Source organism: Nitratireductor lacus (assembly GCF_056431025.1).
Map to the genome: position 1 here is coordinate 1 of NZ_JBWKMB010000011.1, position 54,591 is coordinate 54,591.

At 62.5% G+C, this 54,591-nt stretch carries 60 protein-coding genes (1 of these 60 only partly in view); 20 read left to right on the forward strand and 40 right to left on the reverse strand.

Annotated features, from left to right (window positions below; translation table 11 throughout):
* Positions 1–193: 193 nt before the first annotated feature.
* The 11 genes from rnhA to coxB all read right to left on the reverse strand — a co-directional run bounded on the left by rnhA (position 194) and on the right by coxB (position 9,323).
* Positions 194–640 (reverse strand): ribonuclease HI, encoded by a 447-nt coding sequence (gene rnhA, locus AC07E3_RS10795; protein ID WP_478361815.1) that lies wholly within the window; start codon positions 638–640, stop codon positions 194–196.
* Positions 637–1,605, reverse strand: coding sequence for a homoserine kinase (locus AC07E3_RS10800; protein ID WP_478361817.1), 969 nt, complete (start codon positions 1,603–1,605; stop codon positions 637–639). The genes rnhA and AC07E3_RS10800 overlap by 4 nt, the downstream gene beginning before the upstream one ends.
* A gap of 2 nt (positions 1,606–1,607) precedes the next feature.
* Positions 1,608–2,621 carry a 4-hydroxy-3-methylbut-2-enyl diphosphate reductase gene (gene ispH, locus AC07E3_RS10805; RefSeq protein ID WP_007009819.1) on the reverse strand — a complete coding sequence of 338 codons (1,014 nt, stop codon included), beginning with the start codon at positions 2,619–2,621 and terminating at the stop codon, positions 1,608–1,610.
* A 76-nt stretch (positions 2,622–2,697) separates the two neighbouring features.
* On the reverse strand, positions 2,698–3,447 hold the full coding sequence (locus AC07E3_RS10810) for an SURF1 family protein (protein WP_478361819.1): 750 nt from the start codon (positions 3,445–3,447) through the stop codon (positions 2,698–2,700).
* Positions 3,447–3,863 (reverse strand): DUF983 domain-containing protein, encoded by a 417-nt coding sequence (locus AC07E3_RS10815; protein WP_459439535.1) that lies wholly within the window; start codon positions 3,861–3,863, stop codon positions 3,447–3,449. Before AC07E3_RS10815 ends, AC07E3_RS10810 begins: the two co-directional genes overlap by 1 nt.
* 212 nt (positions 3,864–4,075) lie before the next feature.
* Positions 4,076–4,960: a cytochrome c oxidase subunit 3 gene (locus tag AC07E3_RS10820; RefSeq protein WP_065816073.1), complete on the reverse strand. Its 885-nt coding sequence runs from the start codon at positions 4,958–4,960 to the stop codon at positions 4,076–4,078.
* Between the two features lies 1 nt (position 4,961).
* Positions 4,962–5,576, reverse strand: coding sequence for a cytochrome c oxidase assembly protein (locus AC07E3_RS10825; protein WP_336066047.1), 615 nt, complete (start codon positions 5,574–5,576; stop codon positions 4,962–4,964).
* Positions 5,577–5,584: 8 nt separating this feature from the next.
* The gene (locus tag AC07E3_RS10830) at positions 5,585–5,743 is read right to left on the reverse strand and encodes a hypothetical protein (RefSeq protein ID WP_322340620.1); all 159 of its coding nucleotides are present in this window, start codon (positions 5,741–5,743) and stop codon (positions 5,585–5,587) included.
* A gap of 6 nt (positions 5,744–5,749) precedes the next feature.
* Positions 5,750–6,688, reverse strand: coding sequence for a heme o synthase (locus AC07E3_RS10835; RefSeq protein ID WP_336066053.1), 939 nt, complete (start codon positions 6,686–6,688; stop codon positions 5,750–5,752).
* Between the two features lie 83 nt (positions 6,689–6,771).
* Positions 6,772–8,424, reverse strand: coding sequence for a cytochrome c oxidase subunit I (ctaD, locus tag AC07E3_RS10840; protein WP_478361822.1), 1,653 nt, complete (start codon positions 8,422–8,424; stop codon positions 6,772–6,774).
* Positions 8,425–8,462: 38 nt separating this feature from the next.
* Positions 8,463–9,323, reverse strand: coding sequence for a cytochrome c oxidase subunit II (gene coxB / locus AC07E3_RS10845; RefSeq protein WP_336066058.1), 861 nt, complete (start codon positions 9,321–9,323; stop codon positions 8,463–8,465).
* A gap of 395 nt (positions 9,324–9,718) precedes the next feature.
* Between coxB and AC07E3_RS10850 the strand changes: the two genes are divergently transcribed.
* The 3 genes from AC07E3_RS10850 to AC07E3_RS10860 all read left to right on the forward strand — a co-directional run bounded on the left by AC07E3_RS10850 (position 9,719) and on the right by AC07E3_RS10860 (position 12,391).
* A complete protein-coding gene (locus tag AC07E3_RS10850) occupies positions 9,719–10,189 on the forward strand; it encodes an invasion associated locus B family protein (RefSeq protein WP_322340597.1) in 471 nt (156 codons plus the stop codon).
* 82 nt (positions 10,190–10,271) lie between these two features.
* Complete coding sequence (gene tldD / locus AC07E3_RS10855; RefSeq protein ID WP_478361825.1) at positions 10,272–11,690, forward strand: metalloprotease TldD; 1,419 nt, start codon at positions 10,272–10,274, stop codon at positions 11,688–11,690.
* Complete coding sequence (locus tag AC07E3_RS10860; RefSeq protein ID WP_478361827.1) at positions 11,690–12,391, forward strand: NAD-dependent deacylase; 702 nt, start codon at positions 11,690–11,692, stop codon at positions 12,389–12,391. The genes tldD and AC07E3_RS10860 overlap by 1 nt, the downstream gene beginning before the upstream one ends.
* Here the strand turns inward: AC07E3_RS10860 and AC07E3_RS10865 are convergent, their stop codons facing one another.
* The 7 genes from AC07E3_RS10865 to AC07E3_RS10895 form a co-directional block, all read right to left on the reverse strand.
* Positions 12,392–13,633, reverse strand: coding sequence for a class I SAM-dependent RNA methyltransferase (locus AC07E3_RS10865; RefSeq protein ID WP_478361829.1), 1,242 nt, complete (start codon positions 13,631–13,633; stop codon positions 12,392–12,394).
* Positions 13,630–14,364: a TlyA family RNA methyltransferase gene (locus AC07E3_RS10870; protein WP_292899804.1), complete on the reverse strand. Its 735-nt coding sequence runs from the start codon at positions 14,362–14,364 to the stop codon at positions 13,630–13,632. Before AC07E3_RS10870 ends, AC07E3_RS10865 begins: the two co-directional genes overlap by 4 nt.
* 45 nt (positions 14,365–14,409) lie before the next feature.
* Entirely contained in the window at positions 14,410–16,326 is a 1,917-nt protein-coding gene (dxs, locus tag AC07E3_RS10875) for a 1-deoxy-D-xylulose-5-phosphate synthase (RefSeq protein WP_478361832.1), read from the reverse strand.
* A 175-nt stretch (positions 16,327–16,501) separates the two neighbouring features.
* On the reverse strand, positions 16,502–16,753 hold the full coding sequence (locus tag AC07E3_RS10880) for an exodeoxyribonuclease VII small subunit (protein WP_025029491.1): 252 nt from the start codon (positions 16,751–16,753) through the stop codon (positions 16,502–16,504).
* A gap of 3 nt (positions 16,754–16,756) precedes the next feature.
* Complete coding sequence (locus AC07E3_RS10885) at positions 16,757–17,683, reverse strand: histone deacetylase family protein (RefSeq protein WP_478361996.1); 927 nt, start codon at positions 17,681–17,683, stop codon at positions 16,757–16,759.
* A gap of 74 nt (positions 17,684–17,757) precedes the next feature.
* Entirely contained in the window at positions 17,758–18,744 is a 987-nt protein-coding gene (locus tag AC07E3_RS10890) for a hypothetical protein (RefSeq protein ID WP_478361834.1), read from the reverse strand.
* Positions 18,745–18,810: 66 nt separating this feature from the next.
* Positions 18,811–19,416, reverse strand: coding sequence for a TetR/AcrR family transcriptional regulator (locus AC07E3_RS10895; RefSeq protein ID WP_478361836.1), 606 nt, complete (start codon positions 19,414–19,416; stop codon positions 18,811–18,813).
* A gap of 119 nt (positions 19,417–19,535) precedes the next feature.
* On the opposite strand from AC07E3_RS10895, the gene AC07E3_RS10900 reads away from it, so the two are divergent.
* Positions 19,536–20,753 (forward strand): MFS transporter, encoded by a 1,218-nt coding sequence (locus AC07E3_RS10900; protein WP_478361838.1) that lies wholly within the window; start codon positions 19,536–19,538, stop codon positions 20,751–20,753.
* Positions 20,754–20,810: 57 nt separating this feature from the next.
* Here the strand turns inward: AC07E3_RS10900 and ribB are convergent, their stop codons facing one another.
* Positions 20,811–21,911 (reverse strand): 3,4-dihydroxy-2-butanone-4-phosphate synthase, encoded by a 1,101-nt coding sequence (gene ribB / locus AC07E3_RS10905; RefSeq protein WP_223005056.1) that lies wholly within the window; start codon positions 21,909–21,911, stop codon positions 20,811–20,813.
* A gap of 13 nt (positions 21,912–21,924) precedes the next feature.
* Positions 21,925–23,025, reverse strand: a complete 1,101-nt coding sequence (gene aroC, locus AC07E3_RS10910) for a chorismate synthase (RefSeq protein ID WP_478361840.1) — start codon at positions 23,023–23,025, stop codon at positions 21,925–21,927.
* Positions 23,026–23,226: 201 nt separating this feature from the next.
* Between aroC and AC07E3_RS10915 the strand changes: the two genes are divergently transcribed.
* Positions 23,227–23,475, forward strand: coding sequence for a DUF1344 domain-containing protein (locus AC07E3_RS10915; protein ID WP_478361842.1), 249 nt, complete (start codon positions 23,227–23,229; stop codon positions 23,473–23,475).
* Positions 23,476–23,478: 3 nt separating this feature from the next.
* Here the strand turns inward: AC07E3_RS10915 and AC07E3_RS10920 are convergent, their stop codons facing one another.
* The 4 genes from AC07E3_RS10920 to AC07E3_RS10935 all read right to left on the reverse strand — a co-directional run bounded on the left by AC07E3_RS10920 (position 23,479) and on the right by AC07E3_RS10935 (position 26,548).
* Positions 23,479–24,069: a histidine phosphatase family protein gene (locus tag AC07E3_RS10920; protein WP_478361844.1), complete on the reverse strand. Its 591-nt coding sequence runs from the start codon at positions 24,067–24,069 to the stop codon at positions 23,479–23,481.
* 15 nt (positions 24,070–24,084) lie between these two features.
* Positions 24,085–24,903 carry an enoyl-ACP reductase FabI gene (fabI, locus tag AC07E3_RS10925; RefSeq protein ID WP_478361846.1) on the reverse strand — a complete coding sequence of 273 codons (819 nt, stop codon included), beginning with the start codon at positions 24,901–24,903 and terminating at the stop codon, positions 24,085–24,087.
* Positions 24,904–25,058: 155 nt separating this feature from the next.
* The gene (locus AC07E3_RS10930) at positions 25,059–26,015 is read right to left on the reverse strand and encodes a DnaJ C-terminal domain-containing protein (protein WP_478361848.1); all 957 of its coding nucleotides are present in this window, start codon (positions 26,013–26,015) and stop codon (positions 25,059–25,061) included.
* A 119-nt stretch (positions 26,016–26,134) separates the two neighbouring features.
* Positions 26,135–26,548 (reverse strand): RT0821/Lpp0805 family surface protein, encoded by a 414-nt coding sequence (locus AC07E3_RS10935; protein ID WP_478361850.1) that lies wholly within the window; start codon positions 26,546–26,548, stop codon positions 26,135–26,137.
* A gap of 79 nt (positions 26,549–26,627) precedes the next feature.
* On the opposite strand from AC07E3_RS10935, the gene pdxH reads away from it, so the two are divergent.
* Positions 26,628–27,245 carry a pyridoxamine 5'-phosphate oxidase gene (gene pdxH / locus AC07E3_RS10940; protein WP_336066099.1) on the forward strand — a complete coding sequence of 206 codons (618 nt, stop codon included), beginning with the start codon at positions 26,628–26,630 and terminating at the stop codon, positions 27,243–27,245.
* Between the two features lie 119 nt (positions 27,246–27,364).
* Here the strand turns inward: pdxH and AC07E3_RS10945 are convergent, their stop codons facing one another.
* Together AC07E3_RS10945 and AC07E3_RS10950 are read right to left on the reverse strand one after the other, a co-directional pair.
* Positions 27,365–28,111, reverse strand: coding sequence for a crotonase/enoyl-CoA hydratase family protein (locus AC07E3_RS10945; protein WP_478361852.1), 747 nt, complete (start codon positions 28,109–28,111; stop codon positions 27,365–27,367).
* 10 nt (positions 28,112–28,121) lie between these two features.
* Entirely contained in the window at positions 28,122–29,894 is a 1,773-nt protein-coding gene (locus AC07E3_RS10950; protein WP_478361854.1) for an acyl-CoA dehydrogenase, read from the reverse strand.
* Between the two features lie 216 nt (positions 29,895–30,110).
* Here AC07E3_RS10950 and AC07E3_RS10955 point away from each other — a divergent pair, with 216 nt between their 5' ends.
* Positions 30,111–30,347 carry a hypothetical protein gene (locus AC07E3_RS10955; protein WP_478361856.1) on the forward strand — a complete coding sequence of 79 codons (237 nt, stop codon included), beginning with the start codon at positions 30,111–30,113 and terminating at the stop codon, positions 30,345–30,347.
* 6 nt (positions 30,348–30,353) lie between these two features.
* On the opposite strand, the gene AC07E3_RS10960 is transcribed toward AC07E3_RS10955, so the two are convergent.
* Both AC07E3_RS10960 and purD read right to left on the reverse strand, forming a co-directional pair.
* Positions 30,354–30,902 (reverse strand): chloramphenicol phosphotransferase CPT family protein, encoded by a 549-nt coding sequence (locus AC07E3_RS10960; protein ID WP_349366585.1) that lies wholly within the window; start codon positions 30,900–30,902, stop codon positions 30,354–30,356.
* An 83-nt stretch (positions 30,903–30,985) separates the two neighbouring features.
* Positions 30,986–32,260 (reverse strand): phosphoribosylamine--glycine ligase, encoded by a 1,275-nt coding sequence (gene purD / locus AC07E3_RS10965; protein WP_478361858.1) that lies wholly within the window; start codon positions 32,258–32,260, stop codon positions 30,986–30,988.
* Between the two features lie 159 nt (positions 32,261–32,419).
* Between purD and ubiA the strand changes: the two genes are divergently transcribed.
* Positions 32,420–33,403 carry a 4-hydroxybenzoate octaprenyltransferase gene (gene ubiA, locus AC07E3_RS10970; RefSeq protein ID WP_336067584.1) on the forward strand — a complete coding sequence of 328 codons (984 nt, stop codon included), beginning with the start codon at positions 32,420–32,422 and terminating at the stop codon, positions 33,401–33,403.
* A gap of 9 nt (positions 33,404–33,412) precedes the next feature.
* Here the strand turns inward: ubiA and AC07E3_RS10975 are convergent, their stop codons facing one another.
* The 3 genes from AC07E3_RS10975 to AC07E3_RS10985 form a co-directional block, all read right to left on the reverse strand.
* On the reverse strand, positions 33,413–33,976 hold the full coding sequence (locus AC07E3_RS10975) for a DUF6101 family protein (RefSeq protein ID WP_478361861.1): 564 nt from the start codon (positions 33,974–33,976) through the stop codon (positions 33,413–33,415).
* Positions 33,977–34,248: 272 nt separating this feature from the next.
* Positions 34,249–35,664, reverse strand: a complete 1,416-nt coding sequence (locus AC07E3_RS10980; protein ID WP_478361863.1) for an FAD-binding oxidoreductase — start codon at positions 35,662–35,664, stop codon at positions 34,249–34,251.
* A 22-nt stretch (positions 35,665–35,686) separates the two neighbouring features.
* Positions 35,687–36,643: an L-threonylcarbamoyladenylate synthase gene (locus tag AC07E3_RS10985; protein WP_478361865.1), complete on the reverse strand. Its 957-nt coding sequence runs from the start codon at positions 36,641–36,643 to the stop codon at positions 35,687–35,689.
* Positions 36,644–36,803: 160 nt separating this feature from the next.
* Between AC07E3_RS10985 and AC07E3_RS10990 the strand changes: the two genes are divergently transcribed.
* Together AC07E3_RS10990 and AC07E3_RS10995 are read left to right on the forward strand one after the other, a co-directional pair.
* Positions 36,804–37,334, forward strand: coding sequence for a hypothetical protein (locus AC07E3_RS10990; RefSeq protein WP_478361867.1), 531 nt, complete (start codon positions 36,804–36,806; stop codon positions 37,332–37,334).
* Between the two features lie 99 nt (positions 37,335–37,433).
* Entirely contained in the window at positions 37,434–37,847 is a 414-nt protein-coding gene (locus AC07E3_RS10995; protein ID WP_065816096.1) for a hypothetical protein, read from the forward strand.
* Positions 37,848–37,945: 98 nt separating this feature from the next.
* On the opposite strand, the gene glyS is transcribed toward AC07E3_RS10995, so the two are convergent.
* Positions 37,946–40,291, reverse strand: a complete 2,346-nt coding sequence (gene glyS / locus AC07E3_RS11000; RefSeq protein ID WP_478361869.1) for a glycine--tRNA ligase subunit beta — start codon at positions 40,289–40,291, stop codon at positions 37,946–37,948.
* A gap of 142 nt (positions 40,292–40,433) precedes the next feature.
* Here glyS and AC07E3_RS11005 point away from each other — a divergent pair, with 142 nt between their 5' ends.
* Positions 40,434–40,679: a hypothetical protein gene (locus AC07E3_RS11005; protein WP_478361872.1), complete on the forward strand. Its 246-nt coding sequence runs from the start codon at positions 40,434–40,436 to the stop codon at positions 40,677–40,679.
* A gap of 108 nt (positions 40,680–40,787) precedes the next feature.
* Here the strand turns inward: AC07E3_RS11005 and AC07E3_RS11010 are convergent, their stop codons facing one another.
* From AC07E3_RS11010 to AC07E3_RS11030, 5 genes are all read right to left on the reverse strand, one after another.
* On the reverse strand, positions 40,788–41,153 hold the full coding sequence (locus AC07E3_RS11010) for a VOC family protein (RefSeq protein ID WP_478361874.1): 366 nt from the start codon (positions 41,151–41,153) through the stop codon (positions 40,788–40,790).
* 81 nt (positions 41,154–41,234) lie between these two features.
* Positions 41,235–42,161 carry a glycine--tRNA ligase subunit alpha gene (locus tag AC07E3_RS11015; RefSeq protein WP_478361998.1) on the reverse strand — a complete coding sequence of 309 codons (927 nt, stop codon included), beginning with the start codon at positions 42,159–42,161 and terminating at the stop codon, positions 41,235–41,237.
* 99 nt (positions 42,162–42,260) lie between these two features.
* Positions 42,261–43,001 (reverse strand): TylF/MycF/NovP-related O-methyltransferase, encoded by a 741-nt coding sequence (locus AC07E3_RS11020; RefSeq protein WP_478361876.1) that lies wholly within the window; start codon positions 42,999–43,001, stop codon positions 42,261–42,263.
* Positions 43,002–43,038: 37 nt separating this feature from the next.
* A complete protein-coding gene (locus AC07E3_RS11025) occupies positions 43,039–45,093 on the reverse strand; it encodes a tetratricopeptide repeat protein (RefSeq protein ID WP_478361878.1) in 2,055 nt (684 codons plus the stop codon).
* Positions 45,094–45,227: 134 nt separating this feature from the next.
* Positions 45,228–46,241, reverse strand: a complete 1,014-nt coding sequence (locus AC07E3_RS11030; protein WP_478361880.1) for a polyprenyl synthetase family protein — start codon at positions 46,239–46,241, stop codon at positions 45,228–45,230.
* Between the two features lie 180 nt (positions 46,242–46,421).
* Here AC07E3_RS11030 and AC07E3_RS11035 point away from each other — a divergent pair, with 180 nt between their 5' ends.
* From AC07E3_RS11035 to AC07E3_RS11070, 8 genes are all read left to right on the forward strand, one after another.
* Complete coding sequence (locus AC07E3_RS11035; protein WP_007006836.1) at positions 46,422–46,661, forward strand: putative signal transducing protein; 240 nt, start codon at positions 46,422–46,424, stop codon at positions 46,659–46,661.
* Positions 46,654–47,436 carry a tRNA1(Val) (adenine(37)-N6)-methyltransferase gene (locus AC07E3_RS11040; RefSeq protein WP_478361882.1) on the forward strand — a complete coding sequence of 261 codons (783 nt, stop codon included), beginning with the start codon at positions 46,654–46,656 and terminating at the stop codon, positions 47,434–47,436. Before AC07E3_RS11035 ends, AC07E3_RS11040 begins: the two co-directional genes overlap by 8 nt.
* A gap of 83 nt (positions 47,437–47,519) precedes the next feature.
* A complete protein-coding gene (locus tag AC07E3_RS11045) occupies positions 47,520–48,386 on the forward strand; it encodes a S49 family peptidase (RefSeq protein WP_336066134.1) in 867 nt (288 codons plus the stop codon).
* Between the two features lie 51 nt (positions 48,387–48,437).
* Positions 48,438–48,623, forward strand: a complete 186-nt coding sequence (locus AC07E3_RS11050) for a hypothetical protein (protein ID WP_007006833.1) — start codon at positions 48,438–48,440, stop codon at positions 48,621–48,623.
* Positions 48,624–48,647: 24 nt separating this feature from the next.
* Positions 48,648–49,544: a 4-(cytidine 5'-diphospho)-2-C-methyl-D-erythritol kinase gene (locus AC07E3_RS11055; protein WP_478362000.1), complete on the forward strand. Its 897-nt coding sequence runs from the start codon at positions 48,648–48,650 to the stop codon at positions 49,542–49,544.
* Complete coding sequence (gene moaB, locus AC07E3_RS11060) at positions 49,522–50,076, forward strand: molybdenum cofactor biosynthesis protein B (protein ID WP_478361884.1); 555 nt, start codon at positions 49,522–49,524, stop codon at positions 50,074–50,076. The genes AC07E3_RS11055 and moaB overlap by 23 nt, the downstream gene beginning before the upstream one ends.
* Positions 50,077–50,399: 323 nt before the next feature.
* On the forward strand, positions 50,400–51,554 hold the full coding sequence (locus AC07E3_RS11065) for a PA0069 family radical SAM protein (RefSeq protein ID WP_478361886.1): 1,155 nt from the start codon (positions 50,400–50,402) through the stop codon (positions 51,552–51,554).
* 213 nt (positions 51,555–51,767) lie between these two features.
* Positions 51,768–52,511 carry a ribonuclease HII gene (locus AC07E3_RS11070; protein WP_336066144.1) on the forward strand — a complete coding sequence of 248 codons (744 nt, stop codon included), beginning with the start codon at positions 51,768–51,770 and terminating at the stop codon, positions 52,509–52,511.
* On the opposite strand, the gene AC07E3_RS11075 is transcribed toward AC07E3_RS11070, so the two are convergent.
* Positions 52,437–53,006: an NnrU family protein gene (locus tag AC07E3_RS11075; protein ID WP_478361887.1), complete on the reverse strand. Its 570-nt coding sequence runs from the start codon at positions 53,004–53,006 to the stop codon at positions 52,437–52,439. The two genes, AC07E3_RS11070 and AC07E3_RS11075, sit on opposite strands and share 75 nt — an antisense overlap.
* Before the next feature lie 94 nt (positions 53,007–53,100).
* Between AC07E3_RS11075 and AC07E3_RS11080 the strand changes: the two genes are divergently transcribed.
* A complete protein-coding gene (locus AC07E3_RS11080; protein ID WP_336066148.1) occupies positions 53,101–53,814 on the forward strand; it encodes a TetR/AcrR family transcriptional regulator in 714 nt (237 codons plus the stop codon).
* 64 nt (positions 53,815–53,878) lie between these two features.
* Here the strand turns inward: AC07E3_RS11080 and AC07E3_RS11085 are convergent, their stop codons facing one another.
* Positions 53,879–54,358, reverse strand: a complete 480-nt coding sequence (locus AC07E3_RS11085) for a F0F1 ATP synthase subunit B (RefSeq protein ID WP_478361889.1) — start codon at positions 54,356–54,358, stop codon at positions 53,879–53,881.
* Positions 54,359–54,367: 9 nt separating this feature from the next.
* On the reverse strand, positions 54,368–54,591 hold the 3' end of the coding sequence (locus AC07E3_RS11090; protein WP_065816111.1) for a F0F1 ATP synthase subunit B. Its footprint extends 358 nt past the window's final position; only the last 224 of its 582 coding nucleotides appear in the window; the start codon falls outside the window, past its right edge; it ends in the stop codon at positions 54,368–54,370.

The following is a 54,591-nucleotide window of genomic DNA, read 5'->3' on the forward strand; positions in this document are numbered from 1 at the left end:
TCATCAGATGCTGGCCTCCTTCCCAGCCAGCATCTTGAATCACAAAATCGGCAATCCGGGAATCCCTACCGATTCAGTCAAGCTCTGAACCGCTCTAAAGCTGTGAACCGCTCTGGAGCGTCGGACCGGAAATTGAATCCGGTTTTCGGTCCGATGCTCCTTCAATGGTTTGGACCGCCGGTATCGTCCCGGCTCAGCGCCGTTTTTTCTTGAAAGGCTCCATGCCTGCGCGTGCAAGCGCGTCGGCGCGTTCGTTTTCGGGATGGCCCGCGTGGCCCTTGACCCAGTGCCATTTGATCCTGTGGCGCTTCTGTGCCTCGTCCAGCGCCTGCCATAGCTCGGCGTTCTTGACCGGCTTCTTGGCTGCCGTTTTCCAGCCATTGCGCTTCCAGCCCTCGATCCAGCCGGAAATGCCGTCGCGCACATAGACGCTGTCGGTGTAGAGGTCCACGTCGCAGGACCGCTTCAGGGCGTTGAGCGCCTCAATGGCCGCCTTGAGTTCCATCCGGTTGTTGGTGGTCTCGGCCTCGCCGCCCGACAGTTCCTTCTCGACGCCATTGTGGCGCAGAAGCGCGCCCCAGCCGCCGGGACCCGGATTGCCCGAACAGGCTCCGTCGGTAAAAATCTCCACGCTTGTCACTTCAGGCCGACCCCGTATTCAGATGGAGAGCTAATCTGCCGGTGAAAGCGCAGCCGGCGCACATATTCCATCGGGTCGCGCTTGTTCACCAGCGCGCCGTTGGAAACGGTCAGCCAGTCATAAAGCCGCGTCAGCATGAATCGCAGCGCGGAGCCGCGTGCCAGGAGCGGCAGCGCCTCGATCTCGCCGCCTTCCAGCGGACGCACCGACTGATAACCCTCGAGCAGTGCCGTCCCCTTGGTCAGGTTGTAGGACCCGTCCTTCTCGAAACACCAGGCATTGAGACAGGTGGCAATGTCGTAGGCCAGCAGATCATTGCAGGCGAAATAGAAATCGATGATCCCGGAAACCCGGTCACCGAGGAAAAAGACATTGTCGGGAAAAAGGTCGGCGTGAATGACGCCGGTCGGCAGGTCGGCCGGCCAGCCTTGGGCAAGGTCGGCAAGATCCGCCTCGACCTCAGCCTCCAGCCCCTCTTCCACCTCGTTTGCCCGAGGCTTCGCCTTTTCCCAGAGCGGGCGCCAGTCGCCCACGGTCAGCGCATTCGCCCGTGTCGGTTCAAAGCCGCGCGCGGCCAGATGCATCCCCGCCATGGCCCTGCCCACCTCGCGGCAGTGCTGCGGGGCGGGTTTCCTGAGCCACATGCCTTCCAGAAAGGTGATCAGCGCCGCCGGCCGACCGGCAATTTCGCTCACCACCGCGCGATCGTTCCTGCGCACCGGAAGCGGACAGTTCACGCCATGCTGCGCCAGATGCTCCATCAGGCCGAGAAAAAATGGCAGATCGGAGCGCTCAACGCGCTGCTCGTAAAGGGTCAGGATGAAGGCTGCTTTTGATGTGTGGAGCAGGTAGTTGGAATTCTCCGTCCCCTCGGCGATGCCCTTGTAGGACAACAACTCGCCCACATCGTATTCCTTCAGGAGCGCGCCGAGCTCGACCTCGGAAATGTCCGTATAGACCGCCATGCTTATGCGTTGCCGTTCACAAAGGCCATGTCGGCGCTGGTCAGTTCCACATCGCGGATCGCCCGCATGACGGGGAAGTTTTCGGTTTCCTCGGCGGTGATCGCAAGTTCCACCGTTACATCGAAGCGCTCGCGGAACGCATCGATGATTTCGTTGACGATGATTTCGGGCGCCGAGGCGCCAGCCGAAAGTCCAAGAACGCGAATGCCGTCCACCTCGTCCCAGGGGATTTCAGAAGCCCGCTGCACAAGCAGGGATCGCTTCGCCCCTGCCCGCTCCGCGACCTCCACCAGACGGCGCGAGTTCGATGAGTTGGGTGCGCCCACGACGAGGAAAAGGTCCGAGCCGGGTGCCGCCTTCTTCACAGCCTCCTGCCGGTTGGTGGTGGCATAGCAGATGGATTCGGCTGCCGGTGCGTGCAGGTCCGGGAAACGGTCTTCCAGCGCCTTGAGAATGTCTGCCGTGTCCTCCACCGAGAGCGTGGTCTGGCTGACAAAGCCAAGCTCCGCGCCATCTGGCCGTTCGAGCGTGTTGGCGCCTTCCACCGTCTCCACCAGGGTCACAGTGCCCTCGGGCAGTTGCCCCATCGTGCCGATCACTTCCGGATGCCCCGCATGGCCGATCAGCAGCACGTGACGACCGAGCCTGTGATGGCGCATGGCCTGCTTGTGGACTTTGGAAACCAGCGGGCAGGTCGCATCCAGATAGAAGAGGTTGCGGTTCTGCGCATCCGCCGGGACCGATTTCGGCACACCGTGCGCGGAAAAGACAACCGGACAGTCGCGATGATCTTCCGGTATTTCGCTCAGTTCCTCGATGAAGACGGCGCCGCGCTCCTGCAGTCCCTCCACCACATAGCGATTGTGGACGATCTCATGGCGCACATAGACCGGCGCTCCGTATTTCTTCAGCGCCAGCACGACGATCTGAATGGCGCGGTCAACGCCGGCGCAGAAACCGCGTGGCCCGCAAAGCCGCACCGTCAGTTTCTGTCTTGTCATGTCGGCAGCCGTCATCTGATTTCCCCTTGCTGGAGCCGGAATTGGGGGCGTGGGGCGCTCAATGTCAAGAGCCCCGGCCAAAGAGCCGCGATCAGGAGCGCCGCCGGTTGCGCCGCCACCAGACGAACAGAACGCCGCAGAGCGCCGCGGCAAGCCCATACCAGGTGATCGCATATTGCAGATGGCTGTTCGGCAGGTCGATGCGTGTCACCCCGCCCACGGGCAAACCGCCGGCATTGGGCGAATCATCGGCGTCGACATAGAACGGCAGCACCCGGGCAGTGTCAGGCAGCCCCGCCGTACGCGCCATCGTGCCGAGGTCCTTCCAGTAGAAGATGTTCTGGCCAATGTCGTTGTCGGGGACGATGAAGGACGGCTTTTCGCCAATCCCGTTGCGTGCAAGACCGCTGATGCGTACGCCGCCGACGATCTGTCCTTCAGCGCGCGTGTCCGCCTCCTTGCGGTCGAAGGGCACAAACCCGCGATTGACGAAGATGAACCGCCCGTCGTCAAGTCTGAGCGGTGTGTGAACAAAATAGCCCGACTGCCCTTTCCAGGTTGCGAAATAGTGGCGCTCGCCCGTGTGCCGGAAAGCACCCTCAACGCGCATCGGCCGGTATTCGACATCACCGGTTTCAGCGTAGATGCGCTCGATGCTGGCGAGATCCGCCGGTTCTGCATTGATCCGCGCTTCGATCTGCGCAAGCAGCGCCTCTTTCCATTGAAGCCGCTGCACCTGCCACGTTCCCAGCGCCAGAAGGCACATAAGCACGACAAGGCTCAGGAGCAGGAGAAGCCAGTTGAGGCTCGACCGGGAGGATTTGACTTCAGTCACGGCCATTATCGTTCGAGTTCCCCCTGCTCTGCCTTGTTGCGATATTGCAGTGCTATCAGCAGGCCCTTCATGAGGCGGAGAGCCGTGAGGCAAAGGACCAGCGCAAGCGGTATCCAGATGAGGAAATGCACCCAGAGCGAAGGTCCGAGTGACACCTCCATCCACAGCGCCAGCCCCACGACCAGAAAACCGATGATCAGGATAACGAACACTGCCGGTCCGTCCCCCGCATCGGCAAAACCGTAATCGAGCCCGCAATTGTGACAGCCGCGCCCGACCGTGAGAAAGCCGGAAAAGAGGCGCCCCTCGCCACAGCGCGGGCAGCGTCCGCCAAGTCCGGCGCGGACCGGATCGACCGGCGGCCAGATCGCCTGATCGACGACCGGCTCGTCACCGTGTGTGTTGTTCTGTCGCTCGGTCATGTCGTTTCAATCCCGCGTCAGGCCTGGGAGAGGTAGGTCCATCCGGTTGCATGTCCCTGCGCTCTAGCACGGCAGGTCCAGCCCGGTCGACGCCGCCCCGTGACGCATCCCACGGATAGGACGAGAATGCGTCCCAAAAAAGAAAGCGACCGGGCCAAAAAAGAAAGCGGCCGGGTCTCCCCAGCCGCCTTTCGCATACTCAAGCTGCCATATCAGCCATGCGCGACAGTCGCACCGGCTGAGGCCCAGACATAGACGAAGGTGAAGAGGAACAGCCACACCACGTCAACGAAGTGCCAGTACCAGGCAGCCGCCTCGAAGCCGAAATGCTGCTTCGGCGTAAAGTCGCCGGCCATGGCGCGCAGCAGGCAGACCAGAAGGAAGATGGTTCCGATGAGAACGTGGAAACCGTGGAAGCCTGTCGCCATGTAGAAGGTCGCGCCATAGATCGAGTCGGAGAAGGCAAACGGTGCGTGCATGTACTCGTAAACCTGAACACAGGAGAACAGAGCACCGAGTGCAACCGTCAGCACCAGGCCCCAGACCAGGCCCTTGCGATCGTCTTCGAGCAACGCATGGTGGGCCCACGTCACCGTCGTGCCGGAGAGCAGCAGGATGATCGTGTTGTAGAGCGGCAGGTGGAAGGGATCGAGAACCTCGACGCCTGCCGGCGGCCACATGCCACCGGTGAACTCGGCGCGCGTTGCCTGCACCGCCTCGCCCGGGAACAGGCTCGCATCGAAGAACGCCCAGAACCAAGCCACGAAGAACATCAGCTCCGAGGCGATGAACATGATCATGCCGTAACGCAGATGAAGCGAAACGACGCGGGTGTGGTGGCCCTCATGTCCTTCGCGGATCGTATCGGCCCACCAGGAATACATGGTGAAAAGCACCAGGAAGAGACCGATCAGGAAAAGCCAGAAATTGGTCGCGGCAAGGTCCACACCGAAGATGGTGAACTCGGAGCCGTTGAGCGCCTTCATCCAGGCGATGCCGCCAATGGACATGATCAGGGCGCCAAGCGAGCCAAGGAAAGGCCATGGGCTCGGGTCGATGATGTGATAGTCGTGATGTTTTGCGTGCGCGTCGGCCATGTCAGCCCCCGAGATTCTCGTTCTGATTGGTGTTGGTCTTGGGCGCGGCAGCCACCGGCGCCTTCTTCTCAAGCGGGAAGAATGTGTAGGAAAGCGTAATCGTTTTCAGGTTCTTCAACTCAGGCACGTTGACGATCTCCGGGTCGACAAAGAACACGACCGGCATGTCATAGGATTGCCCCGGTTGCAACTCCTGTTCCGTAAAGCAGAAGCACTCGACCTTGTTGAAATAGGCACCGGCCCGCGCCGGCGAAACATTGAACGTTGCCGTGCCCGAGGTGGGCACGTTCGAAAGGTTGCGCGAAACGTAGGAGATCTGCTTCGTCTCACCGAGACGCAGCGTCACTTCGCGCTGTTTCGGCTGGAACTCCCACGGAACACCGTTCGTGTTGGCATCAAACCGGACGGTGATGGTCTGGTCCAGAATCGTATCGGAATACTGCTCGACACGCTGTGTGGTGCCGCCATAGCCCGTCACCTGGCAGAAAAGCTGGTAGAGCGGGACCGCGGCGTACGCCATGCCGACCATGCCGCCGACCACGGCAACACACAGGATCGCCGCATTGCGATTCCGGTTTCCGGCTGCCGATTTCTGGTTTCCTTGCTCGCCGCTCATGTCACACCTCACATCGCACGCTCGAACAGGCCGGGACCGAGCTTGGCCAGACTGCCGATATAGACGATCACGACAAACACGGCGAGCGCGATGGCAAGCGCAATGGAGCGCTTGCGGCGCGCCTTGAGCTGGGCTTCGGTCGGCTTCACAAATTCCTTGTCCATCATGTCACCTCACGAAACCAGGCCAAGGCTGGCAAGCAGCCGATCGGCGAGAAGCGCCGTGAACAGGACGAAGAGATATAGCAGCGAATAGCCGAACAACGCCTTGGCGGGCTTCATGGCCGCATCGCTCTCGGGCATGCGCAGCACCTGCCAGGAATACCACACGAAGCCAGCCCCAAGAATGACGGCAACCGTGCCATAGGCAAAGCTCGCAAAACCTGCCGCCACCGGCAGGATACCGCTTGCGGCGAGAAGCAGCGCATAGATGAAAATCTGTTTCTTCGTCGCGGCATGTCCGGCAACATTGGGCAGCATTGGAATGCCCGCGCGCTCGTAGTCGCCCGATTTGAAAAGCGCCAGCGCCCAGAAGTGCGGCGGCGTCCAGAGGAAGATGATGAGGAAGAGCACGAGGCTTTCCATACTCACCGTGCCGGTAACCGCTGCCCAGCCAACGACCGGCGGCAGCGCACCCGCGGCACCGCCGATAACGATGTTCTGCGGCGTCGAGCGCTTGAGCCACATCGTGTAGATCACGGCGTAGAAGAAAATCGTGAAGGCCAGCAGCGCCGCCGCCGTCCAGTTGGCCATCAGGCCGAGTGTGGCCACGGAAAACGCCGAGAGCACCAGACCGAAGCCAAGCGCCTCGCCCGGCGTGACGCGACCGGCTGGAACGGGCCGGCGGGCCGTGCGCCCCATCACCGCATCAATGTCGGCGTCATACCACATGTTGAGCGCGCCCGAGGCGCCTGCACCGACGGCGATGGCCGCGATGGAGATCATGGCGAGCAGCGGGTTCGGCACCCCCGGTGCCATCACCATGCCCACAAAAGCCGTAAAGACGACAAGCGACATCACGCGCGGCTTCAACAGCGCAATGAAATCGCCGGGCGCTGCCTCGGAAAGGCGCAGCCCCGTATCGTCCATATGCTCCTGATCAACCAGTGCCATGTTGTGCCTTCGTTCTATTAATCGGTTGCGCGGCACATTCGACGACGGGCCGCGCAACCTTCATGCTTTGTCTTTGCCTATGATCAGCGGATCTTCGGCAGCTGTTCCCACTGGTGGAAAGGCGGCGGCGAAGAAAGCTGCCACTCGAGCGTCGTCGCGCCCTCGCCCCACGGGTTGGCACCGGCCGGGCGCTTCTTGGCGAATGCCTCGAACACACCGAACAGGAACACCAGCACACCGATTGCCGCCAGATAGGAGCCGTAGGACGACACCATGTTCCAGCCGGCAAACGCATCCGGATAGTCGATATAGCGGCGCGGCATGCCGGCCAGACCCAGGAAGTGCTGCGGGAAAAAGATGACGTTCACGCCGATGAAGGTGATCCAGAAATGCACCTGGGCGATGAACGAGTTGTACATGTAGCCCGTCATCTTCGGGAACCAGTAGTACCAGGCAGCGAAGATCGCGAACACGGCCCCCATGGAAAGCACGTAATGGAAGTGTGCAACCACGTAGTAGGTGTCGTGCATGGCCCGGTCGAGACCGGCATTGGCAAGTTGCACGCCCGTCACACCGCCAACGGTGAACAGGAAGATGAAGGCAATGGCCCAGATCATAGGCGTGCGGAACTCGATGGAACCGCCCCACATGGTGGCGATCCACGAGAAGATCTTCACGCCCGTCGGAACCGCGATCACCATCGTTGCGAACACGAAATAGCGCTGCGTGTCGAGCGACAGGCCGGTCGTGTACATGTGGTGCGCCCACACGATGAAGCCAACGGCGCCAATGGCGACCATGGCGTAAGCCATGCCGAGATAACCGAAAATCGGCTTCCTCGAGAAGGTCGAGACAATGTGGCTGACAATGCCGAAGCCCGGCAGGATCAGAATGTACACTTCCGGATGACCGAAGAACCAGAACAGATGCTGGAACAGGATCGGGTCGCCGCCGCCTTCAGGCGCAAAGAAGGTGGTGCCGAAGTTGCGGTCCGTCAGAAGCATGGTGATGCCGCCGGCCAGAACCGGGAGCGACAGGAGCAGAAGGAACGCGGTGATCAGCACCGACCAGGCAAAGAGCGGCATCTTGTGCAGCGTCATGCCCGGAGCGCGCATGTTGAAGATCGTGGTGATGAAGTTGATCGCACCGAGGATCGACGACGCACCGGCAATGTGGATCGACAGAATGGCGAGATCCATAGCGGGGCCGGGCTGACCGGAGGTCGAAAGCGGCGGATAGATCGTCCAGCCGCCACCCGTTCCGTAGGCACCGGCCGGGCCCTGAACGAAAAGCGACATGAGCAGCAGGATGAAAGCCGGCGGAAGAAGCCAGAACGAAATGTTGTTCATGCGCGGGAACGCCATATCCGGCGCGCCGATCATGATCGGCACCATCCAGTTGGCGAAGCCGCCGATCAGCGCGGGCATGACCATGAAGAAGATCATGATGAGGCCGTGCGCCGTGGTGAACACGTTGAACATGTGCTTGCCGGCATCGATGGCTGCATCGCCCTCGAAACCGTAGACCATGGCGGCAAGGCCATGGAAAATCTGGATGCCGGGCTCAGCAAGCTCCCAGCGCATCATGACGGACAGGAAGCCGCCGATGATGCCCGCGCAGATGGCGAAGATCAGGTAGAGCGTGCCGATGTCCTTGTGGTTGGTGGAATAAACCCACCGGGTCCATCCGGTTGGCTTGTGTTCGCCATGGGCGTCTTGGGTTGTAGCGCCTGCCATTTCCTACCGCTCCATTTCCTCTCTAGACGTCTGCCGGCTCATTCGCCAGCAGACGCAACTTTCGTCTTGCCCTCGATCGCGGCCATCAAGGCCTTGTTGGCGCCGGCGAGGTCTTCTCCCGCGGCTGCGATCCAGGTGTCATATTGGTCTTGAGCCACAACGCGGATGGCAATCGGCATGTAGGCATGGTCCTTGCCGCACAGTTCCGAGCACTGGCCATAATAAAGACCTTCCTTCTCGGCCTTGAACCAGGTCTCGTTGATGCGGCCGGGAACGGCGTCCACCTTGATGCCGAAAGCCGGCATGGCAAAAGCGTGGATCACGTCGCTGGCCGTCACGAGAACGCGCACGGTGGCGTCCACGGGGACAACGATTTCATTGTCCACTGCCAGAAGGCGCGGATAGACGGACTTGTCTTCCTTGCCTGCGTCGGCGCGCTCGTCTTCCTTGAGCATGAGAGAGCTGAAGGAAACAGGCTCTTCAAGCTGGTATTCGTAGTCCCAGTACCACTGGACGCCGGTCGCCTTGATGGTGAATGCCGGCTCCTCTTCGGGCGTGTACTGCGCCGTCAGAAGCTGGAAGGACGGCACCGCCAGGAACAGCAGCACGATCACCGGACCAACGGTCCAGATGACCTCGATCAGCGTGTTGTGGCTGGTGCGCGACGGCGTGGGATTTGCCTTTGCGCGGAAACGCACAATGCACCAGGCCAGCAGGGCCATCACCAGAATGGTGATCGGCACGATGAACCACAAAGTGTATTCCTCGAACCAGGTGATCTCCTGCATGATGCCGGTTGCGGCCGGTTGAAAGCGCATCTGCCAGGGCTCTGGTTGCGCAGCAACGGCGCCCGTGGCGAGAAACGGCAGAGTGGCAAGGCCAACAGCGATATTCTTCATAACCCTCGTCATCTCCCGTGGCGACACGGCAAGCCGGACGGTCCGGTTTTGCCGCAAAGGGAATTCTGGCTTTTTATAGGCGCGTTCAAACCATACTCTCATTTGAACCGCAAGGAAGGCGTTGGATGCGACGTGCGGCATTTTTGCGCCCCTTCGGCAGGCTCATACTGCCGTCCATATTGAAAGTGCAATAGCACAAAACGCCGGGGCGTCCCATTTCGGTCGGAATTGCCCGCAAATGTCATTATTGATTTCGCATAAACGGGTTTTCCCAATCTTTTGCCGACGCCATCCCTTTTCGCCAACCGCGATCGCAGGATAAATTGCCCTGATTCGTACGGGAGCCAGGAACCATGAGCACGTCCTTCCTCAAATGCGCCGCAGCCGCGCTTGCGATGACCGTTTTCCCCTCCCTGGGCGCACACGCGCAGCAGAGCGGTACGGTTCGCTCGACTCATGGTGCCTGGTCGATCCTCTGCGACACGCCCGCCGGCGCCTCCAGCGAACAGTGCGCGATGATGCAGAACGTCGTTGCCGAAGACCGGCCGGAGATGGGGCTTTCAGTCGTCGTGCTTCGCACCGCCGACGGAAAGGCGGAGATCCTGCGTGTTCTGGCGCCGCTCGGTGTGCTCCTGCCGAATGGCCTCGGGCTCAATGTGGATGGCAAGGATATCGGCCGCGCCTATTTCGTGCGCTGTTTTCAGGATGGCTGCTACGCCGAGGTGATCCTTGAGGATCAGCTTGTGGAAACCTTCAAGACCGGCCAGTCCGCCACCTTCATCGTCTTCCAGACTCCGGAAGAAGGCATTGGCATCCCCGTCGACCTCAACGGTTTTGCTGAAGGTTTCGACGCCCTGCCCCGATAGTCTCACGGCATCCTGTCTGCCTGCACTGGATTGCGTGCCCGTGCTCCCTTAAATGAAAGGGAGTTTCGACAGGATATTGTTCATGACCGCCAAATCGCTTCTCGACGCCTTCGATTGTTCTCCCGATCGTCTGAAATCTCTCGTTGCCGACACGATCAGCGGCGCGGATGACGGGGAACTTTTCCTTGAATACCGGGAAGGAGAAGCGCTCGTTTTCGACGATGGACGCCTGAAGACCGCCAGCTTCAACACCGATCAGGGTTTTGGCCTGCGCGCCGTTGCCGGTGAAGCCTCGGGCTATGCCCATTCCAGCGAGTTGACCGAAGCCTCGCTGCGCCGTGCCGCCGATGCCGTTTCGACTGTGAAAGATGGGTATTCCGGCAAGCTCGCCACCGCTCCCGCCGGCACGAATCAGCGTCTTTATGGAGAGGAGAACCCGATCGCCTCGCCAGGCTTCGAGGAAAAGGCAAAGCTGCTTCAGGAAATCGATGGCTGGCTGCGCGCGAAAGACCCGCGTGTGCGGCAGGTCACCGCCTCGCTCGCCGCCTCATGGCAGCATGTGGAAATCGTGCGTGCCGACGGCCAGATCGCCCGCGACATCCGCCCGCTCGTCCGCGTCAACGTTTCCGTTATGGTCGGTCATGGTGACCGGCAGGAGACCGGCTCCTATGGCATGGGTGGGCGCAAGAGTTTTGGCGAGTTCCTGGCCGAAGATTCCTGGCAGTTCGCCGCCAGCGAGGCGCTGCGCCAGGCGCTCGTCAATCTGGACGCCGTGCCCGCACCTGCCGGAACCTTCGATATCGTGCTCGCCAATGGCTGGCCGGGCGTGATGCTGCATGAGGCCGTGGGCCACGGGCTCGAAGGCGACTTCAACCGCAAGAAGACCTCAGCCTTTGCCGGCCTGATGGGCGAACAGGTCGCAGCAAAAGGCGTGACCGTCGTCGATGACGGCACCATCTCGGAGCGGCGCGGTTCGCTCACCATAGACGATGAAGGCACGCCGTCGGGCCGCAACGTCCTGATCGAGGACGGCAGGCTGGTCGGCTACATGCAGGACCGCCAGAACGCAAGGCTGATGGGCATGGCCCCTACCGGCAACGGACGCCGCGAATCCTATGCCCATGAGCCCATGCCTCGCATGACCAACACCTACATGACCGGCGGCGACAGGGCGCCCGAGGAAATCATCGCCTCGGTGAAGAAAGGCATCTATGCCGTGTCCTTCGGCGGCGGCCAGGTGGACATCACCTCCGGCAAGTTCGTGTTCGGCTGCACCGAGGCCTACATGATCGAGGACGGCAAGGTCACCCAGCCGATCAAGGGCGCCATGCTGATCGGCAACGGACCCGACGCCATGCACCGCGTCTCCATGGTCGGCAATGACATGACCCTCGACAATGGCATCGGCATGTGCGGCAAGGCCGGACAGGGCGTACCGGTCGGCGTCGGCCAGCCGCACCTGCGCATGGACCAGATGACTGTCGGCGGCACGCAGACCTGATGGATTACCGGCGCATCGTCATACTCACCGGTGCGGGTGTCTCTGCCGAATCGGGCGTGGATACGTTCCGCGACAAGAACGGGCTATGGTCGAAGATCGACTACCGCGACGTGGCAACGCCCGAGGGCTTTGCCGCCAATCCCACGCTGGTACATGACTTCTACAATATGCGCCGGCGCAGGATCGCCGAGCTGGAGCCCAACGATGCCCACCGCGCACTCGCCCGACTGGAGCGGGAATTTTCAGGTGACGTTCTGCTCGTCACCCAGAACATCGACGATCTTCACGAGCGCGCCGGCTCGAAAAACCTCATCCACATGCATGGCGAACACCGAAGCGCGCTCTGCACCCATTGCGGCGATCGCAGCCCGTGGGACGGCGATATGTCCCTCGAAACGCCCTGCCCCGCCTGCGCCACGGGCGGACATTTGCGCCCCGACGTCGTGTGGTTCGGCGAAATGCCCTACCAGATGGAGCGCATCTACGGCGCGCTCCGCGCTGCGGATCTCTTCATCTCCATCGGCACGTCAGGCAATGTCTATCCGGCAGCACAATTCGTGCAGGAGGCAGGTCGCCACGGCGCGCGCACGATCGAGCTCAATCTGGAACCGTCCGACACCTTCGATGATTTCGACGAGGCCATCCACGGACCGGCCAGCCGCGTGGTGCCATCCTATGTCGACATCCTTTTGAAAAGCTGATCAGCGCCGCTTCGGCTTCTTCTCCAAAAGCGCCACCGCTTCCACATGCGGCGACCAGAGGAACTGGTCGATTGGTACAACCCGCGTGACCCGATAACCTCCTTCCACAAGGATCGCCAGATCCCGCGCCAGCGTGCCAGGATTACAGGAAACCGCCGCGACCCGCTTGACATCAGAGCGTGCAATCTGCCGGCACTGGAACTCGGCCCCCGCGCGGGGCGGATCGAATACCAGCCCATCAAATTGCGCCAGTTCCTTCATCGGCAGCGGGCGATGGAAGAGATCGCGTTTTTCCGCTGTCACCGGCTTCAAAGACGGCCATTGCCGCGCGGCGATATCGAGCGTGGCAAGCGCAATCGCATCGCCTTCAGCCGCATAGACCCGCGCCTTGTGTGCCAGCCGCAGCGCAAACGTGCCGCTGCCGGCGAAGAGGTCGGCAACGTGTTTGCAACTCTCCAGATGCCCCGTCACCAATCCGGCCATCGCCTCTTCCGCGGCAACCGTGGCCTGTAGAAACCCTGCCGGCGGAATGGCCACCGGCACGTCTGCAAACATCACGCTGGGCTTCCGGCCCTCGACAATGATCTCGCCATCGGCAGAAAGCCGGGCAAATCCCTTTTCCAGCGCCAGGTCGATCACCGCCCGGCGCTGTTTTTCACCGAGCCGTCCCGCGCCCACTGCTGCAATGTCGAGCCCGGTGCGGGTTTCCGTCACCGTCAGGTGAAAGGGCTTCGGCGTCGCCGCGATGGCCTTGGCCAGGACCCGCAGATCCTCAAGCGCGGCAACAATTTCGGGTGTTGCCACCGGGCATTCCTCAATCACGACGATGCGATGGGATTGCGCCGCATTGAAACCCAGAAGAACCTCGGATCCCAGCCGCCTTGCGGTAAACGTCACGCGGCGGCGCGAATGCGGCGGGCAGGCGAGCGTCTCTTCCACTTCGGTTTTGATACCGCGCGTCTCCAGTGCGGTCACGACCTTCTCACGTTTCCAGGCGAGATAGGCTTCGCTCTCAAGGTGCTGTACCGCGCAGCCCCCACAATCACCGAAATGCCGGCAGGCAGGCTCGATGCGGTCGGGCGAGGCCTCGCGCAATGTCCTCTTCGCAGCACGCCCCTTGCGCAGTTCCGCTTCCACCACTTCGCCCGGAAGCGCAAACGGCACATAGGCAGGTCCCGTGGGCGTAAGCGCGACGCCATCGCCCTGTGCTCCCAGATGATCGATCGTAAGCGTTTCGCTCATTGGTCCTTGCGTCCGGCCAGTAGAAATTCGCGGTTTCCGTCTCCGCCTTCGATGGGTGACGGCGCAAGCCCCACGGCCCGCCAGCCGGCATTCGTCCCCAGCCATTTTTCCAGCTCTGCGGCGATTTCTTCGGCCTTTGCCGGATCGCGCAGCAAACCGCCCTTGCCAATGGCCTCTCGTCCCGCCTCGAACTGAGGCTTCACAAGAAAGATACCACATGTCCCTCGCGCCGCCAGCGCGAGCGCCGGAGGCAAAGCGAGTTTCAGTGAAATGAAGCTTACGTCCGACACCAGGAAAGCCGGCACGCGCCCTGTCAGATCTTCCATCGTCAGGTGCCGGGCGTTCACCCCTTCGAGCGAGGTCACGCGTGCATCGCTTGCAATTCGCGGGTCCATCTGCCCAGTGCCCACATCAATGGCCGTCACATGGGCCGCGCCGCGCTCCAGAAGCACCTGCGTGAACCCGCCCGTGGAAGCTCCAATGTCGAGTGCATGGCAACCTGCCGGGTCAAACCCGAAAGCGTCGAGACCATGCAAGAGCTTCACAGCGGCGCGAGAGACATAAGCACTTGCCGGATCGTCCACCTTCACCTCGGCAGCGGGCGTAACAGTCTGCCCGGGCTTCTTCGCCGGCGTTCCGTCCACCTTCACCGTGCCGCGCAGGATCGCATCACGCGCCCGCGCACGGCTCGCAAACAAGCCCCTGTCCACGAGAAACTGGTCGAGCCTCATCCGGCCATCTCTTGATGGGCTTTCTGCGGAAGCGGTTGAACGCGGTCAGGCACGCGCTGCGCTTTCCGCACGCTGGCCCAAGGCCGCAAACACCGTGCGCACAATCGCGCCCGCATCGAGCCCGGCATCCTCCACCATGCGCTCGGGCTTTGCGTGGTTGACGAAACGGTCGGGCATGGCCATGGGCCGCACCTTCACGCCGCTTTCAAGCAGGCCCTCATGCGCCAGGAAATTGAGCACATGCGAGCCGAAGCCGCCAATCGCACCTTCTTCAATGGTGATCAGCACCTCGTGTTCCAGCGCCAGCCGCCTGATCAATTCCCGATCAAGCGGCTTTGCAAACCGCGCATCGGCAACCGTGGTCGAGAGCCCAGCCGCATCCAGTTCGTCGGCCGCTTTCAAACAGTCTTCCAGCCTGCTACCAAACGAGAGAAGCGCCACTTTGGAGCCTTCGCGCATCACCCGTCCCCTGCCGAGTTCCAGCACTTCGCCGCGTTCCGGCATCTCGACACCAACGCCATTGCCACGCGGATAGCGGAAGGCTATGGGGCCTTGATCGTGCTCGACGGCGGTGCGCACCATGTGCCGCAGCTCCGCCTCGTCGGCAGCCGCCATCACGACGAAATTCGGCAGGCTGGCCAGATAGGTGATGTCGAACGCGCCGCAATGGGTTGGGCCATCCGCGCCCACAAACCCCGCCCGGTCGATGGCAAAACGCACCGGCAGGTTCTGCAGTGCCACGTCATGCACCACCTGGTCATAGCCGCGCTGCAGAAAGGTTGAATAGATCGCCGCAAACGGGCGCAGGCCCTCGGTTGCGAGACCGGCAGCGAATGTAACCGCGTGCTGCTCGGCAATGCCCACATCGAAGGTCCGCTCCGGAAATTCCTTCTCAAACAGGTCGAGCCCGGTGCCCGAGGGCATGGCAGCCGTCACGGCGACGACCCGCTCGTCCTCGCGCGCTTCCTGGATGAGCGACTGGGCGAAAACCTTGGTGTAACTCGGCGCATTGGCAGGTGCCTTGGCCTGCGCGCCGGTGATGACGTCAAACTTGTTGACGCCGTGATACTTGTCGGCAGCGGCTTCGGCTGGTGGATAGCCCTTGCCCTTCTTCGTCACCACATGGATGAGCACCGGCCCGTTTCCGTTGTCGCGCACATTCTTCAGAACCGGAACGAGGTGCTTTAGATTGTGCCCGTCAATGGGACCGATATGGAAGAACCCCATTTCCTCAAACAGCGTGCCGCCGGTCACATAGCCGCGCGCGTGCTCCACGGCGCGCGTGATGGCGCGGTCGACACCCTCGCCGAGATAGGAGGTCAGCTTCTTGCCGAAATCGCGCACGCCCTGATAGGTGCGTCCGGAGGCGAGACGCGCCAGATAGGCGCTCATCGCGCCCTGCGGCGGCGCAATCGACATGTCGTTGTCGTTCAAAATGACGATGAGCCGCGCATCGAGCGCACCGGCATTGTTCATCGCCTCATAGGCCATGCCGGCCGACATGGCGCCGTCGCCGATCACCGCAATGACATTGCGCTTTTCCCCTGCGAGCCCATGGGCAACGGCCATGCCGAGGCCGGCCGAGATGGACGTGGAGGAATGCGCGGTTCCGAACGGATCGTATTCGCTTTCCGACCGCTTGGTGAAGCCGTAGAGCCCCCCTTCCTGGCGCAGCGTGCGGATGCGGTCGCGCCGCCCGGTGAGGATCTTGTGCGGATAGGCCTGGTGGCCCACGTCCCAGATCAGCCGGTCGTCCGGTGTGTCGAATACATAGTGCAGCGCCACAGTCAGTTCGACCACGCCAAGCCCGGCACCCAGATGACCGCCGGTTTTCGAAACCGCATCGATCAGTTCCGCGCGCAGCTCGTCTGCAAGCTGGGGAAGGTCGTCCTGTGAAAGGCGCTTCAGGTCGGCGGGCGTGCCGACCGTATCAAGAAGGGGTGTATCGGGCGGCGATTTCACGCGCGTCACCTCGGCTGTTTGCATCACTTCGACATAGGGCTTCGGCCACGCAAAGTAAACGCAATGCGATGAAACAGTACAGTTTCACCGGAACCTGATTTTCGAACCACGAATACAAAACAACCTCCGCACAAACAAATGTACAGAGGTTGCGGGCCCCGGAATTATTTCGGGCTCAGCCCTCGTCGAGCGGCTCGCTGCCGGCGGCCTGGCCTTCACGCGACAGGCGGATCTTCTCCACCTTGTCCTCGGCAGACTTCAGGAGCTGATCGCAATGCTTCTTCAGCGCCTCGCCGCGCTCATAAATCCTGATCGACTGGTCGAGCGGCACATCGCCACGCTCGAGATCCTCAACGATCTTCTCCAGCGCCTCGAGCGCCTGCTCGAAGCTCATGCCCTTGATGTCGCTGTTGGCTTCTTCGGCCATCTCTTATCCCTTCAACAAACGGCCGACATGCGCAGCGACCGACACGGAAAGCCCCTGCAGGTCGTACCCACCTTCAAGCAGGCTGACAACCCGCCCCTGTGACAAACGGTCGGCCCGCTCCATCAGAACGCCGGTCGCCCAGTCGAAATCATCGGCTTCCAGATTGAGTTCCGCCAGCGGGTCGCGGCGGTGTGCATCGAAACCGGCGGAGATGATGATCAGGTCGGGCGCAAACCGGTCGATGGCCGGCAGCACCTTTCCGTCAAACGCCTCGCGGAAAGCCTCGGAACCGGAGCCTGCAGGCAGCGGCGCGTTGACGATGTTGCCGGCGCCCGTTTCATGGGCTGCTCCCGTGCCCGGGTAAAGCGGCATCTGATGCGTGGAGCAGTAGAGCACGCTCGGATCGTCCCAGAAGATGTCCTGGGTTCCATTGCCGTGATGCACATCCCAGTCGACGATGGCGACACGTTCTGCACCGTGTTTCTTCTGCGCGTGGCGGGCTGCAATGGCAGCATTGTTGAAGAGGCAAAAGCCCATGGCCCGGTTCTTCTCGGCATGATGGCCGGGCGGACGCCCCGCGACGAAAACGTTACCGACCTCGCCTGCAAACACGTCGTCCACGCCGGCCAGTGCCCCGCCTATGGCCGTCAGCGCGGCTTCCAGGCTCTTCGGGCTAACGGTCGTGTCACCATCGATCACGGCCAGCCCCTCATTCGGGATGCTGGCCTTCACCTTGTCGAGATGCTCGGCCGGGTGCGCCAGAAGCACCGTCTCTTCATCAGCCAGCGGTGCCTCAAGCCGTTCGAGATAGGCGAAGGGCTCGTCATCCAGCCGGTCGACGATCACCCGCAGGCGATCGGGCCGCTCGGGATGGCCGAGCGGCGTGAGGTGCTCACGGCAGATCGGGTGTGTGTAGAAGCGGGTTCTCATCCCATAAGTGTAGTGGCCAAACCATGGCTTGGCCATGACGGGTTGTCGCGCTTTGCCCGCATGTCAACAGGGTTTCACTCGGCTGGTTTTGCCGGCGTTGCACGTGAAGGGACACCCACGGTTTCCAACGCCCGTTCCTTCAATTCGCGGAACTGCCTTGATGCACTGCTCAGCCGCTCATCCCATTCGCGATTGGGTGTCTGTCCCTCGATAACCCTGAAGTAGACGGACATGAGCGCAGCAATGGCAAAGGGCTCGATGAGCGCAGCCTTCACCGCCCATGCAAAGACAATGGCCAGCACAAAGGCCCAGCCCGCCAATTGCCCCGGCATGGCGTAGAGGATCGCTGCGGCCGGTGCCAGCATGACGAGGAAGACGACAAAGGTCAGAAGCCACATGAAGAGCGCCAGCCAGACGGCATTTTTCAGCATGGTCCTGCCATTCTGGGCATAGAGCACCACGCCCTGCCGCGCGGTCTCGAACGGTGTGCTGGAACCGATGCGGATATTATAGCCGAGAATGATCTCATCCACGTAGGTCAGTGCAATGCGGATCACCGTGTTGACGAAACGCATGAGTGTGTCGAGGCCGGGAATGGGCAGAAAGCCGGCAATCCCGCCCAGAAGTCCGGTCAGGACACGAATCACGCCCTTTACGAGCTGATCGAGAACGAAAAGCACATTCGCCTCGGCAAAACGCGCCGTCACTTCCTGACGCGCATAGGTGATCTGGCTCCTGCCATCGGGCACATCCCTCCCGTCGATCAGATGCACCATCACCGCGATATGGCCGGCCTTGACGATGTAGAGGATGTATTCGCGAATCCAGTAGACGATTGCGGAAACCAGCCCGAAGCCGACAATGCCTCCCCAGAGCGCAAATGTACCGGGACCGCCAGGATCGCTCGAGATATGGCCCACACCGTAGCCGACGCCCGCCCCCGTTCCGGTGGCAAAGATATAGGCCGTCGTAATGCCGAAATAGACCAGCATTCGCAGCACGATGAAAGGCCATGTCCGGCCCATGATCGCCAGCGTCCTGCCAATATCGAAATCCCACATGGAAAAGCCCCCTGCGAACAGCTCTCCTGCCGTTTCCCGGGGAGGATGAACGATGCGGCCGGATTGTCAACCGGAGGAAGGGACGCCTGTGCGCAGACCTTCGAGCAGGCGCTTGAAAGCGGCGACGGCGCGCTTCGATGTCGCCTCGGGATCATCCGAATTGGCGATCCAGAGCGATGCATGGAGGCTCGCGCCGCTGACAAGTCGCGCCGTGGCTTCCGGATCGGCCACATCAGCCTGCCCGTCCGCGACAAGCCTTTTGAGACTGTTCGTCAGGGAACGGATGCAGCCTGGCTGGTTGGGCCAGTTGAACGGATTGCCCAGAACCGCCGGCCCATCCAGCAGCATGATGCGCTGGATTTCAGGCTCCAGCGCCATCTCGATATAGCCAACGCACTCCTCCACGAACCCCTGCCAGGGATCTGAAAAGCGCGCCGACACACCGTTCAGCCGCGCCGTCATTTCCGCATCGATCTGCGTGATGACCGCTTCCAGAAGTCCCTGCTTTCCACCGAAATGGTGGTAGAGCGCCCCGCGCGTCAGGCCAGCTCCTGCGGTGAAATCGTCCATTGAGGCATTCGCATAGCCGACCCGGCCAAAGGCCTCCCGCGCGGCGGCGACGAGCTTGGCTCTGGTTTCAGCGATCATTTCACTGCGCGGTTTATGCGCCATTCCAGTCTCCATTCACATACGTGACGTATATCAATTGACATACGCTGCGTATGTAATTATCTAACCCGCATACGCCGCGTATGTAAAACACTCCCGACCCCGTATCAAGGATCACTCCAATGCCTAACCCCTATCGCCAGATCTTCAAGGCACCGGGTGCCAAAGGCTTCGCGGCTGCCGGTTTCTTCGCCCGCCTGCCCATTGCCATGGCGCCGATCGGCATTGTCGCCATGCTGTCGCAGACCCATGGCGAATACTGGCTCGCCGGTGCCGTCTCCGCCACCTTCGCCCTGACCAATGCCTTTGTCGCGCCGCAGATCTCCCGCCTCGTCGACCGGCGCGGCCAGAGCGCCGTGCTGACGCCGTTTGCAACGATTTCAGTCATCGCGTTTCTGGCGCTCATTGTCGCGGCAAACCGCGACTGGCCATTATGGACGCTGTTTGCCGCCGCCCTAGGCGCAGCAACCATGCCCAGCATCCCGGCCATGGTGCGCTCCCGCTGGACGGAAATCTTCCACGGCCGCCCGGAACTCAACACGGCCTTCGCCTTCGAATCAGTCGCCGACGAGCTGGTCTATATCGCCGGCGCATCGCTCTCGGTGGGCCTGAGCGTCTCGTTCTTCCCGGAAGCCGGGATGCTCGCCAGCACGCTCTTCCTTGCCTTCGGCACGGCGGCCTTCGTGCTGCAGCGCTCCACCGAACCGGGCATACGCCCCGCCGGAGACGGGCCGGCGCATTCCGCGATCCGCCTGCGCTCGGTCCAGATCGTCACACTTGCCCTGATCTTCGTCGGCGCCATCTTCGCCACGGCTGAAGTCAGCTCCGTGGCCATCACCAAGGCCCTCGGCCAGCCAGGTGCCGCCAGCCTCGTCATCGGCGTCTACGCCGTTGGCTCGTTCCTGATCGGCATCGTCATCGGCGCACTTAACCTCAAAATGCCCCTGCAGCGCCAGCTCGCCATTGCGGTGGCCGTCATCGCCTTCACGACGCTGCCGCTTCTCTTCGCCGACACAGTGCCCCTGCTCGCCGTGGCGGTGTTCGTCAGCGGCCTTGCCGTCTCGCCCACCTTCATCACCGCATTCGGCGTGATCGAGCGCCGCGTGTCTCCGGCCATGCTGACGGAAGGCATTACCTGGGTCATGACCGGTATCGGCATCGGCATGGCGCTCGGCTCGTTTGTTGCCGGCTGGGTGATCGATGCATTCGGGCCGCAGAATGGCTTCTGGGTCTCGGTGGCGGCTGGTTTTTCGGCCCTGTTGACGGTTCTGCTCGGCCAGAGAAGCCTCGCCGGCGAGCGTCGCACCACGGCTGACGCGGCGTTCCAGCCAGCCGAGTAAAACCGGCTGGCGCAGACGGGAGACAGGTCCGGATGAGCCGGACCTGTTTCACCGGGTTCAAACGATATCGGTCGAGGCGATCTCGATGCCGAAGCCTTCAAGCCCGACATAGTGGCGCTCACGCGAGGCCATCAGCTTGATGGAGGAAATGCCGAGATCCTTGAGTATCTGTGCCCCGAGGCCGATCTCGCGCCACTCGCTTTCCCGCCGCAGCGCCTCGTCATGGTCCTCGCGATCGCTGCCGGCCGGGCGCCGCCGATTCTCATGGGCAACGCCCACCGAACCTTCGCGCAGATAGACCAGAACGCCACGGCCAAGGCCGGCCATGCGGTTCATCGCCTCGCGCAGGCGCTCCTCCCTGCCGAACACATCCGCCATGACATCCTCGGTGTGGAGCCTGACGGGGATATCCACCCCGTCACGAATGTCGCCGAAGACGATTGCCACATGCTGCATCACTTCCCAGGGAAGCGTGTAGGCATGCGCTTTTGCCGGTCCGCTTGGCGTGTCGATGTCAAAACTCGCCACCCGCTCGACCAGCGTTTCCTGCCGCTGGCGATAGGCGATGAGATCGGCAACCGACACCTGCAACAGCCCGTTCTTTTCCGCAAAGGCCGAAACCTGCGGTCCGCGCATCACGGTGCCGTCATCGTTCACCAGCTCGCAGATGACGCCGATGGGAGGTAGCCCGGCGAGCTTGCACAGATCGACGGCAGCCTCCGTGTGGCCCGAGCGCATCAGCACCCCGCCCTCGCGCGCAACCAGCGGGAAGATGTGGCCCGGACGCACGAAATCACCCGGCCCCACATTCGGGTTCGCCAGATTGCGCACCGTCAGTGTGCGATCCTCGGCGGAAATGCCGGTCGTGGTGCCATGTTTGAAATCGACGCTGACAGTGAACGCCGTCGCATGCGGCGCATCGTTCTCGGCCACCATGGGCGCCAGGTTCAGCCGCCGTGCCTCGCCATGCGGCATGGGCGCGCAGACGATGCCCGATGTGTGACGCACGATGAACGCCATCTTTTCCGGCGTACAGTGCACCGCCGCAACGATGATGTCGCCCTCGTTCTCGCGTCCGTCATCGTCCATGACGACGACCATCTCGCCCTTCTCAAAGGCGCGCAGGGCTTCAACGACCTTCTTCTGGTCATAGGGCATGCAAAAAACTCCGTCAGATGCGGCCGGTCTGGCCGCGGTGGCGCAGATAATGATCGGCAATCGCGCAGGCAACCATTGCCTCGGCGATCGGCACGGCGCGGATGCCCACACACGGGTCGTGCCTGCCCTTGGTCAGAACGTCGACCTCATTGCCATCCCTGTCGATGCTCTGGCGCGGCGTCAGGATCGACGAGGTCGGCTTGACGGCAAAGCGCGCGACGATGGGCTCACCGGTGGAGATGCCGCCCAGAATGCCGCCAGCATTGTTGCTCAGGAAACGCGGCGTGCCGTCATTGCCCATCCTCATCTCGTCGGCGTTTTCCTCGCCGGTAATGCGCGCCGCCTCGAAACCGTTGCCGATCTCAACGCCCTTGACGGCGTTGATCGACATGAGATTGGCGCAGATATCCTGATCGAGCTTGGCATAGACCGGCGCACCGAGCCCCGCCGGCACCCCTTCCGCCACCACCTCAATGACCGCCCCCACCGAGGAGCCGGCCTTGCGAATGCCATCGAGATATTCGGTAAAGACCGGAACGGACTTCGGGTCCGGCGTGAAGAACGGGTTTTCCGCATCACCGATGAAATCCCAGGTCCAGTTCGCCCGGTCGATTTCCTTCTCGCCCATGGCAACCAGTGCGGCACGCACAGTCATGCCCGGCACCACCTTGCGGGCAAGCGCGCCGGCAGCAACCCGCGTTGCCGTCTCGCGCGCCGAAGAGCGCCCGCCACCGCGATAGTCGCGCAGACCGTATTTGGTCTCATAGGTGTAGTCGGCATGCCCCGGCCGATAGCGTTTTGCGATCTCGCCGTAATCCTTGGAGCGCTGATCGACATTCTCGATCAGCATGGAAACCGGGGTTCCCGTGGTGATCAGCGTTTCGCCATCCTCGTCCGGCAGCACGCCCGACAGGATCTTCACTTCGTCCGGCTCCCGCCGCTGCGTGACGAAGCGCGACTGCCCTGGCCGCCGCCTGTCGAGCTCAGCCTGGATGTCGGCCTGCGTGAAACGAACGCCGGGCGGGCATCCGTCCACCACACAGCCGATAGCCGGGCCATGGCTCTCGCCCCAGGTGGTGACACGAAACAGGTGGCCGAAGGTGTTGTGAGACATGAATGCAGGATTCCACAAATCAGACAGGGCGACCATTGTGCTGCTGCCGCTGGCCGGTCGCTCCGCTTCTATTGGCCTTTGCGAATGTGGTCAAACCGGATTGCTTAATGCGCAAGTTTTGACACATTTAGGTGGTTTAAGAAATTGCTCGAATCTGCGCCACGAAAGCTGGCGCTCAAGTCGAAATCCGAGAGGTACGGAATGCGCCTTTTCGCCGCCCTTATGGGCTTACTCATGCTCGTTTCCTCCGCCTTTGCCCTGGATACAGAGGGCAAAGTCGCCAATGTCGACCCGGAAAAGCTGACCATCACGCTGGACAATGGGCAAACCTACAAGCTGCCGAGCGAAATGGACGTCTCCGCCATCGAGCCTGGCATGAGCGTCATTCTCGCCTACCGCGAAGTCGAGGACGGCGTGAAGCAGATCACCGACATGCTGTTGCCCGAATAGCCTTCAGAGCCAGTCCGCCGCGCCCTTGTCAAACCGCAGAATCCTGTCCTGCGGGATGGCAAGCGCTGCCGCCTCGTTGCTTGATGCATGCCCCGTCAGATAAAGCAGCGACCGGATAACCCCGCCATGGGTGACGCAGACCGTGGGGTGTTCCACCTCTTCCAGCCAGGGTTTTATGCGCTCGGCGAGCATTTCATAGCTCTCGGCTGCTTCGCCCGGCGGCACAAAGCCCCATTTGTCGTTGGAGCGTCCTGCCGTGCAACCCGGGTTGGCGGCTTCCAGCTCGGCATAGGTAAAACCCTGCCAGTCACCAAAATTCAGTTCCATCAGCCTCGGGTCGGTCCGATAGCCTTCTCGCGGCAGACCGAGCCCTGCACGCACGCGCTCCATGGTCTCACGCGTGCGCCGCAGCGGGCTCGCAACGAAATCGAAGCCGTCAGCATCATGGTTCAGAAGATCGGCAAGGCGAATGCCGTTGCGGTCGGCCTGCACCTGGCCAACCGCATTTATGTCAGTATCGGCCTGCCCCTGCAGACGCTCTTCGGCGTTCCACGCAGTCTGGCCGTGGCGAATGATGTACAATAATGGGAGCACAATGCGCCTTCGTGCCTACTCCGTCACGACGGAAATGTCCGGCGCATCAACCGCCTTCATGCCGACGACATGGTAGCCTGAATCCACATGCAGCACTTCGCCGGTCACGCCGCGCGAAAGATGCGAGAGCAAGTAAAGTGCGGAATCGCCCACTTCGTCCGTGGTGACAACGCGCTTCAGGGGCGAGTTGTACTCGTTCCAGCGCAGGATATAGCGGAAATCGCCGATGCCGGAAGCGGCAAGCGTCTTGATGGGACCTGCCGAAATCGCGTTGACGCGGATGTTGCCGCCGCCAAGATCGACCGCCAGATAACGCACGCTCGCCTCGAGCGCCGCTTTGGCGACACCCATGACATTGTAGTGCGGCATCACCTTCTCGGCGCCGTAATAGGTCAGCGTCAGGATCGACCCGCCATCGCTCATCAGCGGCTCGGCGCGCTTTGCAAGCGCCGTCAGCGAGTAGACCGAAATATCCATGCTGCGCAGGAAATTGTCGCGGCTCGTGTCGACATAACGGCCGGTCAACTCGTCCTTGTCGGAGAATGCGACGGCATGAACCAGGAAGTCCAGCCTGCCCCACTCCTTCTCGAGCTTCTTGAACACCGCATCGACGCTGTCCATGTCGGTCACATCGCAATGGCCGGCGACAATCGCGCCGAGTTCTTCAGCCAGCGGTTCAACCCGTTTCTTAAGCGCGTCGCCCTGATAGGTGAGCGCCAGTTCCGCACCCGCATTGGCGCATGCCTTGGCGATCCCCCAGGCGATCGAGCGGTTGTTGGCGACCCCCAGAATGAGTCCGCGCTTTCCGGCCATCAGGCCATTGCCATTTGTCATGGAATGGTTCTCCGAATTCAATTGCCGAAGCGTCATGCTTTCACCTGAAGGCGCGGCGCTTCATCATCCTGTGTTCTGCACCCGCACGTGCCGGCGATTCTCCGGTCGCGCAATGCGATAAACCGGCAGCCCTATCGCACAGCCCGGCCAAGGCATCAAGCAGATTGGCGGAACAATGCCTCCAGAGCAGGGTCTCCGCCCTCCGGCAGCATGATCTGGACATGGGCGTAGAGATCGCCATTGCCCTCAGTCTTGCGCGGCAGCCCACGTCCCTTGAGGCGCATCGCCTTGCCCGAGCTCGTCCACGCCGGAACCGTCAGCGCCAGCCTTCCGGTCGGCGTTTCGACAGGCACTTTCGCGCCCAGAACCGCATCGCGCAGGCTCACCGGCAGGTCCACATGCAGATCGCGCCCCTCGACCCGGTAGCGCGGATGCGTCCTGAAACGCAGCTTGACCAGCGCATCGCCGCGCTCGCCGAACGGCGTCTCCTCGCCCTGCCCCTTGAGGCGGATGGTCTGCCCATCCTCCACATAACGTGGCAGCTTGACCGCGATGCGCCGTCCACCCGGGAAAATCGCCGTCACCTTGGAAGCCTTTGCCACGTCCTCGATGTCGACATCCAGCGTGGCGTTCAGATCGCCCATGCCAGTAGGACGTCTGGTGCCGCCAGCCGTACGGCGCCCCTGCCCGGCATGCCCTGCAGGGCCGCCCTGAGAGAAGGCGTCGCCGAAAATCTGGCTGAAAATGTCCGCACCGCTGAAGCCGGCACCATCGGGACCGCCGCTTCTGAACTCGAAATGCTGAGCTCCGGGCCCGCCACGGCCGGAACGGCGGAAGCCCGCAAACGGGTCGCCCCCTGCACCGGCGCCTTCAAAACCAGCAAAACGGGGTTTGCCCTCGGCATCGATCTCGCCGCGGTCGAAAGCGCCGCGCTGCTTCTCGTCGCCCAGTATCTCATAGGCCTGCCCGATCTCGGCAAAGCGTTCCTTGGCCTTCGGATCGTCCGGCTTCTGATCCGGATGATATTGCTTCGCCAGCTTTCGGTAAGCCGATTTTATCTCCTTGGACGAGGCGTTTTTGGCCACGCCCAAAACGTCATATGGATTGCGCATGTGCAACTCTGTTCCTGATCGTTCCCCATTATAGGGCAAAACGCTCGTGAATTCGGGATGTTGTTCACTATATGCGTTCGGTTAGGAAGAAATTCCAGACCTTCCACCGGTTTCGTTCGTCAAACCGCTTCAAAGGCCTGAATCTGCCACCCGAATTCAGGGCTTGGGCACGCGGTGCCGCGATAAAGGCTTATCCCGTCGAAACTTTCGCGCGTGGTCACGAAGCGCCGGCACGTCCCGTCATCATATATGTGAGAGATCACACCACGCACACCGTTTTCCTCATCGGCCCAGGAGAGCGGCGGCGCGCCGTCGAGCATTTCCCCCATTTCCGCAACCATCGCATGCAGCATCGCATCCGTTCCCACTGGCAGGCCTGCAGGCGGGGGCGCTTCCGGCGCAGGGGCAATCGAACCGGTAACAACCGAGGGATCGATGCCCGGCTCCTTCAGATCCAGGGCCGACACGCTGCAACCGGCAAGAAGGGCGACCGCCACGGGGGAAAAAAGACGCCGGGAAAGACGTAGAGCCAAGGCCACACCCCGAACTGGCGCTTGCGTTGCCCCCGACAATCGGCATTCTCCCCGTAGAACAAGTGAACAGGCAGCCAGTATGATTGACGAGACGTTAAAATCCGGTGACTTCACGGAGCGTGAAGAGCCTTTCCGGCTCTTTGCCGAATGGCTTGAAGATGCCACCAAATCCGAGCCCAACGATCCCAATGCGCTGGCTCTGGCGACCGTCGATCCAGATGGAATGCCCAATGTGCGCATGGTGCTCCTGAAAGGCTTCGATGAGCGCGGCTTCGTGTTCTACACAAATTTCGAGAGCGCCAAGGGACAGGAAGTCCTGAGCGCAAAGAAAGCGGCCATGTGCTTTCACTGGAAGAGCCTGCGCCGGCAGGTGCGCATTCGCGGGCCGGTCGAAGTTGTGAGCGATGCCGAGGCCGACGAATACTATGCGTCGCGTCCACGCGGCAGCCGTATCGGGGCCTGGGCCTCAAAACAGTCGCGACCGCTTGAAAGCCGGTTCGCGCTGGAAAAAGCGGTTGCCGAATACACGGCAAAATTCGCCGTCGGCACGATCCCGCGCCCTTCGCACTGGTCGGGCTTCCGGATCGTTCCGCAAACCATCGAATTCTGGCACGACCGCCCCTTCCGCCTCCACGACCGCGTGGTCTTCACCCGCGACGAAAAGGGAGGCTGGCAGACCGAGCGGCTTTATCCGTAAGACAACCGCCCTCAATCACGGCCTCCTTCTCCCCGCGAGCGGGGAGAAGGTCCCGGCAGGGGGATGAGGGGCAGGCGCTTGCATCACTGGTCGAGGCGTCCAACGCCCCTCGCCCCACCCTATTTGCGGCTCATAAAAGCCATGAAGGCGGCCCGCGCTTCATCCGATTTCAGACGCGCGCGAAAATGCTCGCCCTCTTCGCGAATGCGCGCGACAACATCGTCGCGCGGCCCGCGCAACAGATTGCGGGCAATGCGCAAAGCCTCGGGCGGTTTTGCGGCAAGCGCCTCTGCCGCCTTGAAAACCGCATCCTCGAGTTCATCCTGCCCAACCACACGGTGGATTAAGCCTGCTGCGCAGGCATCCTGTGCCGGCAACCCTTCAGCCGCGACAAGCAGCGCAAAGGCGCGCTGATGCCCCATGATTGCCGGCCCAAGCAGGCTCGACCCCGCCTCCGGCACGAGACCCAGATCCACAAACGGCGTTGAAAACACCGTTGTCGGTGTGGCGAAAGTCAGGTCGCAATGCATGTGGATCGTCGTGCCGATCCCCACCGCAATCCCGTCCACGCCCGAAACCAGCGGCTTTTCCGCCCCGGCCAGCGCCAGAAGAAAATCATACACCTCCTCGCCGCCTTCGCCGCCGGCGGCCACGGCCATGAAATCGGCAAGATCATTGCCCGCCGAAAACGCGCCTGGCTGGCCCAGAAGCACATGGCAGCGCACCGCATCATCCGCGTCACCCGCCTTCAGCGCCCCGGCCATTGCCGCATACATGGCACGGGTGATGGCATTCTTCTTCTCCGGGCGATTGAGACGGATGACCTGCACCGCACCGCGCCGCTCAATGAGAACATGCTCGCTCATGATCGTCTCCTCAGGCCGAAAGCAGGGCTTCGGCCGCTGCGCCGAGGCTGGCCGCCCCCTCCGTCACTCTCTGCCTCAGTGCGCCCGTTTCACCAAGCAGGTTCTCCGCCATGAAGCGTACCAGCGCGGCATGCCCGGGGTTTTCGTTGCCGGCAACAGCCCGCGCATTGAAGGCCACGCCGATGACGAGCGAGAAAAGGCGGAGATAGGGCGTCGCACCCGCAAGCGCCTCGTTCACCCGCCCCTCGGCCAAAGCACCGGTCATGAATGCGGTCGCCGCCTCGAGATCATCGAGCGCGTTTGCAAGCTTCTCACCGGTCGCACCCAGACCGGATGCTTCGGCAACCGCCGTCTGGTCCGCGCGTAACTCGCCGATCAGACCCGCCACCGCCTCACCCCCCTGAAGCGGCAGCTTGCGCATGACGAGATCGATCGCCTGAATGCCATTGGTGCCCTCATAGATCGGCGCGATCCGCGCATCCCGGTAAAGCGCGGCAGCCCCCGTCTCCTCCACATAGCCCATGCCGCCGTGAACCTGCAGGCCAAGCGAAGCGACCTCCACGCCCACATCGGTGGAAAAGGCCTTCGCCATGGGGGTCAGAATATCCGCGCGCGCCTGCCAGGCTGTCGCTTCGTCGCCCTCGCCAAGCCGCGCCCGGTCGATGGCATAGGCACAGGCATAGGTGATCGCGCGCGCCATCTGTGTCTCGGCCTTCATGGTCAAAAGCGTGCGCTTGATGTCGGGATGCTCGACGATCGGGCTCATTCCGCCATCCTTGGGCGCACCGGCGGCGCGACCCTGCCGGCGCTCCTGCGCATAAGCAATCGCCTTCTGCGTTGCCGCCTCGGCAATCCCCACACCCTGCATTCCGACCGCAAGCCGGGCGTTGTTCATCATGGTGAACATGCAGGCGAGACCCCGGTTTTCCTCACCGATCAGCCAGCCGACAGCACCCGGCGTCTCGCCGAACTTGCCGTCGCCATAGATCATGGTGCAGGTGGGCGAGGCATGAATGCCCAGCTTGTGCTCCATGGAAGCGCAGAAGACATCGTTGCGCGCACCCAACGATCCGTCGTCATTGACGAAAAACTTTGGCACGAGAAACAGCGAAATGCCCTTCGTTCCCGCCGGCGCATCCGGCAGCCTTGCCAGTACCAGATGCACGATGTTGTCGGTGAAATCGTGCTCACCATAGGTGATGAAGATTTTTTGACCGAAGATGCGATAGGTGCCGTCGCCCACCGGTTCCGCGCGCGCCTTGAGCGCATTGAGATCGGACCCGGCCTGCGGCTCCGTCAAATTCATCGTGCCCATCCATTCGCCCGAGACGAGCTTTTCAAGATAGGTCTTTTGCAGTTCCGGCGTCGCGTGCTTTTCCAGCGCCTCAATGGCGCCAACCGTCAATGTCGGACCGATTGCAAAGGCCATGGAGCCGGAGTTCCACATCTCGATGGCCGCAACCGAAAGCAGCGTTGGCAGGCCCTGCCCGCCAAATTCTTCCGGCGCTGCAAGGCCGTTCCATCCGCCCTCGCACCAGCGCCGGTAGAGATCGGCCCAGCCCGGCGGTGTGGTGACGGTGCCGTCCTTTAAGACCGCCCCCTTTTCGTCGCCCACTTTCGCAAGCGGCGCGATTTCCTCCGCCGCAAAGCGCCCGGCTTCGCCAATGATCGCATCGACAAGATCTTCGGAGAGATCGCCAAACCGGCCAGCATCCAGATCGGCACCAAACCCGGTGACATGTTTCAAAGTGAACGCGATTTCGTCGACCGGGGCTCGATACATGCTGCAATCCTCCTGATGTCCCGCCAGCGCCTGGAAGTGCGGCGCGCGCCATAATGTCCAGCGTGCGCCCGGGGCCCAAACCTACCCGCTCGACCACACCCCCGCCATCATACCTTGGCGCAAGATTGCTAGTTTCTTTTTACGTAAACGTCAATGTTGAAAACCTTGCAGGCCTCCCGCCCGAAGGATAGAAACCCTCCAAAGGAAGGAACCTCAATGCTTGCAAGACCGGAAAAGAACCGCTGCATCGAATGCGGAAAAATGTTCGGAACGCCGAGCTTTGCCTATCATGAAGGCCTGATCGAAAACGGCCCGGCCTACTGGACGGATCGAGGCATTCTCTGTTCCATCGAGTGTTCGCTCATCCACTATAAAAAGCGGATGGCTGACGGCACCGTCCCTGAAAAACCCACTCCCGATCCCTTCGAGATGGCGCATCTCTTCGAGGACTGAGCGCTCTCAGGCGGCGCCAGCACTTCTTGAGAAGTCCGAGTCCCGCCGTCCCGTTCTCCAGCCGTTCAGGATGCGTTCGGTGTTGAGGGAAACACCGTCCAGCGATTGAACTTCCAGATCGTAAGTCTTTCCGGCATGGATGGTTTCAAAATCACGCCGTGCGCTGCCTTGAGGCCGGTCTCCCCGCCCTGCCTCCCGTTCGATCAGCACAGGCAAGGGGCAGTGAACACCTATGAAGTACACATCGAACGGCGAGAACAAAGACTGCAACCCGGGCAGCCATCTCTCATCGTCAAGGATGTGCTCGAGGATCAGGTTGTTTCCCGCGCCGGCATAGGCAGCCAGCGACCTGTGAAATCCCTCAAAGAAGGCTGGCCTGAGTGCCGGCCAGTCGAAATCGCCGCGCCGGAAACGCTCCGATGGCAAGACACCGGCATCGCGCAAATGATCAATCGAAATATGCCAGAACGGCAACTCGATCTTCGCTTGCAGCGCCCGAGCAAGCGTCGACTTGCCGCTGCTCGACGCTCCGTGAAGAAAGATGATATGCGTCATGGCGTTCCATTCGGACGGTCGGTCGTGCATCTAACCAGGGCAGATGACACACGGATGTCGAGGAGCGCCGCGCCGCTCCGGTCTCAGCCTTCGCGCTCCACCGCGCGCCAGCCGATATCGCGGCGGCAGAACCCTTCCGGCCAGTCGATCAGATCGACCGCTCGGTAAGCCTTTTCCTGCGCCTCTTTCACCGAGCCGCCCAGTGCGGTGACATTCAGCACCCGTCCGCCATTGGCCACCAGCGCGCCGTCCTTCATCGCGGTGCCGGCGTGAAAGATTTCGACACCGTCAGCCGTACCCGCCGCGTCCAGTCCGCCGATCACGGTGCCCTTTTCGGGGCTCGCCGGATAGCCTTTTGCGGCCAGCACCACCGTCAGCGCCGCCTCGTCGCGCCAACGGGCCGAGACATGCGCCAGTTGCCCGTCCACAGCAGCATTGATCAGAAGCAGGAGATCTTCCTTGAGCCGCATCATCAGCACCTGGCATTCCGGATCGCCAAAGCGCACATTGTATTCGATGAGCTTGGGGCCGTCCTTCGTCAGCATCAGCCCGGCATAGAGAACGCCGGTGAAGGGCGTGCCCATCTCCGCCATACCCTTCAGCGTCGGCTCAATGATCTCTGCCATGGTGCGGGCAAGCGTTGCCTCGTCCAGCACAGGCGCCGGTGAATAAGCTCCCATGCCGCCCGTATTCGGCCCCGTGTCGCCATCGCCCACGCGCTTGTGGTCCTGCGCAGTGCCGAAGGGCAGCGCCGTCCTGCCATCACACAGGCAGAAAAAGCTCGCCTCCTCGCCCTCCAGAAACTCCTCCACCACGACCGAAGCGCCCGCCTCGCCGAAGCTGCCGTCAAAGCAGTCGTCGATGGCCGCGATGGCCTCATCCTCCGTCATGGCCACGGTCACGCCCTTGCCGGCAGCAAGCCCGTCCGCCTTGATGACGATGGGCGCGCCCTGCTCGCGCACATAGTCGCGTGCGGCCAGCGCGTTGTCGAACCGGCCATAGGCTGCCGTGGGTATCGCGTAGCGGTCGCAGAGTTCCTTGGTGAAGCTCTTCGAGCCTTCAAGCCGGGCTGCCGCCGCACTCGGGCCAAAAACACGGATGCCCGCATCGTTCAGCGCATCGGCAAGCCCCGCCACAAGCGGCGCTTCCGGCCCGACCACAACAAGGTCTATCGCCTTTTCCCTGCAGAAAGCGACAACCGCAGCGTGATCGGAAACATCGAGCGCGACACACTCGGCATCCGCTGCCATGCCGGGATTACCGGGCGCGGCATAAAGCTTCGTCAGAACGGGCGATGCAGCCAGCTTCCAGGCCAGCGCATGCTCGCGGCCACCGGACCCGATCAGGAGAACATTCATCGTGCGCATCCCCGCTTGTTCAATCACTGCCTCGGGCTATGGCCCTTCGCGCCGAAAATCAAGGCGCTTGTCCGCCGTTCCCCGACAGAAACGCTTGACGTGGAGAGGCGGGCTTGCCACTCCCTGCAGGAAGGACCCACGAAAACGGACATGTTCGCCATGGAAAAGATCCAGTCGCGCAAAGGTCAGGGCCGCGTTGCCGATGCCCCTTCCGGACACTGGGTCTATCGCGCCATGCCGCGCGGCATGTGGCCCTATGCGCAGCTTGCCCGCTGGGACCGCCCCATCGGCTGGCAGTTGCTTCTGTGGCCCTGCCTCTGGTCCACGGCCCTTGCCGCATCGGCCTATGCGCAGCCCGGCGCGCCGCTTGCCGAGGTCCTTCCCTCCATCTGGCACATTTTGCTTTTTCTCGTCGGCGCCATCGCCATGCGCGGGGCCGGCTGCACCTACAATGATCTGGTGGATGAGCGCATCGACAATGCGGTCGAGCGCACCCGCTCGCGCCCCCTGCCCTCGGGTCAGGTGTCGCGCGGTCAGGCATGGGCATTCCTTCTGGCGCAGGCGCTGCTCGGGCTTCTGGTGCTCGTTCAATTCAATGCCTTCGCCATCGCGCTCGGCTTTGCCTCGCTCATCGTCGTGGCAATCTACCCCTTCGCGAAGAGATTCACGGACTGGCCGCAACTCTTTCTGGGGCTTGCCTTTTCCTGGGGCGCGCTGATGGGCTGGGCAGCGGACTTCGAGAGCCTGTCGCTCGCTCCGGTCCTTCTCTATTTCGGTTCGATCCTGTGGGTCATCGGCTATGACACGATCTACGCGCATCAGGACAAGGAAGACGACGCCATCGTCGGCGTTCGTTCCACCGCACGCCTGTTCGGTGACCGGACGCGCCAATGGCTGATCGCGCTTTATGGCGGCGCGCTTCTGTTCTTTGCGGTCGCCTTCGCGCTTGCCGAAGTGCCGATGCCAGCACTTGCCGGTCTTGTGGCAGCAGGTGCCCATATGGCGCGGCAAATCCGGGTCATCGACATCGACAACCCGGATCAGTGTCTGGCGCTCTTCCGCTCCAACAATGTGGTCGGCTGGCTGATCTTCCTCGGCCTGATCGGCGGCGGCCTGTGGGCGGTGATCAGCCCACAGTTCTGACCGGTGCGATCAGTCGCGGGCGATAATCTCCGCTCCGCCAACAACCATGCGCACACCCAGGCTGCCGCATCGACGGCGTGCAAGGAAGCGCGGGCGGCGCGCCCGCACCGCGTGGCCCTGACGTCGGTGCTTCGGCGGGTTTGCCTTCACCTCTCCAATGCTCTCTTCGAGCGGGCGAGCCAGTCCGTCGGCCTCGACCATCAACATGGGCAGGCCCAGCGCCTCCGACCATGCCCGCCAGTCGGCAGCCACATCGTCCAGATCGCCCGCCACCAGAAGCGGCACGCACAGCATCGCATCCGTGTGAAGCAGTTCGAGCGTCACCGTCACGTCGCCCAGATCATCCTCGATGGCGCGTGCCGCAACGCCGCGAAACGCGCGCGTCGGCAAGGCGAAGGTCACCGGCAAACCGCTCTTGTTGAGAACACGCTTCATGCGCACGCCGCGATTGTCCACGGTAAAGGACACTTCGCCGAAATCGTCGTGCGATGCATAGCTCACCGCCTGAGGCAGGCGAAAGGGGTCGAGCCGCATTGCGCGGCCCGCCCAGACTGGCTTGAGCCCACTGTTCATATTCTTGCCTTCCTGTCACTCCTGAGAGCCGGTTTTCCGGTTCTCTCACCGGGCCGTTTTCGGCCTCGTTATGGAAGGCACCCTAGCGCCGAGCCCGTTACCGTCAGGCTTAGAAAGTCGGTTAAATTTTGCTGACCTTACAGTTGGTTAGCGATTTCCAACCAGGTGTAACGATCTGGCAAGAGGCGTGACCGGGAGGTAAATGGCGCAACCCCGCTACGAAGATGCCGGAGCGCAAGGCGCGTTGCGCACCCCGCCCAACGCTTTTGAATTCAGATCACCTTGCGCGGGTTCATGATGCCCGCCGGGTCAAACGCTGCCTTCACCCGGCGCATCAGCTCCGTGGCGATGGCGGGTTGCGTGGCGATCAGCTCGTCCCGCTTCATGCGCCCGATGCCGTGTTCGGCCGAAAAAGACCCGCCGAGATCGCGCACGATGGCGTGGATGGCGTCGTTCATCTTCCGGTAGAGGGCGAGATAGGCGTCGCGGTCGCCATCCTTCGGCTGCGAGATGTTGTAGTGCAGATTGCCGTCGCCCATATGGCCGAAACAGACCACGCGGCAGCCCGGCGCGACCTTCTGCGCCTCGTCACCCGCACGCTCGATGAATTCGGGGATCGCAGCCACCGGCACGGAAATGTCGTGCTTGATCGAGCCGCCTTCCGGCTTCTGCGCCTCCGACATGGATTCGCGCAGATGGCGGAAGGCATTGGCCTGCCCCTCGTTCTGGGCAATCGCGGCGTCCACCACCAGCCCTTCCTCGAAGGCGACCGTCAGCACTTCCTCCATCAGCTCCTTGGCATCATCACCGGAACGCCCGGAGGAGATCTCAATCATCACATACCAGGGATGCGCCTCGGCAAGCGGATCGACAGAACCCGGCACATGCGCCAGCGTGAAGGCAAGCGGCGTGCGCTCGATGAGCTCGAAGGCCGTCAGGCCATTGCCGGCGCGGTCATTGGCCAGCTCGAAAAAGCGCAGCGCATCGGCAGGCGTCGGCAGCGCTGCCCAGGCCAGTTCCCGCCCCTTGGGCATGGGAAAGAGCTTTACCACCGCCGCCGTGACCACGCCCAGCGTGCCCTCCCCGCCCACGAACAGGTCTTTCAAATCGTAGCCAGTGTTGTCCTTCTTGAGCTTGCGCAGATCGTCAAAGACCTCGCCCGTGGGCAGAACGACCTCGACACCGAGGCAAAGGTCGCGCGCCGTGCCATAGGCCAGCGCGCCCACGCCACCAGCATTGGACGAAAGATTGCCGCCGATCTGGCAGGAGCCCTGCGAACCAAGCGACAGGGGAAACAGGCGGTCCTTTTCGGCAGCCGCATCCTGCAGCACCTGCAACACCACGCCGGCCTCCACCGTCGCCGTGTTGGACTGCAGATCGATTTCGCGGATCCTGTTGAGACGCGAAAGCGACAACACGATTTCGTTGCCTTCGCCGTCAGGCATCTGGCCGCCCACAAGGCCCGTATTCCCGCCCTGCGGAACGATCGCCGTACCGGTTTCGCTGGCAAGCTTCAGGATTGCACTCACCTCGTCCACCGAGCCGGGGCGCAGCACCATCGGTGTCTTTCCCCGAAAAAGCCCGCGCGGCTCTTCTTCATAAGGCGCTATTTCGTCCGCAGCGGTCAGGGCGTGGCGTTCACCGACGATTTTGGCAAAACGGGCGAGAAGAACGGCGTCGATGGTCATGAAATTGCGGTTTCCTGAAGCATTAGCGGTCACGGGGTGCGGCTGCGCGCGCGAGGCGATCATTGATGGCTTCGCCAAGCCCTTCAAGGGGCACAGGCTCGACTGCAATTGTGGCAGCGCCCGACCTGTCGAGCGCGAGCAGATGCGAGAACAAATTGGCTGCCGCCTCGCGCATCTCTCCGCTCTCCGAAAGATTGCGCATGGCAACCGCCCTCTCCGCCCCCGCCACACGTTGCGGCCCAAAGGCAAGCAGCGCCTCTCCCGGTTTCACCTCGGCCACCCCGAGCCGCATATGGGCATTGGGCGCATAGTGAGAGGCAAGCATGCCGGGTGCCTGAACACCCTTTGCACCACGCCTCAGCGACATTCCGGTGACGCGCTCAATCTCATCAGCCGCAACGCCGCCCGGACGCAGAAGCGTGATGCTGTCTTCCCCGACCTTCACAATGGTGGATTCCAGTCCCACCGGCGTCGGGCCGCCATCCACGATCAATCGAATGCGAGGGCCCAGATCTGCCTCGACAGCCTCAGCCGTTGTGCCGCTGATGCGGCCCGATGAATTGGCGCTTGGAGCCGCCACGGGTCGCCCCAGCGCTTCGATCACTCGTGCGCCGAACCCTCTCGGGCAGCGCAGCGCAATCGTGTCGAGCCCGGCAGTGACCAGCGGATGAACGCCGGACCCGGCGCGATGGGGCAGGGCCAGCGTCAGCGGCCCCGGCCAGAAGGCATCCGCCAGACGGCGCGCGAGCGGGTTGAAAACCGCGATGCGCTCGGCCATCGCCCGGTCCGCCACATGCGCGATCAGCGGGTTGAACTGCGGGCGTCCCTTGGTCTCATAAATGCGCGCCACCGCCTCCCCATTGGTGGCGTCGGCGGCAAGCCCATAAACCGTCTCCGTCGGGATGGCGATGGCCTCCCCCGCGCGCAACAGTTCAACCGCCCTGGAAAGGGCTTCCCGCTCCGGCAGTATGTCGGCCAAGCACATATCCTCTCAAAAAAGCCCCTGCTGAGTATCGCGCCTGCCGCAGTCGGGCAAGGTCGCGAATCCACGGGTTTGCTGAATCTTAAGGGAATTCGCGTCTTGTTGTCCGGGCGATATGAAATGCGCGCAAAGACCGCCAATGATTGGGGGAAGAAGAATGCAGTCATGGCCCGTAAAGCCGCTGCTCGTCACCACGCTGCTTTTTGCGGCCGGGGGCGTTCGTGCTTCATCCCTTCTTGAACTCTTGAACGAGGCATCACCCCAGCCGCAATCGACCGTGGTTCTGCGGCAGATCGAGCGAAAGTCCCCTCCGCAAACAGCACCGAGCCAGCCGCTTCTCTCCTACCCGGCTCCATCCTTCAGCCAGGCGCAGGCAGCGGAACTGCTCCGGCTTTCTCCGTCCATGATCGGCATTGGAACCCCTCTGCCCGCGCTACACCCGGAAGCGGGAGAGATCACCAGCGCCATCCCGCGCGGCCAACACCGGATGCCGCAGATGATCCGCGGCGGTGAGACCGGTACCGTGCCACCACGGCAGGTTTCAGCCCCTCAACCGTCGCAGCCCAAAGCGGCCGCATCGAAAGAGCGCAGACCTCAGGCGCGACCGGAACCTGAACCTGAAAACACTGCCGCAGCGGAACCTCCCGCACCGCCGCCAGTCGGCGAGCCAGTGGGGCATCCCGAATAGCTCCTGTCATCAGGCTGGCAGGAGCGCGGCTCACACCCGGCTTGACGTCTCGTGCAGCGCGGCGCACCTTCCGCGCATCACTGTTCGGAGACCAACGCCATGCTCACCTTCATGAAAATCCTGCATTTCTTCGGCCTCATGCTGGGGGCGGCCGGCGGCATGGGCGGCATGCTGGTGGCCATACAGGCCAAACGCTCCGACGGCGCGCCGCCGCCCGGTCTTCTGGCCCTGCGCCCGCGTTTCACGCTTATCACGCTTTCAGGCGTTTTGCTTCTGTGGCTGACGGGGCTTTGGCTGTGGCTGGTGCGCTATGAGGGCGCGCTTTTGAGCACCGCCTTCCTGCTCAAGCTCGTGGCGGCAGCCTTCATTCTCGCCGTCGCCCTGCTCGGCTTCATGGCCGTCCGGCGCGGCCAGCCCGGCACGCCGCCTCCGGCCTATCTGCAGCGGCTCGGCCCGCTGGCGGGCCTTGCCTCCTATATCGCCGTGGCGCTGGCGGTCTACGTTTTCGGCTAGCTAGATCGCCGTGCGTCCATCCGGACGCACAAAGGACGATCTAGACGATTGATGGAGCATCGGACCGAAAACCGGTTTCCACTTTTCGGTCCGATGCTCTAGCCGGTGATGCGGGAGAAATCCGCGACCTGCGCCGTGGCGCTGCGAATGCGTGAAAGCAGCGCCAGGCGGTTTGCCCGAACCGCCTCGTCATCCGCATTGACCATCACGCCATCGAGGAAGGCATCGACCGGCTGGCGCAGCCGCGCCAGGAAGGAGAGCGCCTTCACGTAGTCATTGGCTGCGATGGCCTGAGCGGCAAAATTCTCCGCCTCTTCCAGACTGTCGAACAGCGCCCGCTCCTCATCGGCCTCGAAGAGCTTTGCATCAACCGTCCCGGCGATGGCCGTCCCCTTCTTCTCCGCATCGGCCACGATGTTCGCCGCCCGCTTGGCACCCGCCAGAAGGTTCTCGCCATCCGTGGTCGCCAGAAACTCCGACAGCGCCTCCACACGCCGCACGATCAGGAGGAGGTCGTCATTGCCGTTTCCGGCAGTCTCGCCCGCCTGGTGCTGCCCCTCACCCTTACCCTCTCCCCGCGCGCGGGGAGAGGGGGGTGCAGACGCTGCCGCCTCTTCCTTCTCCCCGCCTGCGGGGAGAAGGTGGCCCGAAGGGTCGGATGAGGGGCCGGCACCACGGCTCGCCAGAACAGCATCGATCAGATCATACCGCGCACCCTGATCGCGCAGATAGACTTTGAGACGGTCATGGAAGAAGGAGAGGAGGTCCAGATTCCTGGCCGAACGCATATCCTCCAAAGAAACAACCGTAGTAGCGTCTACATTGTCTGAAGCGTTGGTCTCCGAAAATCTAAATTGATCCAGTAGATTAAGAGTGACCCTATTCTCAATCACGATCCGGATCACCCCCAGCGCCGCGCGTCTCAGCGCATACGGATCCTTCGAGCCCGTCGGCTTCTCATCAATCGCCCAGAAGCCCGTGAGCATGTCGAGCTTGTCGGCCAGCGCGACGGCCACGGCCACCGGGTCGGTCGGCACGGCGTCGTTCGGGCCCTGCGGCTTGTAGTGATCCTCGATGGCCGCCGCCACCGCAGCGCTCTCGCCCTGCAGTTCGGCATATTTGCGGCCCATGAAGCCCTGCAGCTCGGGGAATTCGCCCACCACCTCGGTCTGGAGATCGGCCTTGGCGAGATGCGCCGCGCGCACGGCCTCTGCCGGGTCCGCCCCCACCATAGGCGCAAGCTCCTTCGCAAGTGCCGCAATTCGCGCCACGCGCTCACCCTGTGAGCCAAGCTTGGCATGAAAGGTCACGCCCAGATGGTCGAGCCGCGCCATGCGCTGGTCGAGCGGCTTTGAAAGATCGAGCCCGAATTTTTCAGCCGATTCCTCAAGCCTGCCGAGATCCGGCAGAGAAGCCTGGTCCGTCTTCCAGAAGTAGAGCGCATCGGAAAGCCGTGCCCGCACCACCTTGCCATTGCCATGCGCGATTTCCCTGCCGCCATCCTTCGCCTCGATATTGGCGGTGATCACGAAGCGATTGGACAGCGCGTCCGTCCTGCCCTGCGGGCGGCAGACAAAGCATTTCTGGTTGGCGCGGATCGTCAGCCGGATCACCTCCGGCGGAATGGTCAGATAGTCTTCCTCGAATTCGCCGAGCAGCACCACCGGCCATTCCACGAGGCCGGACACCTCTTCCAGAAGCCCCTCGTCTTCCACCAGCTCAAGCCCGTTGGCGAAAGCGAGATTGCGCGCGTCGTCGAGGATGATGCGCTTGCGGCGGTCGGGATCGAGCACGACCTTCGCTGCTTCCAGCTTCTCGACATAATCGTCAAAACGCCGCACGGTGATGGCGTCGGGCGCATGGAAGCGGTGGCCGAAGGTGATATTGCCCGAGCGGATGCCGTCGATCTCGAAATCGACCACCACCGGCTCCTCGGTTTCCGGCCCGAAGGTGCACAGGATCGATTGCAGCGGCCGCACCCAGCGCAGGCTGCCGGGCTTTGCCGAGGCAGCGCCCCAGCGCATGGATTTCGGCCACGGGAAATTGCGGATGATGCCCGGCATGATCTCGGCAACGATCTCTTCGGCCGCCCGGCCGGGCTTCTCGATCACCGCCACATAGAAATCGCCCTTTTTCGGGTCGCTCTGGATTTCCGCCTCATCGATGGAGGAAAGCCCCGCCCCGCGCAAAAAACCCTGAATGGCCTTCTCCGGCGCGTCGGTGCGCGGGCCCTTGCGCTCCTCGCGCACATCCCTGGAGCGGGCGGTCACGCCGCGAATGTCGAGCGCCAGCCGGCGCGGCGTCCAGTATTCGGTCGCTGCCTCATAGGTGAGCCCCGCATCCACGAGACCGTCCGTCACCAGCTTCTTCAGATCGCCGGCAGACTTGCGCTGCATGCGGGCGGGAATTTCCTCGGAGCGGAGTTCGAGAAGAAGATCGGGCATTGGGAGGTCTCTGAAAAGCGGACTGTATCGCGCCCGGCAATAGCAACTCCGCCCGCCAATGTCACCCGCCACGCGGTGCGAATGAACCTTTTCGTCGCCCGGTGCGACTGACCGGTATCAGATCACCACCCGGACGAGAACAATGACAGCCGCCCCCGCTCTCCTGCATTCCATCGCGCTCTGCGCCTGCCTGATCCTTCAGGCCATGCCCGGCAGCATCGAGCGCCCCTCCGGCATCCGCCGCGCCCTGCAGACGCTTTCGGCTGAGCGAACACCAGCCACCGTCATCCCGGAAGCCCGAAGGGCTATCCGGGACCCATTGGAAGAACATCAAGAGGCGCGGCCCGGTTCTGTTTGGGCAACCCTTGGCGATGCCGGTCTCTTCTGAGGAAATCGGCCCCGCTGCTCAATGGGTCCCGGCTCTCCCTTTGGTCGGCCGGGATGACACGGATAAGGTCCGACCGAGAAACCAGAACCTACTCCTGCGGCGCAGGCGTCATCCAGCCGATCGTCGCGCCACCCGGCTCGCGCAGGATGGCAATGCGGCCGACCCCCCCGGCACATCGAAGGGTTCACGCAGAACCTCGGCACCCTTGCCCTTCGCCTTGTCGAGAGCCCCATCCACGCCGTCGACCGCAAGATAAGGCATCCAGTGTTCGGGGACACCTTCGAAATCCGGGCCGGCCATGGTGAAAATGCCGGCAACCGGCGCTTCGCCCACCATGGCAATCCAGTAGGTCTGCCCGCCGCCCATATCCATGTCGTCAAAGGTCCAGCCCACCGTGTCCGCGTAGAAGCTCTTTATCTTCTCCGCGTCGCGGGTCATCAGTTCGTTCCAGTGGAAATAGCCATGCTGTGTCATGATTTCCTCCCTTGGCCCCATACGAAAAACGGGGCGCATCCATGATACGCCCCGTCGCTTCATTCACCAAAGGAAGTTGGTTCAGGCCGCAGCTTTCTCCGCGCCGCCCGCATCCGTCTTCAAGAATGCCTCGCCGCAGGCTTTCGCCAGTTCACGCACGCGCAAAATGTAGCTCTGCCGCTCCGTCACGGAGATCACGCCGCGTGCATCCAGCAGGTTGAAGACGTGGCTCGCCTTGATGCACTGGTCATAGGCCGGGAACACGCATTTGTGCAGATGCCCCTCATCCGCCGGCGCGCCGGCCGTAAGGATCGCCTGGCATTCGGCCTCGGCATCCTTGAAATGCTGGAACAGGATGTCCGTGTCGGCATATTCGAAATTGAAGCGCGAATATTCCTGCTCGGCCTGCAGGAAGACGTCGCCATAGGTCACCTTGGCGTCGCCTTCGAGGCCGTTGAAGTTCAGGTCATAGACATTGTCGACGCCCTGCACATACATGGCGAGCCGCTCCAGACCATAGGTCAGTTCGCCGGCAACAGGCGCGCATTCAATGCCGCAGACCTGCTGGAAATAGGTGAACTGCGAAACCTCCATCCCGTCGCACCAGCATTCCCAGCCAAGGCCCCATGCGCCCAGCGTCGGGCTTTCCCAGTCGTCTTCCACGAAGCGCACATCATGCGTCGCCATGTCGAGGCCGATGGCCTCCAGCGAGCCGAGATAAAGCTCCTGCAGATTGGAGGGGTTAGGCTTCAGGATCACCTGATACTGGTAATAGTGTTGGAGCCGGTTCGGGTTCTCGCCATAGCGGCCATCGCTTGGCCGGCGCGAGGGCTGGACGTAAGCCGCGTTCCACGGCTTTGGTCCCAGCGAGCGCAGTGTCGTTGCCGGGTGAAACGTGCCTGCGCCCACTTCCATATCATAGGGCTGCAGGATCACGCAGCCATGCGCAGCCCAGTAATTGTGCAGGGTCAGGATGAGGCCCTGAAACGAGCGCGTGGGGTGCGTGATGGGCAGATCGGTGCTTGGCGCGGTCACAATGCTTCTCCGGATGATGCCGGCACGTCCTATTCCGCGCCCCGGCGAGCGTCAAGGTCGATGGGGCGCGTTTCATGGCCGAAGCTTTCTGATAACGGCGTGCGGCACCGTGCGCTCCAGCCGCAATGTCGCATCCTCGGCCAGCACTTTGTCCACCGCGTTTCGACACCCTTCATAATCGTTGTAATCGTCAACGATCATGGCCCCGCCCGGGTTCAGGCATGGGGACACCGATGTAAGGCAGAAAACGACGGGATCGTGCCAGTCGCAATCGATGTGTACCAGGCAGAAACGGTCGCTCTCTGAGGGTGTGAACGTGTCTTGAAACAAACCTTTGCGAAGGATGATCGACTGGTTGTCGACGCTCAGCCCATACTTCTCGAATGAGGACACGACCCGGCCATACAGATCATCCATATACCCGTAATACTCGCCATCGCGAATGCCGGTCGACTTTCCGTCGGCAATCACCTTGAACCGACTGTGGGCATCAACCCCATCGTCATCAGTGGGCGGGGGTATCCGGCCGAACACGTCGAAACCGAAAAACCGGCGCCTGCCACGACGCCTGGCCAGCACAATCGCTGATCCACCCAGCGCCATGCCGAACTCGGCAATATCTCCGGGAACATCTTGTGCCACCACACGCTCAAGTTCGAAATTGAGTGATGCCATGCGCTCGAGCGGCAGATAGGTCAGACCGTCTCTCATCACCTCCCGTGCAATGGGCGGCAAGGAGAGTGTGAGTCTGCGTTTCTTGAGCGATCGCCCCAGTTTCTGAAACATCCCCGCGTTTAATCCGCCCGTTTTCATTGTGAAGGAAACCCAAAAACTCTAGCCGTTCACAGTCTCACTGCTCCTGGGGAGGAAGCCGGATTTCCTGCCCTGCGCGAAGCAGGTCGGGATTGCGCCGGAGACCGGGATTGATCGCCAGAATTTCGCGGAACCGTTCTCCGTCACCAAGCTGCTCGACAGCGATGGACCAGAGTGTCTCGCCGGGTTTTATCGTGTACATCGCATCGCCCGTGGCGGCCTTTTCGGCTGCATCGGGTGCCTTGGCTTCGCTCTTCGGCTCGTCTGCGGGCTCACCTGTCTCGCCGACGGGCGTCGCTTCGGGCGCGCCCGTCTCATCAGAGATCACCGTCTCGGGTGGCAAAACCTCGGCCACCCGCTTTGGCTCCTTATCGGGCAGGCCTTCCTTCAATTTCTTTTCCACCTCGGCCAGCAGTTCGGGCTCGGGATCGAGGTCGCGCGCATGCGACCATTGATAGGTGGCTTCCAGCCTGCGGCCCGTGCGCCAGTAGGCATCGCCCAGATGGTCGTTCAGAACCGGGTCTTCAGGACGAAGTGAAACGGCACGTTCGAGTTCCTTCGCCGCTTCCTCATAGCGGCCAAGACGATAATGCGCCCAGCCAAGCGAATCGACGATGTAACCGTCATTGGGGCGCAGCTCGACCGCACGGCCGATGAGCTCCAGCCCCTCTTCCAGCTTGATGTTCATGTCGACCCAGGAATAGCCCAGATAGTTCAGCACCTGAGGCTGGTCGGGATAAAGCTCCAGAGCCTTGAAGAAATTCGGCTCCGCCTTTTCCCAGTCCTTCAGCCGCTCATAGGCGATGCCGCGCTGGTAGAAGAGGCTCCAGTCCTCGCGCTCCGGCTCTTTGATGCGCGCAACCGCGCGATCATAGACCCCGGCGGCAGAACGGAAATCCTTCTGCACCGCATAGACGCGGCCCAGCGAAAGATAGGCGCGGATATCGTCAGGGTCCTTCTCGATGGCGGCGTTCAGATAGGTTTCGGCCTCATCGTGCCGGTCGAGATCGGCAAGGTTCAGTCCCGTCTGCAGTTCGGCCAGACGGCGCCACGGCGAGCCCGGCTTGATCCGGTCATAAAAGCTGATGGCCTTTTCAGGCTCGCTCTGCTGCTCGGCGAGCGAGGCGAGCTGGATCAGGATGTCGTCATTGTCGGGGCTCAGCGCCAGTGCATAATTCAGGTAAAGCTTTACGAAAGGCTCGCCGCCGCCGCGGTTGAGCGCGGTGGCGATGTTGAGCAGGATTTCGGCAGCACCAGCGCGCGGATCAGGCACTGGAAACACCACTGTTTCGCCCGCCTCGATCTTTTCGCGCAGAATTGTCGTGGCAGCGCGGCCGGTGATGTAGGTTTCCCCCTTCTCGAGTGCGGCAAGCGCCTTGTCCTTCTCGCCACGGCCGGCCAGCCAGGCCGCATAGGCTTCGGCCGCACGCATATAGGTGTCCGGGCCGGCCGATGCTGCGGTCACGTCGCCGAGCAGCGCATCGAAAGCCTTCTCGGCTTCGGCATCCCTGCCGCTCTGCGCCAGCATGAGCGCACGGTGATACGACTGGAACAGCCGGTACCAGTCGGGCCCTTCGAGGTCACCGAGGGCTTTCAGCGCCTCATCGGCCCGCCCCTGTCCCAGCTCCGTCCATGTGGACATGATGGACGTGATCAACCGGTCGAGATCCGATTCCAGAACGAGCTTCAGCCAGTTCTCAGCCTGCGCGTATTTCTCGTTGCGCAGCGCATCGACGGCGAGACCGAGCCGCGAAAAGCGCTCCATTTCGGGTACGGATTTCAGAGCCCGGGCATGCGGCAGCGCATCGTCGAACCGGCCCTCCGCGACCAGCGCGAGAAGCAGGCTTTGCTGGATGCCCTGATTGTCCGGCTCAAAGGCAAGCGCGCGCTCGTAATAATCGATGGCACTCTCGAAATCATTGTCCGCCTCGGCAGCCCGCGCGGCAAGAAAAGCGCCTGAGAACGAGGAAATCGAGATCAGATCCCGATCGTCCGCACCGCCCTCCTTGGTCATGCCCATTTGAGGGATGAGTGCGAGGGCCCCCGCGAGGCCGACCGTTGCCAACAGTCCCGAGTTGAAGCGCTTTCTCATTTACCGTCCCGCTGCATGCTGTCCTCGTCTCTTCTTCCTCCGCCGAAGCGAAGAGGTTGGGAATCCCTTCTCCCCTTGCAGACAAGCATGGCCTTTTTGCGGAAACGCTTCAACGAGAACTGTCTCCCTTGGTATCAGGTCACCCGGCTGATGCAGAAATCAATCACATCAAGCAGCGCATCTTTCTGCGGGGTGGGCTTGAGCGGTGCCAGCGCATCGCGGGCGATCTCGCCGAAATGTCGCGCCCGTCCGATCGTGTCGCCGATGGCCCCATGCTTGTGCAGAAGCCCGATCGCCTTCTCGAGCGCCGCGTCGTCGCACTGATTGTCCTCGATGGCGCTTTTCCAGAAGGCCCGTTCTTCAGGGCTGCCGCGGCGATAGCTCAGGATCACCGGGAGCGTCACCTTGCCCTCGCGAAAATCGTCGCCGACATTCTTGCCGAGGTCCGAGCTCTTGCCGCCATAGTCGAGTGCATCGTCGACAAGCTGGAACGCCAGGCCGAGATTGGTGCCGTAGGAGCGCAGCGCCGCGCGGTCGTTGCGGGTCGCGCCTGCCACAACGGGGCCGACTTCGGCGGCCGCCGAAAAGAGTGCGGCCGTCTTCGCCTTGATGACCGCCAGATACTCGTCCTCGGTCGTCTCGAGGTTCTTGGCGACGCTGAGCTGAAGCACCTCGCCCTCGGCAATGACGGACGCCGCCGTGGACAGGATGTCGAGCGCATCGAGCGATCCGACCTCGACCATCATGCGAAACGCCTGGCCAAGCAGGAAGTCGCCCACCAGAACGCTTGCCTGGTTGCCCCAGATCATGCGAGCGGTCTTGCGGCCCCGGCGCAAATCGCTTTCATCCACCACATCGTCATGCAGCAGCGTGGCCGTGTGCATGAACTCCACGCTGGTGGCGAGCTTCACATGCCCCTCGCCCAGATAATCGAACATCTGGGCGGCGGCGAGCGTCACCATCGGGCGCAGGCGCTTGCCGCCGGAATCGATGAGATGTTTTGCCAGTTCCGGGATGAGCTCGACGTCCGAGCCCGCCTTCGACAGGATCAGTTCGTTGACGCGCGCCATTTCGTCAGCGGTCAGGTCCATGAGGCTTGCAACGGAGGCTGCGCCACGCTTGCCATCGAGATTCAACACTACACCCACAGATGGTCCTCCAATCACGACCGGACACGGACCGGCACGGCCGGTCCGAAACGTTCAAAACATTCCGGGCAATCTAGTGCCCCGCCCCCACGCGGGGCAAGCGGCGAATGCGCACGGGGCGCGCGCCTGTCAATCACGAAGTCGTTTACAGGGGTGACGCAAACTGTCAACGTCACGCCCATGATAGAACTCATCCGCACCAATGATCCCGTGGTCATCTCCTTCGTTGAAAGTCTCCTGCGTGACGCCGGCATTGCCTTTTTCGTCGCCGACCAGAACATGAGCATCATGGAGGGTTCGCTCGGCATCCTGCCGCGACGCGTGATGATCGACGAGGATGACCGGGATGCAGCGCGTCAATTGCTGAAAGACGCCGGCATCGAGCACGAAGCGCGCTCCGACGACAAGAAGAATGCCTGACACGAATACCGAGGCGCAGCACAGCGTCGATTCCTTCCACCGGGATGCGTTCCGGCTCGTCCAGCCCACGGGTCGCGGGCATCGCTCGGGCGTGGATGCCATGCTTCTCGCTTCGGCCCTGCCGGGCGGCCTTGAAGGAGCGGTTGCCGATCTTGGCGCGGGGGCCGGCGCCGCCGGTTTCGCCGTCGCCGTCCGTTGTCCCAAAACCTGTATCACCCTTGTCGAGAATGCCTCGGAAATGGTCGAATGCGCCCGCCGCAGCATCGCGCTGCCGGAAAACGCCGCCCTTTCCGACCGTGTGCGCCTGATCGAGGCCGATGTCACGCTTTCAGGCGATGCGCGCGAGAGGGCCGGGCTTTTGCGCAATGCCTACGCGGCCACGATCATGAACCCGCCCTTCAACAGCGCCAGCGACCGCGCCACGCCGGATGCATTGAAGCGCGCCGCCCATGTCATGGACGACAACCTTTTCGAGGCATGGCTGCGCACGGCAGCCGCCATCACCATGCCCGGCGGGCTTCTGGCGCTGATCGCCCGCCCCGCTTCGCTGTTGCCCATTCTCCAGGCGCTTGAGGGCCGTTTCGGCGGCGCCCGCATCGTGCCGGTGCATGGCCGCGCCGGCAACCCGGCCATCCGCATCCTCCTGCGAGCGCAGAAGGGCAACCGCGCCGGCCTGACGCTCGAACCGCCCCTCATCCTGCGCGACACCGACAACCGGGTAACAGAACACGCCGAGGCGCTAACCAACGGGCAGGCGGCGCTTTTCGGCGATTGAACGAGCCCGACCATTGCACGAACCGCGCAAATGCCTACATGCTCACGAGCAATACGTTCCTTTCTTCTGGAGTGAGCACACCCTTGCGACGCCTTGTCAGCCGCCTCGTCCCCAAAAAATTCCGCGGCGATGCCGTCACCATTCCGGTGATCCGGCTCTCCGGCGCGATCATGCCGTCCAACAGCCTGACGCGCCAGAATCTCTCGCTCGCCACCACCGCGACCGTGATCGAGAAGGCGTTTGCCGTGCCCGACGCGCCGGCCGTCGCCATCGCGCTCAATTCGCCGGGCGGCTCGCCCGTGCAGTCGCGCCTGATCTTCCGCCGCATCCGCGATCTGGCGGTGGAGAAAGACCGGAAGGTCTTCATCTTCGTCGAGGATGTGGCCGCTTCCGGCGGTTACATGATCGCAGCGGCCGGCGACGAGATCATCGCCGATCCCTCCTCAATCGTGGGCTCTATCGGCGTTGTGTCCGCCGGCTTCGGCTTTCAGGAGCTTATCAAGAAGATCGGCGTCGAGCGCCGGGTTCACACGGCCGGCCAGAACAAGGCGATCCTCGATCCCTTCCAGCCGGAAAAGAAGGAAGACGTCGAGCGCCTCAAGGCCCTGCAGCTCGAGATGCACGAGATGTTCATCGATCTCGTCAAGGAGCGGCGCGGCGCCAAGCTCGCCGACGATCCGGAGCTCTTCACCGGCGCCTTCTGGACGGGCACGCGCGCGCTCGATCTCGGTCTGGTCGACGGTCTCGGCGACATGCGCTCCGTTCTCAAGGAACGCTATGGCAAGAAAACGAAACTCGCGCTCATCACCCAGCCGCGCGGCCTGTTCGGGCGCAAGCTCGGCATTTCCGGCAGCATTCCGGATCTCGGTGCTGCAATCGCCGGCAATGCCGCCACGGGTCTGATCGAGGCTGCCGAGGAACAGGCTCTCTGGCGCCGCTTTGGACTTTGACGAGGCGCGCCCGGGCGTTAAACTCGCGCGCGTGAAACCGGAGGATCGACAATGCCGCAACTGATCTTCTTTGCCGCGGTGGGCGTGGTGGCCTATGTCGGCTACCGCAAGTTCGTCCGCGAGGCAGAGCGCGTCACCGCAAAGGCGCGGCGCGCGCGCAGGGAAGCGGCGAATGGCAGCATGGGTACGCTCGTCTACGACCCGAAGACCGGCGAATACCGCGTCGCCAAAGACTGATACCTGAGTAGAAGCATGCAAAGCATGATCGCCCCCGCCAAGGTGAATCTGGCGTTGCACGTCACCGGACGGCGCGTCGACGGCTATCATCTGCTGGACAGCCTTGTCGCCTTTTCCAGCCATGGCGACCTGCTCGAGGTGGAAGACGGGGCGGAAGACGATTTCTTCGTTTCCGGCCACTTCGCCGCACATGTCCCGATCGGCGAGACCAATCTTGTCACCCGTGCCCGCGATCTTCTGCGTGAAACATTCGGGGAGAGAGCCCACGCACCCGTCCATCTGCACCTTGAAAAGAACCTGCCCGTCGCCTCCGGCATCGGTGGCGGCTCGGCCGATGCGGCTGCCGCGCTCAGGCTTCTCGTCCACCACTGGCAGATCGACATCGAGGAGGTCGCGCTCGCCAAGCTCGGCCTCAGTCTTGGCGCGGATGTCCCCATGTGCCTGTCCTCGAGACCGCTCCTTGCGCGCGGCATTGGCGATGCGCTTGAGGAACTGCCGCATTTCCCCGCCCTGCCGCTTGTTCTGGTGAACCCCAACATCCCGCTCTCCACGCCCGAGGTGTTTTCCAGGCTTGAGCGGCGCGACAATCCCCCCCTTTCGCCCCTCGGCGCATTCACCGACACGGTCTCTGCCGCCCATTGGCTGAAGGAGGCGCGCAATGATCTTGAAGAACCTGCCTGTCAGCTCGTGCCACAGATCGAGGATGCGCGCGATGCGCTGAGGCGAGCCGGTGCGCTTTTCGCCCGCATGTCGGGCTCCGGCGCCACTTGCTTCGGCGTCTTTTCCACCCGGCCCGAGGCTGATCAGGCAGCGGCCCTTCTTGAAGAGCGCCATCCCGACTGGTTTGTCCTCGCCACCGAAACGCGCTCCCCCGTTCCCACGCAAGCCGAGCACGACCATGTCCACTACGCCCGTGCGTGAATTCATCCCCGTCCGCTTCGCGGTGCTGACCGTTTCCGACACGCGCGGCCTTGAGGACGACCGCTCCGGCCAGACCCTGGCCGATCGCATCGAAGCTGCCGGCCACACGCTCGCCGACCGAAAGATCGTCGCAGACGATATCGAAGCCATCCAGATGGCCGTCAAACTGTGGTGTGCCGATCCCGGCGTCGATGCCGTCATCACCACGGGCGGCACCGGCTTCACCGGGCGCGACGTGACGCCAGAGGCGCTGGAACCGCTGTTCGACAAGCGCATGGACGGGTTTTCGCAGGTCTTCCACCGCATCTCATACGAAAAAATCGGTACCTCCACCGTCCAGTCGCGCGCCACCGCAGGGCTTATCGACCAAACCTTCGTCTTCGTGTTGCCGGGCTCCACCGGCGCCTGCCGCGACGCCTGGGACGGTATCCTGAAAGACCAGTTCGACTACCGGCACATGCCGTGCAATTTCGTGGAAATCATGCCGCGCCTTGCCGAGCATCTGAAACGCGGCGGCCGCAAGTCCGCATGATCCCTTCCTGAGCTTGAAAACCTGAAGCATTTTGCAGTCAGGTGGAATCACCTGACGTCCGCACAAATGCGGAAAAACAGACAGATAGAGCGGAGCAGCGTTTCCGTGAAACGGTGAACCGCTCTGAAGACTGCGGCACCGTCCCCGCGCCCCCTTTTGCACGCCTGTGGAAAACTCGCGCGCCTCGATTCTGCCAAAAGTTCTTGCTTTGTTCTCGTTCTTCGAATAGGAATAGATTCATCGGCAGCGACGCTGATTCTGCTTTCGGCTTTAGTCCCCGCGTACTGGAAAGCCAGCGAAATCGCTCAGTCATGGAGCAAGCCATGGAACAGATTGTGAGAGCAGATGCAGCCGCCTTCGATGGCGGCGGGGCCGCGATGGCCAACACGGTGATCGACCGGTCGGGCATTCGCATCGATTCCGAGCGTCGCCGGGGCCGGGCCGCGGGCATCAACCCGTCCGGCCGCTATGAACCGGTCTCCCGTCATGTCTTTGACGATGGCTGGGGTTCGCTTGAGGAATTGCCGCCCTTCAAGACCGAGGTCCAGGTGGAGAGGCCGCGCACCATCATCACGCGCAACACCTCGCCCGACATCTCCTTTGACCGGTCCATCAATCCCTATCGCGGCTGCGAACATGGCTGCGTCTACTGTTTTGCACGTCCCACCCATGCCTATATGGGTCTGTCGGCGGGGCTCGACTTCGAGGCGAAGCTCTTTGCCAAGCCGGATGCCGCCCGGCTTCTGGAACGCGAGATTTCCAAACCGGGTTATCAGCCGCGCACCATCGCCATCGGCACCAACACCGATCCCTACCAGCCCATCGAGAAGAAATACCGCATCATGCGCGAGATTCTCGAAGTGCTTGAGGCGCACGGACACCCGGTCGGCATCGTCACCAAGTCGGCGCTCGTCATGCGCGACATGGATATCCTCTCCCGGATGGCCGAACAGGGGCTGGCGAAGGTGGCGCTTTCCATCACGACGCTCGACCGCAAGCTTGCCCGCACCATGGAGCCGCGCGCGGCAACGCCCCCGCGACGTCTGGAGACCGTGCGGGCGCTGAGTGAAGCCGGCATCCCGACATCGGTGATGATGGGGCCTGTCATTCCCGGCATCACCGATTGCGAGATAGAACGCATCCTGGAATCGGCGGCCACTGCCGGCGCGCGCGAGGCGGGCTATATCATCCTGCGCCTGCCGCTCGAGGTCAGCCCCATTTTCAAGGAGTGGCTTCTGCGCCATGCACCCGACCGTTATCGCCACGTCCTGTCCCTGATCCGCTCCATGCGCGGCGGCAAGGATTACGACGCCGAATGGGGCAAGCGGATGAAGGGCACCGGCCCTTATGCCTGGCAGATCGGCCGGCGCTTCGAGATCGCGGCAAAGCGGCTCGGGCTCAACCAGGAAAAACGCAGGCTGAGAACGGACCTGTTCAGGCAGCCGCAGCCGGGAGGCGAACAGCTCATGCTGCTTTGACAGCGCCCTGCCCGATCCGCCTCCTGCTTCGGCATCGCAGATCGACGCATCGGAGCGGCACCCTGTTTCCGTAAAACGGCGCCGTTTCCGACAGCACACCCTTCCCGTCCGGCTTGCATCCCCGTAGCCGACGGAAGCTTCCCGGCCCATCCGCCCCCTCGTTGCCGGGAGGCCCTTGCGGAGAATCGGAAGCGATGCGAGCATCGCCGCATCATGGCTCGCACGCGTTCCGATTCTCCCACTCTTTTCGACCTGCCCGTTCGTCCCGACTTCCAGATGGAGGCCGGCCTTCTGCGCGAGGGGCTTGCTCCCGTGGCAGGGCTCGACGAGGCGGGACGCGGTCCGCTGGCAGGCCCTGTTGTCGCCGCCGCCGTCATTCTCGATGCAAACCGCCTTCCTGAGGGGCTGGACGATTCCAAGCGGCTTTCCGCCGAGGCGCGCGACAGGCTCTTCGAAGCCATCATCGAGATGGCCGTCAGCGTCTCCGTCGCGTCCCTTAGCGCTGCGAGCATCGACGGATCCGATATCCTGCGCGCCAGCCTTGAGGCCATGCGCCGCGCAGCGGCCGGGCTTTGCGTCACGCCGCTCTTTGCACTGGCCGATGGCCGCGATGTGCCGCCGGGGCTGTGCTGCCCGGCGCGTGCCGTGGTGAAGGGCGATCAGCGCAGCCAGTCCATCGCCGCTGCCTCCATCGTCGCCAAGGTGACGCGGGACCGCATGATGACGCGTGCGGGCGGTGTGACACCGGCCTACGGTTTCGAGGCGCATATGGGCTACGGCACCAAGCGCCACCGCTCCGCCATAACGGAGCATGGCGCGGTATCGCGCCTGCACCGGATGAGCTTCGCCCCGCTGCGCGATCTTGGACCGTCGCTACCCGCCTCAGAGAGGCGAAACACCGATCAGCCACTGGTGGAGGCCGGCGACAAACAGGCCATAGATCGCCAGTCCGCCTAGAACGGCAACCGCATCCCCCGTCCACCCGACAGGCTGCCTGACCTTGCCGCTGCCGGGCCGGTTCGCAGCCGAAATCCAGTCGATTGCCGCCCAGACGGCGAAGCCGCCGAAAAGCGCCAGATCCACCAGCGTTCCGTTCGCCATGAGATGAGCGAGGCCCCACAGAGCGGTCGCCAGCAGCATGGGATGGCCGACAGTCATACGAATTCGGCTCGGCACATAGGCGGCGATGAGCAGGGGAAAGACGGGCAGAAGGAGAACAAGCGCCAGATGGCGCAGCGATACAGGCGGTGCGTAAACCAGCGTCGGGTCCATACGCGCCAGGCCATAACCCCAGACAATCAGCACCAGCCCGACAAGCGAGACCCCGGTGTATGTGAGAAGCCACGCGCGTTCGCCATTGCTTGCCATCATCTGCGTGCGGAAGCCCGGCGCTACGATCCGTAAGGAATGGACCGCCAGGAAGAGGACAAGCCCGGTCACGAGCAACGACATGGGGGTCTCCGTTTGCATATCAATCTATAGTTAGATACTATAACTAAAATTAGAAGCTATAGCGATGCAAATGAAATCTGCAGCGAGAGTAGAAGTGCCAAGCCGAAAGGAGGCTCAACGCGCTGCCACCTTGCGCGAGATCCATACAATCGCGCGAGACCTGCTTGTTCATGACGGAAGCAGTGCGGTCACCATCAACGCGATCGCGCGCCAAATGGGCATGAGCGGCCCGGCTCTCTATCGCTATTATCCGAGCCAGGCGGCTCTGATTGAAGCACTGCGCGCGCAGTTTTTCGAGGAGTTGATCGCTTTCATGCGGGCGGCAGGCGAGCAGCCAGGGGCCGATACGCCGGGCCGTCGTCTGAATGCCATTTGCCGGGCGCTGCGCCATTGGGCGCTCGCGCATTCAGCCGAGTTCGGCTGGCTGTTCGCAGACCCCGTAGCTGCCAGTCGGGCTGCCGCACTTCCGCATGACGCGCATCAGGCATCCCCCGGTGCGTTTGGGCAGGTATTCCTCGAACAGGTCGCCGCAATCTGGCACACGCAAAGGTTTCCCATCCCGGACCTCGACGACATGCCGACCACGCAGGTCGAGCAGCTCATCGCGTTCAGCAGCCGTATCGACGGCCTTCTTCCGCCCGATGCGGCGCATATCTTTTTAAAATGCTGGATCAGGCTCTACGGTCATCTGTGCATGGAAGTCTTTCAGCAGGTCGCCTTTGCCTACACCGACATGGAGCCCTCCTTCGAGGAATGCCTGAGCGAGCTCTGTGCGCTGCTTGATGTGCCCTATGAGCCGCCGGTCTGAGGCCCAATAAAAAACGCCGCCGGAAACCGGCGGCGTTTCAAAATATCAAGCTTTCGAAAGCTCGTCAGTTCAACTTCGACTTCACGTCCTGAATCGATGCCTTGAAAAGCTCTCCGCCGGTCTTGGCGTCGACCTTGTCAGCCAGAATGCTGCGGGCCGCTTCAACGGCGAGATCCACGGCACTTGCGCGCACCTCGTTTACCGCGTCCTGCTCGGCCTGCACGATTTTTTGCTCGGCAAGGACCGTTCGGCGGGCGACATACTCGTCCGTCTTCTGCTTGGCTTCCTTAACGATAAGCTCGGCCTCGTGCTTGGCAGCGCTGACAATGTCCTGCGCTTCCTGCTCGGCTTCCTGCCGCTTGCGCTGATACTCGGCGAGCAGCTGCTGCGCGTCCTCACGCAGCTTGCGCGCCTCGTCCAGTTCGTTGCGGATGCGTTCGGCACGCCCGTCGAGCGCGCCGTTGATCATGCCGGGCACCTTGAAATAGGCAAGGACCCCCAGGAAGATGATCAGGGCAACAAACGCCCAGAATGTCGCGTCCATGGCCCTCTCCTATTGCTTCACGGACTTGACGGCGGCTTTCGCCGCAGTCTTGTCGAGCTGGCCGCCGACCAGTTCCTGGACGATGGACGCTGCCGTGTCCTCGGCAATCGTACCCACGTCCTTCATGGCCGTTTCCTTGATCGAGGCGATGCGCTTTTCGGCCTCATCGAGCTTGGCGTCGAGCTGCTTCTCGATCTCACGACGTTCCGCGTCCGCTTCCGCCTTGGCGGCGT

What these genes read in the sequence shown, in the direction of transcription:
- AC07E3_RS10800 (WP_478361817.1), bottom strand. Translation starts at nt 1,605, where the DNA reads ATGGCGGTCTATACGGACATTTCCGAGGTCGAGCTCGGCGCGCTCCTG.
- ispH (WP_007009819.1), bottom strand. Translation starts at nt 2,621, where the DNA reads ATGACGGCTGCCGACATGACAAGACAGAAACTGACGGTGCGGCTTTGC.
- AC07E3_RS10810 (WP_478361819.1), bottom strand. Translation starts at nt 3,447, where the DNA reads ATGGCCGTGACTGAAGTCAAATCCTCCCGGTCGAGCCTCAACTGGCTT.
- AC07E3_RS10815 (WP_459439535.1), bottom strand. Translation starts at nt 3,863, where the DNA reads ATGACCGAGCGACAGAACAACACACACGGTGACGAGCCGGTCGTCGAT.
- AC07E3_RS10820 (WP_065816073.1), bottom strand. Translation starts at nt 4,960, where the DNA reads ATGGCCGACGCGCACGCAAAACATCACGACTATCACATCATCGACCCG.
- AC07E3_RS10825 (WP_336066047.1), bottom strand. Translation starts at nt 5,576, where the DNA reads ATGAGCGGCGAGCAAGGAAACCAGAAATCGGCAGCCGGAAACCGGAAT.
- AC07E3_RS10830 (WP_322340620.1), bottom strand. Translation starts at nt 5,743, where the DNA reads ATGATGGACAAGGAATTTGTGAAGCCGACCGAAGCCCAGCTCAAGGCG.
- AC07E3_RS10835 (WP_336066053.1), bottom strand. Translation starts at nt 6,688, where the DNA reads ATGGCACTGGTTGATCAGGAGCATATGGACGATACGGGGCTGCGCCTT.
- ctaD (WP_478361822.1), bottom strand. Translation starts at nt 8,424, where the DNA reads ATGGCAGGCGCTACAACCCAAGACGCCCATGGCGAACACAAGCCAACC.
- coxB (WP_336066058.1), bottom strand. Translation starts at nt 9,323, where the DNA reads ATGAAGAATATCGCTGTTGGCCTTGCCACTCTGCCGTTTCTCGCCACG.
- AC07E3_RS10850 (WP_322340597.1), top strand. Translation starts at nt 9,719, where the DNA reads ATGACCGTTTTCCCCTCCCTGGGCGCACACGCGCAGCAGAGCGGTACG.
- tldD (WP_478361825.1), top strand. Translation starts at nt 10,272, where the DNA reads ATGACCGCCAAATCGCTTCTCGACGCCTTCGATTGTTCTCCCGATCGT.
- AC07E3_RS10860 (WP_478361827.1), top strand. Translation starts at nt 11,690, where the DNA reads ATGGATTACCGGCGCATCGTCATACTCACCGGTGCGGGTGTCTCTGCC.
- AC07E3_RS10865 (WP_478361829.1), bottom strand. Translation starts at nt 13,633, where the DNA reads ATGAGCGAAACGCTTACGATCGATCATCTGGGAGCACAGGGCGATGGC.
- AC07E3_RS10870 (WP_292899804.1), bottom strand. Translation starts at nt 14,364, where the DNA reads ATGAGGCTCGACCAGTTTCTCGTGGACAGGGGCTTGTTTGCGAGCCGT.
- AC07E3_RS10880 (WP_025029491.1), bottom strand. Translation starts at nt 16,753, where the DNA reads ATGGCCGAAGAAGCCAACAGCGACATCAAGGGCATGAGCTTCGAGCAG.
- AC07E3_RS10885 (WP_478361996.1), bottom strand. Translation starts at nt 17,683, where the DNA reads ATGAGAACCCGCTTCTACACACACCCGATCTGCCGTGAGCACCTCACG.
- AC07E3_RS10890 (WP_478361834.1), bottom strand. Translation starts at nt 18,744, where the DNA reads ATGTGGGATTTCGATATTGGCAGGACGCTGGCGATCATGGGCCGGACA.
- AC07E3_RS10895 (WP_478361836.1), bottom strand. Translation starts at nt 19,416, where the DNA reads ATGGCGCATAAACCGCGCAGTGAAATGATCGCTGAAACCAGAGCCAAG.
- AC07E3_RS10900 (WP_478361838.1), top strand. Translation starts at nt 19,536, where the DNA reads ATGCCTAACCCCTATCGCCAGATCTTCAAGGCACCGGGTGCCAAAGGC.
- ribB (WP_223005056.1), bottom strand. Translation starts at nt 21,911, where the DNA reads ATGCCCTATGACCAGAAGAAGGTCGTTGAAGCCCTGCGCGCCTTTGAG.
- aroC (WP_478361840.1), bottom strand. Translation starts at nt 23,025, where the DNA reads ATGTCTCACAACACCTTCGGCCACCTGTTTCGTGTCACCACCTGGGGC.
- AC07E3_RS10915 (WP_478361842.1), top strand. Translation starts at nt 23,227, where the DNA reads ATGCGCCTTTTCGCCGCCCTTATGGGCTTACTCATGCTCGTTTCCTCC.
- fabI (WP_478361846.1), bottom strand. Translation starts at nt 24,903, where the DNA reads ATGACAAATGGCAATGGCCTGATGGCCGGAAAGCGCGGACTCATTCTG.
- AC07E3_RS10930 (WP_478361848.1), bottom strand. Translation starts at nt 26,015, where the DNA reads ATGCGCAATCCATATGACGTTTTGGGCGTGGCCAAAAACGCCTCGTCC.
- pdxH (WP_336066099.1), top strand. Translation starts at nt 26,628, where the DNA reads ATGATTGACGAGACGTTAAAATCCGGTGACTTCACGGAGCGTGAAGAG.
- AC07E3_RS10945 (WP_478361852.1), bottom strand. Translation starts at nt 28,111, where the DNA reads ATGAGCGAGCATGTTCTCATTGAGCGGCGCGGTGCGGTGCAGGTCATC.
- AC07E3_RS10950 (WP_478361854.1), bottom strand. Translation starts at nt 29,894, where the DNA reads ATGTATCGAGCCCCGGTCGACGAAATCGCGTTCACTTTGAAACATGTC.
- AC07E3_RS10955 (WP_478361856.1), top strand. Translation starts at nt 30,111, where the DNA reads ATGCTTGCAAGACCGGAAAAGAACCGCTGCATCGAATGCGGAAAAATG.
- AC07E3_RS10960 (WP_349366585.1), bottom strand. Translation starts at nt 30,902, where the DNA reads ATGACGCATATCATCTTTCTTCACGGAGCGTCGAGCAGCGGCAAGTCG.
- purD (WP_478361858.1), bottom strand. Translation starts at nt 32,260, where the DNA reads ATGAATGTTCTCCTGATCGGGTCCGGTGGCCGCGAGCATGCGCTGGCC.
- ubiA (WP_336067584.1), top strand. Translation starts at nt 32,420, where the DNA reads ATGGAAAAGATCCAGTCGCGCAAAGGTCAGGGCCGCGTTGCCGATGCC.
- AC07E3_RS10975 (WP_478361861.1), bottom strand. Translation starts at nt 33,976, where the DNA reads ATGAACAGTGGGCTCAAGCCAGTCTGGGCGGGCCGCGCAATGCGGCTC.
- AC07E3_RS10980 (WP_478361863.1), bottom strand. Translation starts at nt 35,664, where the DNA reads ATGACCATCGACGCCGTTCTTCTCGCCCGTTTTGCCAAAATCGTCGGT.
- AC07E3_RS10990 (WP_478361867.1), top strand. Translation starts at nt 36,804, where the DNA reads ATGCAGTCATGGCCCGTAAAGCCGCTGCTCGTCACCACGCTGCTTTTT.
- AC07E3_RS10995 (WP_065816096.1), top strand. Translation starts at nt 37,434, where the DNA reads ATGCTCACCTTCATGAAAATCCTGCATTTCTTCGGCCTCATGCTGGGG.
- glyS (WP_478361869.1), bottom strand. Translation starts at nt 40,291, where the DNA reads ATGCCCGATCTTCTTCTCGAACTCCGCTCCGAGGAAATTCCCGCCCGC.
- AC07E3_RS11005 (WP_478361872.1), top strand. Translation starts at nt 40,434, where the DNA reads ATGACAGCCGCCCCCGCTCTCCTGCATTCCATCGCGCTCTGCGCCTGC.
- AC07E3_RS11010 (WP_478361874.1), bottom strand. Translation starts at nt 41,153, where the DNA reads ATGACACAGCATGGCTATTTCCACTGGAACGAACTGATGACCCGCGAC.
- AC07E3_RS11020 (WP_478361876.1), bottom strand. Translation starts at nt 43,001, where the DNA reads ATGAAAACGGGCGGATTAAACGCGGGGATGTTTCAGAAACTGGGGCGA.
- AC07E3_RS11025 (WP_478361878.1), bottom strand. Translation starts at nt 45,093, where the DNA reads ATGAGAAAGCGCTTCAACTCGGGACTGTTGGCAACGGTCGGCCTCGCG.
- AC07E3_RS11035 (WP_007006836.1), top strand. Translation starts at nt 46,422, where the DNA reads ATGATAGAACTCATCCGCACCAATGATCCCGTGGTCATCTCCTTCGTT.
- AC07E3_RS11040 (WP_478361882.1), top strand. Translation starts at nt 46,654, where the DNA reads ATGCCTGACACGAATACCGAGGCGCAGCACAGCGTCGATTCCTTCCAC.
- AC07E3_RS11050 (WP_007006833.1), top strand. Translation starts at nt 48,438, where the DNA reads ATGCCGCAACTGATCTTCTTTGCCGCGGTGGGCGTGGTGGCCTATGTC.
- AC07E3_RS11055 (WP_478362000.1), top strand. Translation starts at nt 48,648, where the DNA reads ATGATCGCCCCCGCCAAGGTGAATCTGGCGTTGCACGTCACCGGACGG.
- moaB (WP_478361884.1), top strand. Translation starts at nt 49,522, where the DNA reads ATGTCCACTACGCCCGTGCGTGAATTCATCCCCGTCCGCTTCGCGGTG.
- AC07E3_RS11065 (WP_478361886.1), top strand. Translation starts at nt 50,400, where the DNA reads ATGGAACAGATTGTGAGAGCAGATGCAGCCGCCTTCGATGGCGGCGGG.
- AC07E3_RS11070 (WP_336066144.1), top strand. Translation starts at nt 51,768, where the DNA reads ATGGCTCGCACGCGTTCCGATTCTCCCACTCTTTTCGACCTGCCCGTT.
- AC07E3_RS11075 (WP_478361887.1), bottom strand. Translation starts at nt 53,006, where the DNA reads ATGTCGTTGCTCGTGACCGGGCTTGTCCTCTTCCTGGCGGTCCATTCC.
- AC07E3_RS11085 (WP_478361889.1), bottom strand. Translation starts at nt 54,358, where the DNA reads ATGGACGCGACATTCTGGGCGTTTGTTGCCCTGATCATCTTCCTGGGG.